We start from the raw sequence: 49,917 nt of genomic DNA, 5'->3' as shown, positions 1-49,917 counted from the left end.
GCCCACAAGCTTGGTGCCCAGAAAAGCCTCCGCCAAGCTCAACTGACCCGTCCGCTTCACTGCCATCCTGATGTCCTCCGAGCTTCTGTCTCAGAGAATCACAACCAGCGAATTACGCAACAGGCCCACAAGGGGAGAAGGAAGAACCTCACCCATTCACCGCCCGGCTATCCGCTGGCGCCTCGGCCCTTTCAGTCAGCCCATAATCGCGCACGACATGGGCGATGCGCAGACGGTAGCCGGCAAAGATACCGCCACGGCCGGCCTTCTGCGCCTGCCGGTGTTCGTCGGTGTTGCGCCAGGCCTTGACCGCCTCCTCGTCGCGCCAGAACGACAGCGACAGGATGCGGTTCGGGTCGGCCAGGCTCTGGAAGCGCTCGATGGAGATGAACCCATCGATGCCGTCGAGCAGAGGGCGCAGGTCAGCAGCGATGCCGAGATAGGCATCGCGTCTGCCGGCTGCCGGCTCGACCTCGAATATGACGGCGATCACGGCAGCACCAGTTTCGCGTGTGGGCCGGAAGCCAGTTTCAGGAACATGCGGTCCTCCTTGAGGATGAATTTTTCGAGGCGGGCGAATTCGTAGTTTGCCTTGCCGGCGGGGTCGGCGGCAAGCCGCGCGCGATAGGCTTCGTAGGCCGCCAGGCTGTCGATGTTGTAGGCGGCATAGGCTGTCGTGGCCGAGCCCTCATGTGGCGCGAAATAGCCGATGAGGTCGGCGCCGCAGCGCGGAATAGCCTGGCCCCAGTTGCGCGCATATTCCTCGAAGGCAGCCTTGCCGAACGGGTCGATCTCGTAGCGGATGAAGCAGGTGATGGTCATGGTCGTCTCCTTGGCGGGTTGATTTCTTCTTGCGGGGACATTTCGAGCGGGGTCGAAGCATCCCCAGGGTCGATGTGCTAGGCATTTCCCTTGCGGATCATGCCTGCCAGAAGGATTTTGCGCATTCGCGGCGCACGTCTTCCGGCGCCAGGCCGAGATCGCGCAGCAGGTGGTCGTCGATCTCGGCGAGGTCGAGGCGCTGCAGATGGCGGTCATACCAGCGGGCCAGTTGCCGCGAGCGGATCCAGGTGACGAACGGGAACGATCGGCGGCTAGGGAATGGTGCGGAAGTGGAAGCGGTTGTCATCGTCGTCTCCTTGATCTGGTCGGAGAATAATGCTTATCTGACAAGAATGCTTCGATGAGGAACGAACTATGCGTGAAGGACCCGACATCGCTCGCATCGCCAGCCTGGTCGGCGACCCGGCGCGGGCAAACATGCTCAACGCGCTGATGGGCGGCACGGCATTGACGGCGAGCGAACTGGCGCTCGAGGCCGGCGTGTCGCTGCCGACGGCCAGCTCGCATCTGTCCAAGCTGATGGAGGGCGGGCTGTTGACGCTGGCGAGCCAGGGTCGGCATCGTTATTACGGCCTCGCCGGGCCGCAGGTGGCGGGCATGATCGAAGCCATCACCGGTGTCGCCGCTTCCGTCGGGCCGCAGCGTGTCCGGCCGGGTCCGCGTGACGGCGCGATGCGCGTGGCGCGCGTCTGCTACGATCACCTTGCCGGCGAGCAGGCCGTGGCGATGCTCGATCGTCTCGTCGAGAAAGAAATCCTGCTGCGCGACGACAAGGAGATCAGGCTCGGCCAATTGGCGGCATCGCATTTCGCGGCAATAGGCATCGATGTCGATGCCAAGCCGCGCCGGCCGGTCTGCCGCGCCTGCCTCGACTGGAGCGTGCGGCGTTCGCACCTCGCCGGCACGCTGGGCGCCGCCATCCTCGACAAGATCCTTTTGGAAAAATGGGCGCGCCGCGAAAAGGACAGCCGCGCGGTCATTTTCTCGCCGCCGGGCAAGCAGGCTTTCGAGAGGGTGTTTTTGGGCTGAGAGGCCGGGGCTGATTTCGCGATGTTAGCGGGACAACACCCCCTTGCGGGAGGAGATGTCCGGCAGGACAGAGGGGGGTGGGAAGGATCGCTACATCCGCCATTCGGCTGACGCTGGATCCGTCATCTTCGTCTCTTACCCCCGCTTCAGCACCTTCCCCTGCTTGAAGAAATCCGCCCACGGATCGGCTTCCGCCAGCTGCTTCAAGGTCGTCTTGTCGCCGATTGGAAAGGCGTTCGGCGCCAGCCCGGCTTCTATCTCGGCCCAGGTCACAGGCATCGACACGGTGGCGCCTTTCTTGGCGCGCGACGAATAGGGCGCGACCGTCGTCGAGCCCCGGCCATTGCGCAGATAGTCGACGAAGATCTTTCCGGTGCGCGCCTTCTTCGACAGCGTCGCCGTGTAGCGGTCGGGCGAGGCCTGTTCCAGCGCCTTGGCAAAATCATGGGCGAAGGTCTTCACCGCGTCCCAATCCGCCGATGGTTTCAGCGGCATCACGATGTGAAATCCCTTGCCGCCCGACGTCTTGACGAAATTCGGCAGCGACAGCTCGTCAAGTTTGCCTCTGATATCGAGTGCCGCTTCGCGCACCGCCTTCACGTCGACGCCTTCATCGGGGTCGAGATCGAAGACGATCTGGTCCGGCAGTTCCAGCGCATCGACGGTGCAGCCCCAGATGTGGATCTCGACCACGCCGTACTGGACCAGTGCGGCAACGCCGTCGAAATCGCGGATGAACAGGATCTCCTCGCCGTCGGTCGGGTCCTTCATCCGGGCGATCTTGTCGCTCATGCCGGCCGAGGCATGTTTCTGGAAAAAGCGCGGGCCGCCGACGCCGTCTGGCGCCCTGACCAGGCTGAGCGGCCGGTTGACGATGAACTGTTCCATGCGCGGCCACACCTGCGCGTAATGGTCGAGCAGGCCTTGCTTGGAGATCTTTTCCTCGGGCCATAGCAGCTTGTCGGGGTGGGAAAGTTTTACGCTGGTCGTCATCGCTCCGGCAGATTTACCAGCGCCGCTTGATGCCGGCTTCGCCTTCGCCAGGCTCCTGTCGGTCGATGCCTTCCCTGTCGATGCCTTGGGCTTTTCCTGCACGACTTCCTCCGCCGGCTTGTCCTCGCGCAATCCCTGAAACGAGGCATGGCGTATTATACGGTCCGATGTCCAGCTGCGGAACTCCACTTCGCCGACCAGTTCTGGCTTCACCCAGACCAGGCCCTTGCCTTTCGGCACGGCCTTGTCGAAGGGCGAATCCTCCGCCTTCAGCGCGTCGAGTTTTGTCTTGAGGTCGGTGGCGCCCTTGGCGGAGAAGCCGGTGCCGACGCGGCCGGCATAGTGCAGCCTGCCATCCTCGTGATAGCCGACCAGCAGCGAGCGCAGTCCGCGCCCGGTTTTGTCCGACGCCAGATAGCCGCCGATGACGAATTCCTGCCGCGCCGTGCATTTCGACTTCACCCAGGACGGGCCGCGTCCGCTGCGATAGGGCGCATCGGCGCGTTTGGAGACGACGCCTTCCAGCCCCATGCGGCAGGCATGCTCCAGCATGATCTTGCCGGGTTCGGCAAAATGGTCGGAGAAACGGACTGCCGAATTCTCTGGCTGCTTGCCCAGCAGGTCCTGCAAGGCCTGCTTGCGCTCGACCAGCGGCTCGCCGCGCAAATCCTCGCCGTCGAGCCGCATCAGGTCGAAGACATAGTAGACGAAGCGATCTGTCCGCTTCGCCGACAGATCCGCCTGCAGCAGCGCGAAGGACGAAACACCGCTGTCGGCCAGCACGACGATCTCGCCATCGATGATGGCATCGCTGCATTTCAGCGCAGCGAGTTCCGCCGCGATCGCACCGCCAAACCTCTCCGTCCAGTCGAGGCCGGTGCGGGTCAGCAGCCGCACCTCGGTGCCGGCAATCTGGGCCTGCATGCGATAGCCGTCGAACTTCACCTCGTGCAGCCAGTCCTTGCCCGGCGGTGCATCCCGCTCCAGCGTGGCGAGCTGCGGCTCGACAAAATCGAGGCGCTTGCCGGCCTTCGCCTTGCCGGCGGCCGGCTTGTTGGAATGCCAGAGCTTCGGCTTCTCACCCCTGGCGGTCTTGCCCTCACCGACCTCCTCGATCGTCAGGCCGGACTTCACCGATTCCGGCGCCTCCTTCAGAATATCCTCGCCGGGACGCGCCGCGGCATCGTCCGACTTGATCAGCAGCCAGTTGTCGCGCTTTTCGCCCACGCGCGGCTTCAGCCGCACCAGATGCCAGAGCCCATGCAATTTATGGCCTTTGAGCTCGAAGCTGATATGGCCCTTCTTCATCGCCTTGGCCGGATCGATCTCGGGAACCCAGGTGCCCTCGTCCCAGACGATGACCGAGCCGCCGCCATATTCGCCCTTGGGAATGGTGCCCTCGAACGGCGCGTAGTCGATCGGATGGTCCTCGACATGCACGGCCAGCCGCTTTTCATGCGGGTCAAGGCTCGGGCCGCGCGTCACCGCCCAGCTCCACAGCACGCCGTCATGCTCCAGCCGAAGGTCGTAATGCAGCCGTGTCGCGGCATGCTTGTGGATGACGAAGATACCGCCCGCCTTGGCGTTCTTGCCGTGCGCGGCCTTGCCGGCCGGCTCGGCGGTCTTCTTGAAATCGCGCTTGGAGTGGTACTGTTCGAGGTTGGCCATGGCTTCCCCTGTCCTCAGGCCGACTTGCGCTTCGCAGCAACGGCTTTCGGCTTGGCGCCTTTGGCCGCCGGTTTGGCTTTCGCCGATGGGGAAGCCTTCGCTGAGCCGCCATCCGACGACAGGCTCTTCTTCAGCGCGTCGAAAAGGTTGACGACATTGGAGGGTTTGGGTGCCGCCTTGGCCGTGGGCGCCTTCTTGCCGGCCTTCTTGGCGCGGATCAGCTCCAGCAGCGCGTCCTCGTATTTGTCGTCGAACTTCGAGGGATCGAACGTCGCCTTCTTCTTGTCGATGATAAGCTCGGCCAGATCGGTCATCTCCTGGTCGGTCTTCACCGACTTGATGTCGCCGAACACGGTGTCCGGCTGCCGCACCGTGTTGTCGTAGCGCAGCGTCGTCAGCACCATGCCCTTGCCGAGCGGTTCGATCACCACCGGGCGTTCGCGTTGATAGAGCACGATGCGCGCCAGCCCGGCCATCTTCTTGCCGGCCATGGCATCGCGGATGACGGCGAACGCCTCCTCCGACACCTTGTCGGCCGGCGCGACATAGTAGGGCGTGTCGAGATAGATCTGCTCGATCGAGGATTTGTCGACGAAACCATCCAGCGCCATCGTGTGCGAGGACTCGATCTGCACCGCTTCGATCTCGTCCTCCTCGATATGGACGAAATCGTCCTTGTCGATTTCATAGCCCTTGATCTCGTCGCCGTCGCCGAGAGGCTTGCCGGTTTCGGCATCGACATAGATGCGCTTCACCGTGTTGCCGGTCTTGCGGTTCAGCACCCGGAACGAGACCTTCTCGGTGTGGGTGACGACATTGGTCAGCTCGACGGCACAGGTGACCAGCGACAGCTTCAGATAACCCTTCCAGGCAGGACGCGGCGCCATAATATCTTCCCTTCCAGAACCAGATGAAGGTGAGAACGGACAGACCCCGGTCCAGTTCCGCCATAGCGCGCTGATCGGGAGGACAAGGCGCCTGAGGCGTTGTGGCGGCAAGCACGGAAATTTCACGGGCGCGGCAAAAATTGAAACAGAACCGCACGCAGGCGACATTCAAACGAAACATATGTGATGCAAAAGTCACATTGGCCGAAATGTCGACGAACCACACGGAAAGACCCCGAATCAGCCGCATTCCGGCCATGAACCAAGGCCTTTTCGACCAGATATTAACATCGTGTTCACCGACTATTCACGCCTCGACGCTATGATGCCCGCAAATCGGAAGGGACATCCGAAAATCGGGACAGGGACAGGTAAAATGAACTTCCTCACGCACCTCATCGGCTATGCCGCCGCCATCCGCGAATTCGTTGCGCCGACCTATCGGCCGGAGCGCTACTACATGCGCGGCCCGGGCCCGGCCTGTGCGCGTCGCGGCAATTCGCTCGGTGTGAGCGCGCACTGATCATGAGCTTCGAAAATCGCCACGACAGCCGGATCTGCCGGCCGGCCGCCGAATCCCGCGCTACCACCTATCGCGCCGAGCGTCCCGCTCTCGTCGACAGGCGGCGTGCGACATCGCCACGGCTTTGATGCCGCCTCCGGCTGGCTTAGTGTCATCAGACACAAGCAGCCGAGGCCCGCGTGACCGAGCTTTCCCATTCAAGTCGGGCCAAGTCAAGCCGTCCCTCTGAACCCTTCGATCCCAGTCATCCGCTGATCGTCTTCGATGGCGTCTGCGTGCTGTGCTCCGGCTTCGTGCGCATGGTGGTCAGGCTCGACCGCCAAAGCCGCTTCCGCTTCGCCACCGCGCAGTCGCCGTTCGGCGAAGCGCTGTTCAGGCAACACGGGCTGCGCACGGATTCTTACGAAACCAATCTCGTCCTGGTCGACGGCGCCGCCTTCACGCGGCTCGACAGCTTCGTCGCCGTCATGGCGGAACTCGGCTGGCCGTGGCGGGCGGCCAAGGTTCTGTTGCTGCTGCCGCGCCCGCTCCGCAACTGGCTCTACAACCGGATCGCCAAAAACCGCTACGCCCTGTTCGGCAGGAAGGACAGTTGCGACATTCCTCCTCCCGAGCTGCGGGAGCGGTTCCTTGGCTAAAAAGCGTGGCTCCGGGGGAGCAGCGGATGAGGCTTCCCATTGTCGGCGGCTACGGCGCCGTTGGCCGCCCCATCATCCAATTGCTGGAAAACGAAACGCCGCTCACCGGATTGATCGAGCGCTATCGCGGCTGGCTGGAACCGGTGGGTTCGCACGGCTCCAGCACGATCGTGCCGCCGGGCGCCTTGCCCAGCTCACGGCAACCCTGAACCGTGCACAGTGTCTCGCCGTCACCGGTTGCACCGGAGGCGGCGAGCACGACGCGTCGCTGCGGGCCGACCTTCGGCGCATAGACCCGCCAGCCGTCTTTCAGCACCGCGCTTTCCGGCGGCTCCATGCCGGCGCCCGAGCCCTTGACCCGCGCCTCGACCACCTGCAGGCCTGATGCCATCACCGTCCAGTCTTCCTCCCAGTGCGTCCGTTCCACCGAATGCGTTCAGGACTCAGGAAACAGATGGCGGCTTGCACAAAAAGCCATCGGAGCGGAAAGTTTTTCCGCAACCTGTCGAAATCGGGCGATGCCGCGCGACATACGTCTGGCTCGCAAGAACGCGGCCTTCGAAACCACGGGAGATGATCATGCAGTATCTGCTTCTTATCTATTCCAACGAAGCCGGAATGGCAGCCGCACCCAAGGAGGCGCTCACCCAGATGAGCGCCGCCTATGGCGCCTATACCGAAGCGATGAAGAAGGCCGGCGTGTTCGTTGGCGGTGAGCGATTGAGGCCGACAACAAACGCGACCTCCGTGCGGGTGGCCGCCGGCAAGACCAACGTGCTCGATGGTCCCTATGCCGACACCAAGGAACAGCTCGGCGGCTATTACATGATCGAAGTGCCCGACATGGACGCGGCGATTTCCTGGGCGGCGCGCTGCCCCGGCGCCGGCACCGGCACAATGGAGGTGCGGCCGATCTGGCCGATGGCAGAATACGCTGCGTGACAGCTATCGGGTCAGACACTGCCCGGGCGGCTGCCGAGGCCGCCGCCCGGCAGAGCTACGGCAAGCTGGTCGCCTACCTCGCGGCGCGCACACGCGACGTGGCCGCCGCCGAGGATGCGCTGGCCGATGCCTTTGCCGCGGCGCTCGAACGCTGGCCGCGAACCGGCGTGCCCGAAAAGCCGGAAGCCTGGCTGCTGGCGGTGGCGCGGCGGCGGCGCGTCGATGCGGTGCGGCGGCGGCTGATCAGCGAGGCCGGCCGCGATCATCTCAAGCTGATCGCCGAGGAGGTGGAAGCGCGCATGACTGACGAAGACCTGCCCGACGAACGACTGCGGCTGATGTTTGCCTGCGCCCATCCGGCGATCGAGGCCGGCGTGCGCTCGCCGCTGATCCTGCAGACCGTCCTGGGCTTCGACGCGGCAACGATCGCTTCTGCTTTCTTGGTCTCGCCGGCAACCATGGGCCAGCGCCTGGTGCGCGCCAAGACCCGCATCCGTGAAACCGGCATTCCGTTCCGCGTGCCGGAGCGGGCCGAACTCGGCGAGCGGCTGGACGCGGTGCTGGAAGCGATCTACGCCGCCTTCGCCGAAGGCTGGTCCGATCCGGCCGGCACCGAAACGCAGCGCCGCAATCTGGCGACCGAAGGCATCTGGCTCGGCCGGCTGGTGGCTTCGCTGATGCCGGATGAGCCGGAGGCGCTCGGCCTGCTTTCACTGATGCTGTTTGCCGAGGCACGCCGCCCGGCGCGCCGTGATGCGGCCGGAGATTATGTGCCGCTGGCCGAGCAGAAGTGTGCGGACTGGGACGCCGCCTTGATCGACGAGGCGGAATCCCTGCTCCGCCGCGCCGCCACCATGGGCGTCATCGGCCGTTACCAGCTCGAAGCAGCCGTACAATCCGTCCATGCGGCGCGACGGCTGACCGGCCTGACCGACTGGGCCGCGATCCGTAATTTCTACGATGCGCTGTCAGTCATCGCCGGATCGCCGGTGGTGGCGATCAACCGCGCGATAGCGATCGCGGAGGCTGAGGGCGCTGTGGCGGGGCTGGCGGCTCTTTATGTGCTGGGCGACGACAAGCGGCTCAACGACTATCAGCCTTATTGGGCGGCGCGTGCCGGTCTCCTAGCCAGGCTCGGTCAGGTGCCGCAGGCGATCGAGGCCTATGACCGGGCGATCGGCCTTGAGCGCGACCTGGCGGTGCGCCGCTTCCTGCAGGGAAAACGGGCAGCCCTCAGACATTAAGCCTCGCCGTCGGCAGACATTCAGGCCGGCCACATCTCATGTGACGTGTTGAGCGTCTTCATCAGCGGATGGTCGCGCAACCCGGCCCACAAACGTTCCACATTCGGCCACGCCGCCCGCGCCCTGTCTGCGTCGGGGTGCCAGGCCACCAGCATGACGAGATAGATGTCGGCCACCGACATCAGGTCGCCGACCAGCCAGTCACGGCCCTCGAGAGCGGTGTCGAGAACGGCGAAGCCGCGATCCATCTCGGCAATGGCTGCCTGCTTGACGGCCTTCGTACCATCGGCGTCGGTCGTGTAGCGATGGGCGTAGTACAGCCGCAGGATTGCCGGATAGAGCACCGACGACATGAAGGCCATCCAGCGCAGGAAGTCGACACGGGCCGGCGCGTCGACAGCCGGCGCCAGGCCGGCATTGGGGTGACGCTCGGCAAGCAGGATGCAGATCGCCGCCGATTCGGTCATCGAGCGACCGTCCGGCAAGGTCAGCACCGGAACCTGGTTCAACGGACTGATGTCGAGGAACGCCGGATCGGGCCGGTCCGTCTTCGGCACGTCGATCTGCTCGAACGGCGCGTTCGCCAGCGCCAGCGCCGCCTCGACGACAAAGCCGCCGCTGCCGGGACGGGTGTAGAGCTTGTACATGAAATTCCTCCCCCGGCCCGCGCAAAGCAGGCCGGTGGCGATATGAACCGGAAGCAGGGTTCTGCTCAAGCCGGTGGCGGCCGCCACGGGCGGTTTTTCAGCGGTCCAGGTAGCTGCGACAGTGCAAAACTTTTGAAGCCGGAGGGACAGCGCCCCTCTCTGTCCTGCCGGACATCTCCCCCTCAAGTGGGGAGATTGGCAGCTTCGTCGTCTCGCTCACCTTACAGCGTCGACGGTTCGCGAAAGCGGTCGAGCGCGCAATCTCCCCCTCGAGGGGGAGATGCCCGGCAGGGCAGAGGGGGGCGCGAAGGATCGCTACGATTCTATCCTTGGGGAGAGTGCGACCTAAGCCCCCAGCCCCTCAAACAGGATCGTCGACAGATAGCGTTCGGCGAAGGACGGGATGATCACCACCAGGTTCTTGCCCTTGTTCTCCGGCCGCGAGCCGACGACGATCGCCGCCTGCAGGGCGGCGCCCGACGAGATGCCGACCGGCACGCCTTCGAGGCGGGCGACGAGGCGCGCATTGGCGACCGAATCCTCGTTCGAGACCTTGACGATCTCGTCATAGATCGTGGTGTCGAGGATTTTTGGCGCAAAGCCGGCGCCAATGCCCTGGATCTTGTGCGGGCCGGGCTGGCCACCCGACAGCACCGGTGAGGATTCCGGCTCGACGGCGACGACATGCACCGAGGGCTTGCGCTTCTTCAGCACCTGGCCGACTCCGGTGATGGTGCCGCCGGTGCCGATGCCGGCGACGAAGATATCGACCTCGCCATGCGTATCGTTCCAGATTTCCTCGGCCGTCGTCGTGCGATGGATTTCCGGATTGGCCGGGTTTTCGAACTGCTGCGGGATGATCGCATTGGGGATCGTCGCCGCCAGCTCGTCGGCCTTGGCGATGGCGCCCTTCATGCCTTTCGGACCTTCGGTCAGCACCAGCTCGGCGCCGAGCAGCGCCAGCATTTTCCTGCGCTCGATCGACATCGTTTCCGGCATCGTCAGGATCAGCTTGTAGCCCTTGGCGGCCGCGGCGAAGGCAAGCGCGATGCCGGTGTTGCCGGAGGTCGGCTCGATCAGCGTGGTCTTGCCGGGAGAAATCTTGCCGGCCGCCTCCAGCGCCTCGATCATCGCCACGCCGATGCGATCCTTGACCGAGGCGATCGGATTGAAGAATTCGAGCTTGGCGATGAGATTGGCGACGATGCCCTTTTCCTTGGCGAATTTGTCGAGCCGCACCAGCGGCGTGTCGCCGATCGTGTCGGTGATGGAATCGTAGACGCGGCCGCGGCCGGGCACGCGGGCAGGGGTGACGGGCTTGTTCATTGGTTTCGCTCCCAGAACTTCAGGCAGTGAGAATTTCAGGCAAGTGGAGGACTTCAGGCAAATGGCATTGCAGCCGGCAAGATAGGACCTTCGGTCGCGCAAGATAGACTGTCGGCCGAAAATATCGAGTGGGACCCGTGTCTAAAACATAGGGCTCCCGGAAAAGCATTTCCCGGAAAAGCCTGTCCCTGGAACGATTTGGCCGAAAGGGGCCTACTGACGGGCGGCAATCGCCGCCGCGGCGCCGACCATGAAGCCGGCGGCGGTGCGGTTCAGCGCCTTGAGCGCGCGCGGCGACTTCAGGAACCAGCGCGCCTTGGCCGCCAGCGCCAGATAGGGCACCAGCACCACCAGAAGCACGACGATCGTCAGCGCGACGAGAATGCCGTAATCGGCCAGCGTGATCGTCTTCAGGTCGACGATCGTCGGCGTGATGGCGAGGTAGAAGATCATCGTCTTTGGATTGCCGAGCGTGACGGTGAGGCCGGCGAGGAAGTTCGAAACCAGCCCGCCCTTGCCCTTCTTCGCCTCGACCGTTTCGGGCGTGATGCCGCTGGTCCAGAAGCGCCAGCCAAGGAAGGCGAGATAGGCGACACCGAGCCATTTGATGGCGAGAAACACCATGCCGAAGGTCTGCGCGACGAAGGCGAGGCCCAGCACCACGGCAGTCAGATAGGTGAGGTCGCCGAGCATCAGGCCAAAGGACATCGCCAGCGACGAGCGGAAGCCGGAGCCGAGCGCCCGCGCGACAAGCGCGGTGACGCCGGGGCCGGGAATGGCGGCGGCAATGCCGAGAGCGGCACTGTAGGCGAGGAAGCCGGTAAGGGTCATGGGTGCGGCCTTGCGCGTCCAAAGTCTTGGTTTTTATGCATCTCGTTGTCCCAAAACCGCTGCGCACTTTTGGGCGACATGCATTGTGACCGCGCCTTATGACACAAGGTCAGGCAGACGTGAATTCCCTCAAGCCGGATTCGATTGCACCAACGCTGGCGTATGACCACGCCGTCAGGAACGGCCGCCACTGTAGGTGACGCGCCAGATGGTGCCGTTGCCGTCCTCGGTCACGATCAGCCCGCCGTCGCGGGCCACCGCCACGCCGACCGGTCGTCCCCAGACCTCGCCGTTGGAGACGACGAAGCCGGTGATGAAGTCCTCGTACTCGCCAGTCGGCTTGCCATCCCTGAACAGCAATCTCACCACCTTGTATCCGGTCCTGTTGCCGCGGTTCCATGAACCATGCAGGGCCACAAAAGCATCGCCCTTGTACTCGGCCGGAAAACCGGAACCGGCGGGCACGTCCTTTCCGTCGTAGAAGGCGATGTTGAGCGGCGCCGAATGCGCCTGCATCAGTACATCGGGAATGGTCGCCCTGCCGGCAAGATCGGGGCGTTCGCCCTTGTGGCGCGGATCCGCATTGCTGCCGATATAGTACCAGGGCCAGCCATAGAAGCCGCCGTCCTTGACCACAGTCGCATATTCGGACGGCACATTGTCGCCGAGCGCATCGCGCTCGTTGACGACGCACCACAATGCGCCGGTCGCCGGCTGAACCGTCATGCCCGAACAGTTGCGCAGACCGGTGGCGACGATGCGGCCATTCTTGCCGTCGGGGTCGAAGGCCCGCACGTCGGCGCGGCCATCCTCGGAGCCCCATGTGGCGCCGAGCGGCTTGGACTTGGCCCAGGCGTCGAGGCCGCCATCCGGCTCCTTTGTCATGTCCTCGGCGACATTCGAACCCGAGCCGACCGACAGATAGAGCGTCTTGCCATCCGGCGAGAAAACGATGTCACGCGTCCAGTGATGAGTGGCAGGGATGTTGTCGACGATGGTTTCCGGATCACTGGCGGCCTTCAGGTCGCCGTCGCGGTAGGCAAAGCGCACGATGCTGTCTCTGTTGGCGACATAGACCCATTGCGGGTCATTGCCCGGCGGATAGAAGGCAATCCCGTAGGGCTGGTTGAGATTGCCGGCAAAGATGCCGTCCTTCGCCGGCTTCGCGCTGCCTTCGGTCAGGCGATAGACGCGGATCTGGTTGGCTTCGCTGTCGGCGACGAACAGGTCGCCGTTCGGCGCGATGCGCACGACCCGCGGATTGTCGATGCCCGACGCGATCAGCTCCGCCGAAAAGCCCGGTGGCAGTCTCGGCTTGGCGTCCGCCGGCCTGTCGGCAAGGCCGGCGCTGTTCGAGGCAGATTTGGTGACATATGGCCTTGGCAGGTCTTCCGGCTTGATCAGGCGGCGCACCCCTGGCCTGTCGGCACGCCAGTCGCCGAAGGCGGCCGCACCTTTCAGCACCGGTTGCTCCGCCTGCTGGGTCAATGTCGCGGCCGTTAGAAACAGTGCGGCGGGAAACGCCAGCCAAGCCAACCGGATCATTCTGCCCTCCACACCCTGGTTGCAGAGACAGGTTACAAAGAGAACAAACGGGCGGTTTCGTCTATCGTTCCGCGGCACCTGATGAGTTGAAGCGAAACGGAGGGTCCAGCCTCAGTTGCCGGCAGCGTAGAAATCGTCGTCGAGGCGCTTTTCCAGTTCGACGAGATCGGCCGGCAGCGGCAGGCCCATGGCACGCATTTCCCGCAGTTTTTCGCGCAACTGCTCCTGGATTTCGTGCTGATCCTCCGGCTGGTTGACCATTTCCTCGAGCAACAGGCTGATCCGGGCTTTGAATTCTTCGAGCGCCATTGTTTTTCTCCTCGGCAGTCTGTTCTTCGGTTTGGGCTCTAAGGTGTGTTGAGATTCAGGTCAGGCCGAGCCGAAAATGGTGGTTTCCGAGAACCGGAGCGGAGCGTACTTTTCGTACGTGAGCACCGGAAGCGCAGGAAGCCGCCGTTTGCAGGCCGGCATCACCTGAATATCAATACACCTACCTCAACGCAGCATGCGGGAAATCAGCTGCGCCGTATAGTCGACCATCGGCACGATACGGGCATAGTTGAGCCGGGTCGGACCGATGACACCGAGCGCGCCGACGACGCGGGCATCCTTGTCGCGATAGGGCGCGACCACCAGCGACGAGCCCGACAGCGAAAACAGCTTGTTTTCCGAGCCGATGAAGATGCGCACGCCCGATCCTTCCTCGGCAAGGTCAAGCAGCTGGATCAGCCCGTCCTGCGTCTCCATGTCCTCGAACAGATGGCGCAACAGTTCGATGTCGGCCTGCGCGGTGACATTTTCGAGCAGGTTGGCGCGGCCGCGCACGATGAGCCGTGCCGGCAGGCCGCTGTCGGCGCCCGCCCACACCGCCAGCCCCTTCTCGACCAGGTCTTGCGACAGCGTGTCGAGCGCGGCCCTGGTCTCTTCCTTGATGCGGGCAATCTCGATGCGCGCCTCGGCCAGCGTGCGGCCGCGGATATGGGCGTTGAGGAAATTCGAGGCTTCGTGCAACTGGGAGACGGTGATGCCGGCGGGCAGGTCGACGACGCGATTTTCGACGTCGCCATTCTGCGACACCAGCACCGCCAGCGCCTTCGTCGGCTCGAGCTGGATGAATTCGATGTGCTTCAGCGCCACCTCGTTCTTGGCGGCCAGCACCAGGCCGGCGCCACGCGACATGCCGGACAGCATCTGGCTGGCCTCGGTCAGCATGTGCTCCAGCGTCGCGCCCGAGCCCGACGCCCGCACCTGCGCCTCGATGGTGCGGCGCTCCTCGTCGGAGAGGTCGCCGAGTTCCATGAAGGCGTCGACGAAGAAGCGCAGGCCGGTCTGCGTCGGCAGACGGCCGGCGGAGATGTGGGGCGCGTAGATCAGGCCGAGATGCTCGAGGTCGCTCATCACATTGCGGATGGTGGCCGGCGACAGCGAGGATGGCAGGATGCGCGACAGGCTGCGCGATCCAACGGGTTCGCCGTCCTTCAGGTAGGAATCGACGATGCGCCGGAAGATGTCGCGCGAACGCATATCGAGCGACTGCAGCGCCGGCGACAGCAGACTGGGTTCGGCAACTGCCTTGGTCATTCGGCCAAAAACCTCCGGCCCAAGGATATAGACTTCACCACGGCCCGCGCAACCCGGTGTCTGTGTCAGATCACCCGGTGTCTTGAGGCAGATCACGCGGGTGTCTGAGTCAGGTCGCCGGCCATTTTCCTTTGCGCCACGCGCCCCATGTGGTTACAAGCCGGCCAAGAATCCGAAAAATGACGGGAAAGAAGCCTGAATGCGCCCCTCCAAACGCCAATTCGACGAAATGCGCGCCATCTCCTTCGAGCGCGGCGTCTCCAAGCATGCCGAAGGCTCATGCCTGGTGAAGTTCGGCGACACCCATGTCCTTTGCACCGCCAGCCTCGAGGAAAAGGTGCCGGGCTGGATGCGCAATTCCGGCAAAGGCTGGGTCACGGCGGAATACGGCATGCTGCCGCGCTCGACCGGCGAGCGCATGCGCCGCGAGGCTTCTTCCGGCAAGCAGGGTGGCCGCACGCTGGAAATCCAGCGGCTGATCGGCCGCTCCTTGCGCGCCGTGGTCGACCTGCAGGCGCTGGGCGAGCAGCAGATCACCGTCGACTGCGACGTCATCCAGGCCGATGGCGGCACCCGCACCGCCTCGATCACCGGCGGCTGGGTGGCGCTGTATGATTGCCTGCGCTGGATGGAAGCCCGCCAGATGGCCAGCGTCGCCAAGGTGCTGAAGGACCATGTCGCGGCGATTTCCTGCGGCATCCACGATGGCCAGCCGGTCATCGACCTCGATTATATCGAGGATTCCTCGGCCGGCACCGACGCCAATTTCGTCATGACCGGCAAGGGCGGCATCGTCGAGATCCAGGGCACCGCCGAGGGCGAGCCTTTCTCCGAGGAACAGTTTGCCGCCCTGATGGGTCTGGCCAAGAAAGGCATCCAGCGCCTGGTCAGCCTGCAGCAGATGGCGGTGGCGTAATTTTCAAATGCCGAGTTTGAGCGTGACTCCCTCCGCAATTCTGGAATCGGCCCTCTACGTCACCGACCTCGACGCCGCCGAAGCCTTCTACACCGGCGTCCTCGGGCTCGACCTGCTCGGCAAGGTTGACGGCAGGCACCTCTTCTTCCGCTGCGGCTCCGGCGTGCTGCTCATCTTCAACGCCGAGGCGACGAAAGTGCCGCCCGCGCCCGATGCCAGACTGAAAGTGCCGCCGCACGGCGCGGTTGGTGAGGGTCATCTGTGCTTTGCGGCCAGCGCCGACGAGATCGCGCGCTGGAAAACGCATCTCGAGGCGAAGAAGATCGCCATCGAAAGCGAATTCGAATGGCCGCAAGGCGGCCGTTCGATCTATATACGCGACCCCTCGGGCAATTCGATCGAATTCGCCGAGCCACGAATCTGGGGCATATGATGCATTCGCCAACTGTTCATACGCTTGATGGAAAGAAAATTGTCGTGGCCAGCCACAATGCCGGCAAGTTGCGCGAATTCGCCGATTTGATGGGGCCATTCGGTTTCGAAGCGAAATCGGCCAAGGACTATGGCTTGCAGGAGCCGGACGAGACCGGCACGACCTTCGAGGAGAACGCCTACATCAAGGCGCTCGCCGCCGCCCAGGCGACCGGCCTGCCGGCGCTGTCGGATGATTCCGGCCTGTGTGTCGACGCGCTCGACGGCGCGCCCGGCGTCTACACCGCCAACTGGGCCGAAACCCCTGACGGTTCGCGCGATTTCGCCATGGCCATGCAGCGCACCGAAGTGGCGCTGCAGGAAGTCGGCGCCGCCTTGCCGGAACAGCGCAAGGGGCGCTTTGTCGCCGTCATCTGCCTGGCCTTTCCCGACGGCGACGCCGAATATTATCGCGGCGAGGCCGAAGGCACGCTGGTCTGGCCGCCGCGCGGCGAACTTGGCTTCGGCTACGACCCGGTCTTTTTGCCCGATGGCTTCGACAAGACCTTTGGCGAGATGAGCGCTGAGGAAAAGCACGGCTGGAAGCCCGGCCAGCCGACCGCGTTGTCGCACCGCGCCCGGGCTTTCCAGAAATTCGCTCAAGCACGATTGAATCTGACACGATTGGGCTCGGCATGAGCATGCTGCTCGACCGGGCGCCCGGTTTTGGCGTCTACATCCATTGGCCGTTCTGCGCGGCCAAATGCCCCTATTGCGACTTCAACAGCCATGTCCGCCACCAGCCGGTCGATCAGGACCGCTTCGCCAGTGCCTTCGAGGCCGAACTCGCGACCATGCGCCAGCGCACCGGGCCGCGCGAGGTGACCAGCATTTTCCTCGGCGGCGGCACGCCGTCGCTGATGAAGCCGGAAACCGTGGCCAGGGTCCTCGACGCGGTGGCGAAGAACTGGACCGTTCCGGATGGCATCGAGGTGACGCTGGAAGCCAATCCGTCCTCGGTCGAGGCCGAACGTTTTCGCGGCTATCGCGCTGCAGGCGTCAATCGCGTCTCGCTTGGCGTGCAGGCGCTGAACGACAAGGATTTGCGCTTCCTCGGCCGGCTGCACAATGTCGAGGAAGCGCTTCATGCGATTGGCCTGGCGCGCGAAATCTTCCCGCGCCTGTCCTTCGACCTGATCTATGCCCGGCCCGGCCAGACACCGGACGCCTGGCAGGCCGAGCTCGAACAGGCGATCGGCCATGCCGCCGATCATCTGTCGCTCTACCAGCTGACCATCGAGGAAGGCACGCCCTTCCATGCGCTGCATGCGGCGAAGAAATTCATCATTCCCGACAATGACGCCGCCGCCGATCTCTATGCGCTGACGCAGGAGATCACGACGGCGCATGGCCTGCCCGCCTATGAGATTTCCAACCACGCCAGGCCGGGGGCTGAAAGCCGGCACAACCTGACCTATTGGCGCTATGGCGAATATGTCGGTGTAGGGCCCGGCGCGCATGGCCGCTTCGTCGAAAACGGCCGCCGCACGGTCACGATCGCCGAACGGATGCCGGAAACCTGGGCCAATCTGGTCGAAGCCAAGGGCCACGGCGTCACCGGCGGCGAGATCCTGACGCGCTCGGAAGAGGCCGACGAGTTCCTGCTGATGGGATTGCGGCTGGCCGAAGGCATCGACCTTTCCCGCTACGAAGCGTTTTCCGGGCGCGGCCTGTCGAGCGCGCGGCTGTCGGCGCTGCAGGGCGAGGGGCTGGTGGCGCCGATCGGCAACGCCCGCCTGCGCGCCACGCCGGCCGGCATGATCGTGCTCGACGCGGTGGTGGCCGATCTGGCGCGGTAGGCAACGCGCCTTCGTCATCCTAGGGCGGAGCAGGAGCGAAGCGACGTTGCGGAGACCCTAGGATCCATGCCGCGACATCCGCCGAAGAACACGGCGAGTAAAGGATAGCCGTTTGACAGGTTGCAAGCTACCCTTCAACCATGACCGGCTATGTCTACCTGACCGCGAGCCAGAAGCGCGGCACGATCTACATCGGCGTCACCAACGACCTCGGCCGCCGCATTCCGGAGCACAAATCCGGCCAAGGTTCGCGCTTCACCAGTCGCTACGGGGTGCAGCGACTGATCTGGTACGAGGAATATTTTGACATTGTCGATGCCATCCAGCGCGAGAAGTCACTGAAACGCTGGCCACGTCAATGGAAGATCGAGCTGATCGAGAAGACCAATCCAGAATGGTTCGAGCTTTTTCGCGGAACGGGGTGGTGATGCCACCGCGTCCTTGTCATCCATGCCGCGCGCCTTGTGGAGGAATGCGGCGACAGAATTTCTGAATCGTCGCGCCGCTTTGATGTCGCGGCATGGATCCTGGGGTCTGCGCTGCGTCGCTTCGCTCCTTGCTCCGCCCCAGGATGACGATTTCAGGAATCTTGCGGCCAATCTCCAAGCCCTGCGGATTGCACTTCTGGAGGCGCGCGTTTCACGATATCTGGGCTAAATGATCTGGCCGAGCGTTCGCAACCCCACGTTCGTCATCCTCGGACTTGACCGAGGATCCATGCCGCGACCCTTGCGGCGGCATGCAATGGCAGAATTCTGAGCCGTCGCAAGCTGTTGCGCTAGGCGTCGTGCTTGTGGCGGTGTTTGGCGCGGTCCTTCTCGGCGGGCGACTCTCCGGAGCGAACCGGCTTGGTGTCGCCCTTGTCGCCGCGGGCGCGGTGCTGGTCGCCTATCGGGGGTAGCGGCGCGTCGTTGCGGGCGTTTTTCGTTTCAAGACGGGTGATGAAGATATCGAAGCGATTGGGCATCGTCCGGTCAGTGCTCCGTCGTGCTGTCTGGTTTGTTGTCGGAAAGCCTGACGTTCGTCGGCAAGGCGCTTGTGGCCCGCTTGGTCAGGCTGGTGTCGGTCTTGGCAGGCAGGCGCTTGTCCTTGGGTGCGGCAACGCGCTTGCGGCCGGCATAGTAGGGCGCGAAAGCATCCTGTATTTTTAGGCTGTCCATCCTGTCCTCCTCCGGAATCAGGGGGTAAATCTGCCGAAACCGGTTTCGTTCCCTACTGTGGCAAAGGAATGGCGAGGCGGACCCAACGTCAGCTTTTGCAAGCCGGCCTCAGCCGTGCCAAACAAGGTTCGAATGGAGATGCATCGGTGACCGGCGAGACGGGCAAGCGCAGCTATGTGGTCGGGCAGACCGAGATCGCGGCCCGGCCGCTCGAACCGGCGCTCTATCTGGTGGCGACGCCGATCGGCAATCTCGCCGACATCACGCTGCGCGCGCTGGAAACGCTGGCCGCCGCCGACATCGTCGCTTGCGAGGACACACGGGTGTCGCGCGTGCTGCTCGACCGTTACGGCATTCGCCGCCGCACCACGGCCTATCACGAGCACAATGCCGGCGAGGCCGGGCCGAAGCTGATCGCGGCGCTCCAGGCCGGGCAGAGCGTGGCGCTGATTTCCGATGCCGGCACGCCGCTGGTGTCCGATCCCGGCTACCGGCTGGTCGGCGAGGCGCTCGACCATGGCATCCGCGTCGTGCCGATCCCGGGCCCGTCGGCACCACTCGCCGCGCTGACGGCATCCGGCCTGCCCTCCGACGCCTTCCTGTTCGCGGGATTTTTGCCGGTGAAGAGCGGCCAGCGGCTGACGCGCCTCGAAGCGTTGAAAGCCGTGCCGGCGACGCTGATCTTCTTCGAATCGCCGCGCCGGCTGGCCGAATCCCTCGGCGCCATGGTCGAGGCCCTTGGCGGCGAGCGAAAGGCCGCGATCGGCCGCGAGCTGACCAAGACGTTCGAGGAGATGCGCACCGGCACGCTGCAAGTGCTGGCCGACCACTATGCGGCGGCCGATACGCCGAAGGGCGAGATCGTCGTCTGCGTCGGTCCCGCCGAGGCCAAGGCAGACGAGCCGGCCGACATCGATCGCCTGCTTTTGTCGCTCGCCGCCGAAATGCCGGCCTCCAAGGCGGCGGCGGAAGCCGCGAAAATGACCGGCGGCCAGAAACAGGCGCTCTATCGGCGGCTGCTCGAGCTCAGGGATGCTGCTGGAGAGAGTGGTGGCTGAGCGCCCGAGCGCCAGCCGCCAAAAAGCCTATCGGCGCGGTCATCGCGGCGAATGGCTGGCGGCGGCAGCGCTGATGCTCAAGGGCTACCGGATCCTCGCGCGCCGCCACCGCACCCGCTTCGGCGAGATTGACCTGATCGCTCGGCGCGGCGATCTCGTGCTGTTCGTCGAGGTCAAGGCACGCCGCACGCTGATCGAAGCCATGGAGGCGATCGGCCACGAATCGGAGCGCCGCATCGAGGCGGCGGCCGACATCTGGCTGTCGCGCCAGTCCGACTATGGCAAACTGTCGATGCGCTTCGACATGGTCGCGGTGCTGCCGTGGCGCTGGCCGGTGCATGTCGAGAATGCGTTTTATGGAAGGAATTGAGGAAGGGCGAAAACATCCTTCGTCATCCTCGGGTCTGCGCTGCGTCGCTTACCGTGGATGACGACGGCGTGTAGCCCATCACCTCAGGCGCTGCTCACCCCCAGATCATCAACGCCACCAGCCCGACGCCGCCAACCACCAGCCGCCACCAACCGAACAGCGAATAGCCGTTGCGCGAGACGTAATCGAGCAGGAAGCGCACGACGATGAGCGCCGTGACGAAGGCGGCGACGAAGCCGATGGCGATGATCGGCAGGTCGGCGCTGCTCAGCACGTTGCGGTTCTTGAACAGGTCGAAGGCGAAGGCACCGATCATCGTCGGAATGGCGAGGAAGAAGGAGAATTCCGCCGCCGCCCGCTTGTCGACGCCCAGCAGCAGCGCGCCGACGATCGTCGACCCCGAGCGCGACGTGCCGGGGATCAGCGACAGGCACTGGAAAAGCCCGATCTGCAGGTAAAGCCGGGTCGGGAACCGCTCGACGTCGCGGTAGACCGGCTTGAGGTTCATGCGGTCAACCACCAGCAGCACGACGCCGCCGATGATCAGCATGATGCAGATCAGCCTTGGCGATTCGAACAGCACCGTCTTGATGAAATCATGCGCCAGCGCGCCGATGATCGCCGCCGGCAGGAAGGCGATCAAGATGCCGATGACGAAATGCCGCGTCAGCCGGTCATGCGGCAGATCGAGCAGCATTTTCCACAGACGGCGGAAATAGACGCTCAGAATAGCCAGGATGGCACCGAGCTGGATCAGGATCTCGAAGGCCTTGCCGGTCGAATGGAAGCCGAGGAAATGGCCGGCGAGCAGGATATGGCCGGTCGACGAGACCGGGATGAACTCGGTCAGCCCCTCCAGCAGGCCGAGCAGCAGGGCTTCGACGATGGTCTGGCTTTCCATGGCTACCTCGGCATTGGCGTGACGGCTAACAGAACGGCTTGCTTGTCATGGCCTGCAAGTCCCCCTATAGGTCGCAACACCCTGACGGCCCGCTAACCGGGCGGCCAAGACTTACCGGTGCGCCCGGCGATTCGCCAGTGCGCTTTATCATCGCGGAACCATGCTGACGCTTTTCCACCATCCCATGTTCGCCACCTGTCGCTTCGTCCGCCTCGCTTTTGGCGAGTATGGCGAGGAGCTGGCCCTGATCGAGGAAAAGCCGTGGACCCGGCGCAAGGAGTTCCTGGCGCTGAACCCGGCCGGCACGCTGCCGATCCTTTTGGCTGAAGGCGACGTGCCGATCGTCGGCGCAACCGTCATTGCCGAGTATCTCGATGAGACACGCGGCGTCTTGAAGCGCGACAAGCGGCTGTTCGCCGAGGACCCGATGCAGCGCGCCGAAATCCGCCGGTTGATCGACTGGTATCTCAACAAGGCCGAAAGCGAAGTCACCCGCCATCTGGTGCGCGAGCGCGTGCTGAAGCCGGTGATGCCGGAAACGGCGGGCGGCGGTTCGCCCGATTCAGGAGCCATCCGTGCGGCGCGCGCCAACATCCGCCAGCACATGAAATACACCAACTGGCTGGCCGGCACCCGCCATTGGCTGGCTGGCAGCAGGGTCACCTACGCCGATCTCGCGGCCGCGGCGACGCTGTCGGTGCTCGACTATCTCGGCGAGATCGACTGGCGCGAACACGCCGCGGCGCGCGAATGGTACACGCGGGTGAAGTCGCGGCCCTCCTTCCGGCCGCTTTTGACCGACCGGGTGCGCGGCCTGTCGCCGGTGTCGCATTATGCGGACCTCGACTTCTGATCCCGTAAAACTGCGCGCGCTGATCGACGCAGAGGCGCATCGCGCCGGCTTCGATGCCGTCGCCGTCACCACCCCCGATGCGATCCCGCTGGCGCCGGCGCGCCTGGCCGAATTCGTCGCCGACGGCTTTCACGGCTCAATGGACTGGATCGCCGAGACGCTTCAACGCCGCGGCGAACCCACGGCACTCTGGCCGCAAGTGCGCTCGATCATCGTGCTGGCGATGAATTACGGCCCCGATCATGATCCGCGCGAAGTGCTGGCCAAGCGCGACCGTGGCGCCATCTCGGTCTATGCGCAGAACCGTGACTATCACGAGGTGATGAAGGGCCGGCTCAAGGAGATCGCCGGCAAGCTTGTGGCGCGCGCCGGCGGCGACGTGAAGGTGTTCGTCGACACGGCACCGGTGATGGAAAAGCCGCTGGCCGAGGCCGCCGGACTCGGCTGGCAAGGCAAGCACACCAATCTGGTCAGCCGCGAGCACGGCTCCTGGCTGTTCCTCGGCACCATCTTCACGACAGCCGAACTCTTGCCCGACCGGGCGGAGATCGACCATTGCGGCTCCTGCCGCGCCTGCCTCGACGTCTGCCCGACCGATGCGTTCCCGGCGCCTTACCGGCTCGATGCGCGGCGCTGCATCTCCTATCTCACCATCGAGAACAAGGGGCCGATCCCGCATGAATTCCGCGAGAAGATCGGCAACCGCATCTATGGCTGCGACGATTGCCTCGCCGCCTGCCCGTGGAACAAATTCGCCCGGGCTGCCTCCGAAGCAAAACTCGCCGCGCGTGACGAATTGCGCGAACCGCCGCTCGCCGAATTGCTGCAACTCGACGATGCAGCCTTCCGCGCCTTTTTCTCCGGCTCGCCGATAAAACGCATCGGCCGTGATCGTTTTGTCCGAAACGTGCTGATCGCCGCCGGCAATTCCGGCGATGCAGCACTTGCCGGTGCCGTGCGTGTCTTGCTGGACGATGCCTCGCCGCTGGTGCGGGGCGCGGCAATATGGGCGCTGGCGCGGCTCGTGCCCGACGCCGAATATTCCGAACGGGCCGCGACCGGCCTGAAAACCGAGGGCGATGCGGCCGTGCGCGACGAATGGCGTGTGGCGCGGCCAACCAGGGCGCATGCATGAGTGAAAAGCAGATATTCATTTTCGGCGCCGGCTATTCCGGCAAGGCTTTTGCCCGAGCCGGCAAGGCTTTTTCGCGCGCCAGCAAAGCTGCCGCGAGGCTCTCGGGGACGACGCGTTCGCCGGAAAAGTTCGAGGCGCTGCGGCAGGCCGGCATCGCGCCGCTGCTGTTCGACGGCGCACTGACCGGTGAAATCGGCGATGCGCTGGGAAACACAACGCATCTGGTGGTTTCGGTCGCTCCGGAAGAGGCCGGCGATCCCGTGCTGAATGCCGCCCGCGCCGACATCGTGGCCCGGATGCCGGCGCTCGAATGGATCGGCTATCTCTCGACGGTCGGCGTCTACGGCAATTATGACGGCGCATGGGTCGATGAAACGGCCGAGTGCCGGCCGGTGTCGAAGCGCTCGGTGATGCGGGTGGCTGCCGAACAGGACTGGCTGGAACTCGGCCGGGAGATCGGCCGGCCGGTGGCGATCCTGCGCCTGTCCGGCATTTACGGGCCGGGCCGCAACGCTTTGGTCAATCTCGAAAACGGCACCGCGAGACGGCTGGTCAAGCCGGACCAGGTGTTCAACCGCATCCATTGCGACGACATTGCCGGCGCGCTGTGGCAGCTGATCGACGGCAATACCGGCGGCATCTTCAACGTCACCGACGACTTGCCGGCGCCGCCGCAGGATGTCGTCGCCTATGCCGCGTCGCTGATGGGCGTCACACCGCCGCCCGAAATTCCTTTCGACGCCGCCCAACTTTCGCCCATGGCGCGGTCCTTCTATGGCGAGAACAAGCGCGTCGCCAACGCGGCGATCAAGGCGGCGGGCTATTCCCTTCGCTTTCCGGATTACCGCGCCGCCTTCGACCATATGTGGGCAAGCGGCGACTGGCGCGATGGCGAGCCGCGCAGCCCGATGAAGCGCTAATCATCGAAGCGCCGCGCGTTGCATGCTATGATTCGGCCTTGGATTGCGGTGGGGATCCGGTTTCATGAAGACAGCGACGCGGCGATCTCTCGGCAGGAAATCACTGCTGGCCACAGCGCTCGGCCTGTTCGCGCTGGCCGGGCTCGCCGCGCAGCCAGCGGCGGCCGAGGAACGGGCGAAGGATCTGTTCGGTGCCAAGAAATTGCCGGTGGCGACATCGCCGCAGTCGATAGGCTTCTACTCCAAGGGCTGCTTTGCCGGCGGTGTCGCCATTCCCATGGACGGTCCGACCTGGGAGGTGATGCGGCCGTCGCGCAACCGCCGCTGGGGCCATCCGGCGATGATCGCGGTGATCGAGAAATTGTCGCGCGACGCCGCGGCCGATGGTTGGCCCGGCCTGCTGATCGGCGACATTTCGCAGCCGCGCGGCGGCCCGATGATGACAGGCCACGCCTCGCACCAGATTGGTCTCGACGCCGACATCTGGCTGACGCCGATGCCCAGCTCCCCGTTGTCGGTGGCGCAGCGCGAAACCAAGAGCGCCACCTTGATGGTCGACGAGAAGACCCATCTGGTGAAGGACGCACTGTGGACGCCGGCGCATGCACGGCTTCTGAAGCGGGCGGCGAGCTATCCCGAGGTCGAACGCATCCTGGTCAATCCTGGCATCAAGAAAAAGCTCTGCGACACCGTCAAGGGCGACCGCGACTGGCTGCGCAAGATCAGGCCGTTCTGGGGCCACGACTATCATTTCCACATGCGCATCGGCTGCCAGCCGGGCTCGCCCAACTGCAAGGCGCAGGAAGCAACGCCGCCCGATGACGGCTGCGGCAAGCCGCTCGCCTGGTGGTTCACCGAAGAGCCCTGGCGGCCCAACAAGAACCCGGATGCGCCGAAGGCCCGTGACCTGATGACGATGGCGAACCTGCCAAAGGAATGCCGCGCCGTGCTCGACGCGCCGGGTCCGGCTTCTGCCGAGGCCGCGACCTATCATGGCGGCAGCGTGCCGGTCGCGGCCGCAATGCCTGAACCCGAAGTGCCTTCGCTGCCCGCCACCACGGCCAGTGGCGCGGCCGGCTTGCCAAGCTCGGTGAACGCATTCACAGCGACCCCCGAGATCGGCATCCCGCTGCCGCGGCCACGGCCGGGAAACTGACCGTCAGGGGATCGCTCCAGCTTCCAATTTGCGCTGGAGACGAGTCAATCGCCTAAGTCGGCGCTGCACCTCATCGCCTGCCGGGCACTTCTCCCCGTATAGTGACGGGGAGAAGGGGGCTGGCCGCAATGCCGGCGCCTTTCTTGCAACACTGATAAATGGCGAAACCATCGATGGCAGCGCCCCTGTCTCCGTCACTATACGGGGAGAGGATGCCGGCAGGCGGGTGAGGGGCAGCGTCAGCGGTCGGAAAGGCTGATGGGGCGAATTCGAAACCTGAAGCGATTGCCCTTGAGCTAACGCCGAAGCGGCTTTCCCTTTTCAAACTCATGCGCTAGTCAACGGAAGAACGGCGATACGCCGTCGGGGGCGCCGGGGACGGACGAGAGCATGCCAAGCACGGGCGACGACGATACTTTGTTGCGGTTTCCGATCCTGATCGGCGACATTGGCGGCACCAATGCGCGCTTCTCGATTGTGCTCGACGCCAATTCCGAGGCCGGCGAGCCGACCATCGTCCAGACCGCCAACTACAACACCATCGACGAGGCGATCCAGGCGGCCGTGCTCGACCGTTCGTCGGTCCGCCCCAATTCGGCGGTGCTGGCGGTGGCCGGCCCGGTCGACGGCGACGAGATCGAGCTCACCAACTGTCCCTGGATCGTCAAGCCCAGGCAGATGTTCGCCAGCCTCGGCTTGAGCGACATCGTCGTGCTCAATGATTTCGAGGCGCAGGCGCTGGCCGTCGTCGCGCTCGGCGAGGAGCACATGGAAAAGATCGGCGGCGGCACGCCGGAGCCCAATGCCGGGCGCGTCGTGCTCGGTCCGGGAACCGGGCTCGGCGTCGCCGGGCTGGTCTACGCGCTTGCCCACTGGATACCGGTGCCGGGCGAGGGCGGCCATATGGACATCGGCCCGCGCACGCCGCGCGATTTCGAGGTTTTCCCGCATATCGAGAAGCTCGAGGGCCGCATTTCGGGCGAGCAGATCCTGTGCGGACGCGGCCTCGTCAACGTCTACCGGGCGGTGGCCAGGGCCGACGGCAAGCCGTCGCCCTTCACCACGCCGGCGGAAGTCACCGCCGCAGCACTTGCGAAGACCGATCCGGTTGCGGAAGAAGCGCTAGAGACCTTCGTCACCTGCCTCGGGCGCACCGCCGGCGATCTTGCCCTGGTGTTCATGAGCCGCGGCGGCGTGTTCCTCACTGGCGGCATTGCGCAGAAGATCGTGCCGGCGCTGAAGGCCGGCAATTTCCGCGCCGCCTTCGAGGACAAGGCGCCGCACAGTGCGCTGATGCGCACCATGCCGGTCTATGTGATCACCCACCCGCTGGCAGCGCTTTTGGGTCTTGCCGCCTATGCCAGAAACCCGTCGCTGTTCGGTGTGCAGACCGCGGGCCGGCGCTGGCGCGACGAAGTTAGTCACCCCAAGGCATAGGCAAGCCGGCCCCTTGGCGCTAAGAGGAGTGCCGAATTGCAACCCGGACACGGGAAGCGGAAACCTGTGAAGCGCTCCGATTTGACATTTCAGACACCAAGCAAGCCGAAAGTCACGCCCCGTGCGGTCACAGCGGTGCTCCGCCGCATCATCGCTGAAAACGGCCGTGATTACCGCTGGTCCTACGCTTTTGCCGCGGCCTGCCTGATCGCGGTGTCCGGGACAACCGCCTTCACCGCCTGGGTCATGAGCCCGGTGGTCAACCAGATATTCTATGAACGGCGTGGCGATCTGATCGTGTGGATATGCGCCACCATCATGGCAGCCTTCCTCGTGCGCGGTTTCGCCGGCTATGGCCAGGCGGTGACGCTGGCCAAGGTCGGCAACAATCTGGTGGCGCGCTACCAGAAACGCCTCTTCGACCATCTGATGAAGCTTGGCGTCGGCTTTTTCAGCGACACGCGTTCGGGCCGTCTGGCCGCGCAGATGAACGAGAATGTCAACGGCATCCGCGACCTCCTGTCGATGACGCTGACGTCGATTGCGCGCGATGGCGTGACGCTGCTCGGCCTGCTTGGCGTCATGATCTACCAGGATCCCGTTCTCTCCCTGAGTTCCCTGCTGATCGGGCCGCCGCTGATCTGGACCGTCACCTACCTGATGCGCCGGGTGCGCCGCATTACCCGCGAATCGGTGCAGATCAACTCGCGGCTGATCGGCGCCGTGCAGGAGGCCACGCAAGGCATTGCCATCGTCAAGGCCTTCACCATGGAAGAGGAGCTGTCGCGCCGCATCGGCGCGCTCGCCGACAGCGCCGAGCAGCGGGGAAACAAGATCGCCCGCGTCTCGGAACGGCTGTCGCCGATCTCCGACATGCTGGCCGGCCTCGCCGTCACCGGTGTCATCGCCTATTCCGGCTATCGGGCGATCGTTCTCGGACAGCCGCCGGGTGCGGTGTTTTCCTTCATCACCGCGCTGCTGCTCGCCTATGATCCGGCACGGCGGCTGGCGCGCATGCAGGTCGGCATGGAGCGCGCGCTGGTCAATGCGCGCATGATCTACGAACTTCTCGATATCGAGCCGCAGCAGGGTGACACGCCGGGAGCCGCCGAGGCGAGGTTCACCACGGGCGAAGTGCGTTTCAACAACGTGTCCTTCCGCTATGTCGAGGAGGCGCCGGTGCTGCAGGACCTGAGCTTCGTCGCCGCGGCCGGCAAGATGACCGCCATCGTTGGTGCCTCCGGCGCCGGCAAGACGACGCTGGTGGCGCTGCTGCAGCGCTTCTACGACGTCGAGGCAGGTACGATCGTGATCGACGGCCAGGACATTTCCAAGATCACCAAGCACTCGCTGCGCAGCTCCATCGCCTATGTCTCGCAGCAACCCTATTTGTTCGAAGGCACGATCCGCGACAACATCCGCTATGGCCGGTTGAACGCCACCGATGCCGAGATCGAACAGGCCGCGCGGCAGGCCGAGGCCGACGGCTTCATCCGCCAGCAGCCACAGGGTTACGACACGCCGGTTGGCGAAAACGGCGTGACACTGTCGGGCGGCCAGCGCCAGCGCGTCTCGATCGCCCGCGCCATCGTGCGGCAGGCGCCGATCCTTTTGCTCGACGAGGCGACGTCGGCGCTCGACAACGAGGCCGAGGCCCGGGTCCAGGAAGCGCTGATCCAGGTCATGGAAGGGCGCACCACCATCGTCATCGCCCACCGGCTGTCGACGGTGGTCAATGCCGACCACATCATCGTGCTGGAACAGGGCCATCTGGTCGAACAGGGCACGCATGCCTCGCTGATGGCCGATCCGCACAGCGTCTATGCCCGCTTCCACCGGGTGCAGGGCAAAAAGGGGCTGGGGCTTGTCGATGATGCCAAGCCAATCCAAACTCCGCCGCCGCGCAGCCGCGCGAAAAAGGCGGTCGGGAGACCTTCATGAGCGATATGGGCCTGGTCGTGGTGGGTGCTGCCGGCCGCATGGGCCAGACGCTGATCCGCGCCATCCACACCATTCCGGGCGCCCGGGTCATCGGCGCCGTCGAGCGCGCGGGATCACCCTATCTGGGCAAGGATGCCGGCGAACTTGCCGGCATCGGCCGCATCGACGTGCCGATCGGCGACGATCCGCTGCCGGTCTTCGCCAGGGCCGATGGCGTGCTCGATTTCACCACGCCGGCCTCTAGCGTCGAATTCGCCGGCTACGCGGCGCAGGCGCGCATCGTCCATGTCATCGGCACCACCGGCTGCTCGGTCGACGACAATGCGAAAATCGCGGCGGCGGCGCGCCATGCGATGATCGTCAAGTCGGGCAATATGAGCCTCGGCGTCAATCTTCTGGCGGTGCTGGTCGAACAGGCGGCACGCGCGCTCGACGCCGACGATTTCGATATCGAGATCCTCGAAATGCACCATAAGCACAAGGTCGACGCGCCGTCGGGCACGGCGCTGCTGCTCGGCGAGGCCGCCGCCGCCGGGCGCGGCATCACGCTTACCGGCAATGATGTGCGCGTCCGCGACGGCCACACCGGGGTGCGAAAAACGGGTTCGATCGGCTTCGCCACGCTGCGCGGCGGCTCGGTGGTCGGCGATCACAGCGTGCTGCTGGCCGGCACCGGCGAGCGCATCACGCTGTCCCACCATGCCGAGGACCGCGCCATTTTCGCCCGTGGCGCCGTCAAGGCCGCCCTGTGGGCGCGTGGCCGCAAGCCGGGACTGTATTCGATGCGGGACGTGCTCGGCCTCAGCTGAGCGGCCAAAATCTGCCAATCTGCCAAACTGAAGGGAGCAAACATGTCGAGAACCCTCGTGCTCGTGCGCCACGGCCAGAGCGAATGGAACCTGAAGAACCTGTTCACCGGCTGGCGCGATGTCGACCTGACCGAGCAGGGCCACGCCGAGGCCAAGGCCGCGGGCCAAAAACTCAAGGCGCGCGGCGTGAAATTCGACATCGCCTTCACCTCGGCGCTGATCCGGGCGCAAAAAACCTGCCAGCATATTCTCGACGCCGTCGGCCAGAGCGATCTGAAAACCATCCGCGACCAGGCGCTGAACGAGCGGGACTATGGCGATCTCTCCGGCCTCAACAAGGACGATGCCCGCAAGAAATGGGGCGAGGAGCAGGTGCACGTCTGGCGCCGCTCCTACGACGTGTCGCCGCCCGCCGGCGAAAGCCTGAAGGACACCGGCGCCCGCGTCTGGCCCTACTACCTGCATGACCTGCAGCCGCATGTGCTGCGCGGCGGCACCGTGCTGGTCGCCGCGCACGGCAACTCGCTGCGCGCGCTGATCATGGCACTGGACGGCAAGTCGGGCGAGGAGATCGTCAAACTGGAACTCGGCACCGGCGTGCCGGTCATCTACGAGCTCAATGCCGATTCGACGGTGGCTTCGAAGGAAGTGCTGGACGACTGACGATCCTTGAGCCGGCAAGCACAGTTGGCCATTCTTGATTGGGCATGATCTTTTCCGAAAACCGGTTCCCACTTTTCGGGATCATGCTTTGAAAAAAGCGCGTTGACACACATCGCTTGCCCGCTTACATGAGCCCGCACCAGCCCAGATGGCGGAATTGGTAGACGCGCACGGTTCAGGTCCGTGTTCCGCAAGGAGTGGAGGTTCGAGTCCTCTTCTGGGCACCAAATTCCCGTTTCGAACCATTCGATGGTTCAGAGACCCAAAGAAAAAGCCCGGTTCGTCCGGGCTTTTTTGTTGCCGCCAACCTCTCCTCCCGGCTAGGCGCTCAACAAACCGCTTCAAACTCCGCGGCCGCTTCGGTAGGCTCGAAACCATGTCTCAAACCACCAACCCGATCTTCGGCGCGCGTCGCGATCAGGCGTTCCCAACGCTGGCTGAAGCCGACATCGATCACATGCGCCGGTTCGGCGAGGCCAGCTTCTATGCCGCCGGCGAGCACATCGTCACAGCCGGCGCTGTGGCGCCCGGCTTGATCGTCGTCCTGTCGGGCAGAGTGGACATCACCCAGGATGGCGGGCTCGGCCGGCGCGAAACGATCGTCACGCATGGTCCGGGCAGTTTTGTCGGCGAACTGGCGCAGCTTTCGGCCCGCCCCTCGCTGGTGAATGCGCAGGCCGCCGAGCCGGTGGAGGCGTTCGTCATCCCCTCGCAGAGGCTGCGCGACCTGATGGTGCAGGAGGCCAATCTCGGCGAGCGCATCATGCGGGCGCTGATCCTGCGCCGTGTCGGGCTGCTGGAAAGCGCCACCAGTGGGCCGGTCATCATCGGGCCCGTCGACAACAGCGACGTCTTGCGGCTGCAGGGTTTCCTGGCTCGCAGCGGCCAGCCGCACCGTGTGCTTGATTCCGACAGTGATCCTTGCGCCAAAACCCTGGTCGAGCGCTTCGATGTCGACCCTCATCATCTGCCGATCGTGCTGTGTCCGAACGGCAGGCTGTTGCTCAATCCCGGCGAGAAGGACCTCGCCCGCTGCATCGGCCTGCTGCGGCCGATCGATGCCGACAAATTATACGACGTCGCCATCGTCGGCGCCGGGCCGGCGGGGTTGGCGGCGGCCGTCTATGCGGCGTCCGAAGGGCTGTCGACGATCGTGCTCGATTGCCGGGCCTTCGGCGGACAGGCCGGCGCCTCTTCGCGCATCGAGAACTATCTCGGCTTCCCGACCGGCATTTCGGGCATGGCGCTGATGGCGCGCGCCTACAACCAGGCGCAGAAATTCGGCGTCGAAATGGTGATACCGGACGAGGCGAAGCTGCTGAGCGCTGCGACCGACGGCGCCCGTTACACGCTTGATGTCGGCGACGGCGAGACCGTGCGGACGCGCACCGTGGTGATCGCCAGCGGCGCGCGCTACCGCCGCCTCGATGTCGCCAACCTGGCGCAGTTCGAGGGAACGTGTGTGCATTATTGGGCCTCGCCGATCGAAGCGCGGCTTTGCCAGAGCCAGGAAGTGGCACTGGTCGGCGCCGGCAATTCGGCCGGACAGGCGGCTGTCTACCTGGCCAGCCACGTCCGCAAGGTGACGCTGCTGGCGCGCGGCGGCAGCCTCGATGCCAGCATGTCGCGCTATCTGGTCGAGCGCATCAGGGCGCAGCCGAACATCGAGGTTCTGACCGGGACCGAGGTCGAGGCGCTGGACGGCGACGAGGGCAGTCTTGCCACCGTGCGGTGGCGCAACCGCGCCAGCGGCGCGGAAACGACGCGCCCGATCCGCCACCTCTTTCTGTTCATCGGCGCCGACCCGAATACGGATTGGCTGGCGAACTGCAACGTGGCGCTGGACGCCAAGGGTTTCGTGCGCACCGGATCCGACCTAGGATCGGGGCATGGTGCGATGGAGACGAGCCGCAGCGGGGTGTTTGCCATCGGCGACGTCCGCGCCGGCTCGGTCAAGCGCGTTGCGGCGGCCGTCGGCGAAGGTGCCCAGGTGGTGGCGGCATTGCACGCATATCTCGCGCAAGACGGCAGCCAGGCCGTTACACCGGAACGGATCGGGAGAATGTGATGGCGGATGAATGCAGACATGCGGCTGATATCAAGGACGTGACGCCGAGCGCGCTCGGTTGCGAGGAATGCCTGAAGAGCGGCTCGGAATGGGTGCATCTGCGGCTCTGCCGCACCTGCGGCCATGTCGGCTGCTGCGACGACTCGCCCAATCGTCACGCCACCAAGCATTTTCACGCCACCCGACATCCGATCATCGAGGGCTACGATCCGCCGGAGGGCTGGGGATGGTGCTACATCGACGAGGTCTTTCTCGACCTCGGCGACCGCACCACGCCACAGAACGGTCCGATCCCGCGCTTTTATTGAGCCCGACGTTATCGGGACGCGACTTCAAAATCTGCCGGCGAAGTATCGATATCCCAGCCATCCCGCCAGCGCGACCGAAGCGATCCAGATACAAGCGATGATCACCGCGGCGCTGCGGCTCACTGGCCTGTCAACGGCAAGGGCGGCGGCCTGTCTGTGTTCCGCCATCACCTCGGGCGGTATCATCTTGATCACGGCAAGGACGCCCAAGGGGACCAGGATCACATCGTCGAGGTAGCCAATCACCGGGATGAAATCGGGGATCAGGTCGATTGGGGACAAGGCGTAGCCTGCGACACACAAGGCAAGCGCCTTGGCGTACCACGGCGTTCGGGGATCGCCTGCGGCGAGGTAGAGCGCATGCACGTCGCGCTTGATCGTCCGCGCCCATTCACTCAGTGCCATTGGATGACTTTAGCGCCAAACGACAACGCACCGATAGCGCACGCCAAGCGCCTGGCCGTTCCTCCTTGCCGGCCGCCCCGAAGAACTGACGACCACCGGTCTAACGCACGGAGCCTGTGACGGTCGGGTCGATCGTGCCGGGAACGGATTTGCGTTCGTTGCCGGCCAGTGCGGCTATGATCAGCAGGCTGGCGACAACCGGCACGAACAGGATGGCAACGCGGGCTTGCACGTAAAAGATGGCGCGCCATTCGTTGCGCTTGTCGGGGCTGTTGCTCATCATACTCACTTTGTCAGGCCCCCCGGGGGGTGACATAGCCGAAAACGGTTAAGCATCCCCTTCCGACATTGTTAACCCGGCGGAATTGAGGCCGAAGTTTTGGTGGCATCCCGGCTTCAGCCCAGCCCGATCCGCCTTGCGCCTTGCCGGAACAGCGCCACGGCGTCCGGCTCGAAGCGGAAGGTGCCGATGAAATCGTCGACGCCATAGTTCGGCAACGTCTTGCGGATGGCGGCGGCAAAGCCGCGCGCCTCGTCGAGGCGTCCCGCCAGCGCCAGGCAGTGTGCTGCGATCGCCAGGATGATGGCGTGGGCGTTGGGCCGCGCCGCCGCCTTCAGCGCCCATTCGGCCGCCTCCTCGAACTGGCCGAGCCGGACATGCGCCATCGCCCGCGCCCCCAGCATGCCGAACAGCAGCGGGTCGAACGGGCTGAGATGGCGCGAATGGTCGGACGAGCCGATCGCCGCCTGCGGGTCGCCCGACTGCGAGTGGACGAAGGACAGCGCGTAGTGGCCAAGCGCGAAGTTGGGGCTGAGATCGACCGCCCGTTCCAGCTCGAGCAGCGAGCCGTCCTGCTCGCCGCGCAGCCACAGCGCCCGGCCCATCGCCCAGTGCGCGGCCGGATTGTGGTCGTCGACCAGCAGGCTGTGGCCGGCGCTCTCGAAGGCCAGCCCACTTTCCCGGTCGCGGTCGCCCCAGCGCTGGAAGGCGTTCTGCCAATGGGTGAAGGACAGGCCGGCATAGGCGCGGGCAAAGGTGGGATCGAGCTGCACGGCCATATCGAAGAAATGCCGCGCGTGCTCGTTCTCGGCCTGGGTGAAGCGGTACATGTGCCAGAGGCCGCGATGATAGGCCTCCCAGGCGTTGAGCGAATTGGGCGCCTTCAGCATGGCGCGGTTGCGCTCGACCGTTTCGATCTCGGCCGAAATCGATGAGACGATGCTGTTGCCGATATCGTCAAGCACGCCGAAGATGTCGTCGGGCCGGCGCTCGAACGTCTCGGCCCAGACGATCCTGGCCGTGCGCACCTCGATGAGTTCGACGCTGACAATGAGGCGGCCGGGCGGGCTGCGTACGGTGCCGGTGGCGACATAGTCGACATTCAGCCGGCGCCCGGCATCCTCAGGCGCGATGTTCTTCTCGGCCAGTGCAAACACCGATCCGCGCGCGATGACAAAGAAATCCCTGAGCTTGGCCAGGCGGGTGATGATGTCGTGGGTGAAACCGTCGGCGAGCCCGCCGCGCGTGCCGCCGGTTTCCTCGACAAACGGCATTACCGCCAGCGAAGCGTGGCTGGGCTCGACCGGACCGGCGTCGTCGGGTGCGGCGACCAGACGCGACACTGCGGACAGGCAGGCAGGTTGTGCCCGGAACGAAGCACCTGACCGTTGCTCGCGCATCGCCCGCCAGGCGGCGTGGACCGGTCCGAAATCGAGCGCCTCCGACTGGAACAGCCGAGCCGCCGACGCCAAATGATCCTCGGCGGCGCCGATCTCGCCGCGCTCGGCCAGATTGGCCAGCAGTGCCACATGCGCGCGCGTGTCGAATGGCGCCAGCTCGACCCATTTGTCGAGATACGCGGACACATCCGGTGTGTCAGCCGGATGGTTTGCGGCAAGCTGCTCCAGCACGGCGGCATGGCATGAGTGAAAGCGGCGGCGTTGAGCGACCAGCCAGCTGTTGAAATGCGGGCTGCGTTCGAGCTCCAGCCCGTCGAGGAAATCGCCGGCGAACAGTTTTGCCAGCGCCCGTAGCCGCTCCACGTCAAGGGCGCCGATCCCTTGCGCGGCAGCGTTGGTGACCTCCAGCGCATCAACCGGGCAATCGCTCAGATCAAGCGCGACCGTGTCGCCTTGCGTGGAGACGCGGCGCCGGTCGGGCTCGTCGAGAACGCCGCGCAGCTTGCTGAGGCACCAGCGCAGCTCGCCACGGGGGTCGTTGGGCACGTCCCACAACAGCTCGCACAGGCGACTGCGGCCAACGGCGTGCGGCGCCAGCGCCAGATAAGCAAACAGCGCCCGCAGCTTGCGTGAGGCCGGCAGCGCCACCGGAACGCCGTTGCGGGAGATCGTCAGCGATCCAAGCAGGCGCACGGATAGGCCGGTCGCTTCGCCGTCCAGCCTCGATGTGGCGGATTCCACGTGCGTTTCCACGCCTGCTCCCACGCTGGCCTGTCGGCCTCTCCTGTACCACCGAACGCGACACGGCGCATCCGGCTGCGAATTTCGCGCCGGATACCGCCATTGCCGCATCGCCGGCATGTCTGTCCTATCGCGGCAAGGTCTCGAAACCTCGCCGCCCAAGCCGCCGGTTTGTAACCGGCTTGTGATGGAAAACGATCGAGGAGATCAAAGATGTTGCATCAGCAGAAAATCAGGACCACGGCCGGGCGCGGCCACCTGTTCGACAGCATTCTCGACACCGTCGGCGACACGCCGGTGGTCCGCATCAACAATCTGGGGCCGGCCCATGCGACGATCTATGTGAAGGCCGAGTTCTTCAACCCCGGCGCCTCGGTGAAGGACCGGCTGGCGCTCAACATCATCGAGGAGGGTGAGCGCAGCGGCGCGCTGAAGCCGGGCCAGACCATCGTCGAAGCGACCAGCGGCAACACCGGCATCGGGCTGGCCATGGTCTGCGCGCAGAAGGGCTATCCGCTGGTCGTCACCATGGCCGACAGTTTTTCCGTCGAGCGCCGCAAGCTGATGCGCATGCTGGGGGCCAAGGTGGTGCTGACGCCGCGCGCCGAGAAGGGTTTTGGCATGTACAAGAAGGCGGTGGAGCTGGCTGAGGCCAATGGCTGGTTCCTCGCCCGCCAGTTCGAGACGGCGGCCAATGCCGCCATCCACGAGGCGACGACGGCGCGCGAGATCATCAACGATTTCGCCGGTTCGCGGCTCGACTGCTTCGTCACCGGCTATGGCACCGGCGGCACGGTCGTCGGCGTGGCGCGCGTGCTGCGGCGGGAACGGCCGGACACCCGCATTGTGCTGTCCGAGCCGGCCAACGCGCAGCTCATCGGCAGCGGCAAGGCGCAGCAGCGCGGTGCCGATGGCGCTCCCGCCGCCACCCACCCGGCCTTCGAGCCGCACCCGATCCAGGGCTGGACGCCGGACTTCATCCCCAATGTGCTGCAGGAAGCGATCGACGCCAGCCTCTATGACGAGGTGATGCCGATTGCCGGGCCCGAGGGCATCAAATGGGCCAAGGCGCTGGCACGCCAGGAAGGCATCTTCACCGGCATTTCCGGCGGCGCCACCTTCGCCGTGGCGCGGCAGGTCGCCGAACGGGCGCCAGCCGGCGCGGTGATCCTGTGCATGCTGCCCGACACCGGCGAGCGCTACATGTCGACGCCGCTGTTCGACGGCATCGAGGCCGAGATGGACGCCGACGAGATCGCCCTGTCGCGCTCGACGCCCGGCTGCCAGTTCCCGGCGGCTTGAGGGAGGACCGGTCATGGACGCGGCGCAGGAAACCCTTGGCATGATGGCGGAGGAAACGCTTGACCCCCGGGACTGGGCCGATGTGCAGGCCCTGTCGCACCGGATCGTCGACGATGCCGTCGCTCATCTGCGCGATGTCAGGGAGCGTCCGGTGTGGCAGGAGATGCCTGGCGAGGTGCGGGCATTCTTCACCGCACCTTTGCCGCGATCGCCATCGCCGCTCGCCGATGTCTATGCCGAGGTCGCACGCAATGTGATGCCCTATCCGATGGGCAACATCCATCCGCGCTTCTGGTCCTGGTACATGGGGTCGAGCAACCTTGCCGGCGCTCTCGGCGACTTCCTCGCGGCAATCCAGGGCTCCAATCTCGGCGGCGGCAACCATGCCGCCGGGCTGATGGACAGCCAGGTGGTGAACTGGTGCAAGCAGATGCTGGGTTTTCCTGCTTCTGCCGGCGGCACGCTGGTCAGCGGCGGCTCGATGGCCAACATCATCGGGCTGACGGTAGCGCGCAACGCCAAGGCCGGCATCGACGTGCGCGAGCATGGCGTTGCCGCCATCGAGAAGCCGTTGCGTTTCTACGGCTCGGACCAGATCCATTCCTGCCACCGCAAGGCGATGGAGGCGCTCGGCCTCGGCAACCGGGCGCTGCGCCGCATCCCGACCGATGCCGGACTGCGCATCGACATCGCTGCCTTGCGCGCAGCGATTGCCGAGGACCGCGCGGCCGGATTCAAGCCGGCCTGCGTCATTGGCACGGCCGGCACGGTCAACACCGGCGCGATCGACGACCTGCAGGCGCTTGCCAAATTGGCGCATGAGGAAGGCCTCTGGTTCCATGTCGACGGCTGCATTGGTGCGCTGATCGCCATCGCGCCCGAAAATGCCCATCGCGTCGCCGGCATCGAATGGGCCGATTCGGTCGCGCTCGACCCGCACAAATGGCTGCACGCGCCGTTCGAGGTTGGCTGCGCCCTGGTCAGGGATGCCGTCGCGCATCGCAAGACCTTCGCCGTGACGCCGGAATTTCTGGAATCGACACCGCGCGGCCTCGCCTCCGGCGAATGGCTGCATGATTACGGCTTGCAGACGACGCGCGGGTTTCGCGCGCTCAAGGTGTGGATGGCGCTGAAGGAGCATGGCAGCGACAAGTTCGGCCGCCTGATCGACCAGAACATCGCGCAGGCGGGTTATCTCGCCGGGCTGATCGAGGCCGAGCCGGAACTGGAGCTCGCCGCCTCGCCAACCATCAACATCGTCTGTTTCCGCTATCAGCCCGGTTTGAGGGGCGAGGCGCTGAAGGCGCTCAACACCGAAATCATGCTGCGACTGCAGGAAGAGGGCATTGCAGCACTCTCCGACACCACGGTGCATGGCCAGCACTGGCTGCGGGTGGCAATCACCAACCACCGCACCCGGCGCGAGGATCTCGACCTTCTGGTGCGTCAAGTGACGAGGCTGGGACGGCAGATCGCGGCGCAGCGTCCTGCGTCTTCCTAGTTCCCGGCAGGCATGCGATTCTGCCGCCATGATTCGGGAGATCGAGACCGTGACGCTGTTTCGCATGGCTGCACTTGCTGCCTTGGTCTTCACCAGTTCGGCCGAGGCCACCGAGATGGCCTTCTTCGTCAAGAACCTGCGCAAGGAAGCGGTTGCTGTCGAGCTGTTCAGCCGCGACCGCGAAACGGTCTGGCCGGGCAACGATCAGGTGTTTCTGATCGATCCCGGTTCGCAGAAATCGGTGCCGCTCACCTGCAATCAGGGCGAACACATCTGCTACGGCGCCTGGGTCGATGGCAACGACAGCATCTCCGCCGGCGTTGGGCCGGACAATGACCAGCCCTGCGACACCTGCTGCTTCATCTGTGTGGAACACACGACCGAGACGATCGATCTGGTGCCCTAAGGTGTGTCGATATTCAGGTGATGCCGGCCTGCAAACGGCGGGTTCCTGCGCTTCCGGTGCTCACGTACTTTAAGTACGCTCCGCTCCGGTTCTCGGAACCCACCATTTTCGGCTCGGCCTGACCTGAATCTCAACACACCTCAATGCATGTCGTCCAAAGCATGTCCTCGAGCTTGACCCGGGGATGCTCGGCGGTTTTGGGAGAACGACATGCGTAAAAACAAAACCTAGAGCAGTCAGACCCAAATTAAGTCAGGGATCGGTTCAGCCGACCCACTTCCGCGATTCAATGCAGCGTGCCATGGTCGCACCGCGGCCGGGTAGGCCGTGTCTTTCCAGGGGGTTACCATGTTTTACGCCTATGCGCGCCGCACGCTGGCCGCGCTGTCTCTCGTCATGCTGGTCGCGCCGTCGGCACATGCCGGCGACGTTACGTTTGCCATCAAGAACAGCCATCCCAATGCCATGCGCCTTGAGCTTTACAGCCAGGACCGCGACTATGTCTGGCCGGGCAACGACCAGGATTTTTACCTCAATGACGGCGAGACCAAGTCCTTGCCGATATCCTGCAACGAAGGGGAATCGATCTGTTACGGCGCCTGGGTCGATGGCGACGAGGAGACCTATTGGGGCGTCGGCCCCGGCAACAAGGAAAAATGCGACGATTGCTGCTATACCTGCAGCGGCGGCGAGACCGAGGAAATTGATCTGGTCCCCTGACCGGTTTGCCAGCTTGACGGTTTTCCTGTTGGAGCCATAGAGCAATTCCAGGAAAAGTGTGAAACGGTTTTCCCGGGAAAAGCGCGTAGCGCTTCCCCTAGGGAATTGCGTTAAAACATAGCCTGCACAAACACCCAAAGCGCGTCGCGTCTGTCCGTTTGGACGCGACGTGCTCCAGGCAACAGGAGGCTAGCCATGGCCGGCATGGTCGAAAGCGACAAGATCGACGTCGGGTTCTCCGGCAAGCGCTGCATCCATTCGCGCAACTGCGTGCTTGGCGATCCGCACGTCTTCGTGCCCAACGCACCGGGGCAATGGATCCATCCCGAGGCGGCCAGCGTCGAGAAGATCGTCGCCATCGCCGAAAGCTGCCCCTCGGGCGCCATCACCTACGTCAGGAAGGATGGCGGGCCGCAGGAACGGCCGCCGGTGGTCAACACGGTGCGTCTGCGGGAAAACGGCCCGCTGGCCGTACACGCCGAGATCGTGCTCGACGGCGAGACTTTTTATCGCGCCACGCTCTGCCGCTGCGGCGCTTCGGAAAACAAGCCGTTCTGCGACGGCAGCCACAACAAATCTGGTTTCACCGCCACCGGTGAGCCGCCGCTGAAGGACACGCCGGCGCTGGAAACGCGCGACGGTCCGCTCAAGGTCACCCCGACGAAGGACGGCCCGCTCAAGCTCGAGGGCAATCTGGAGATCGTCACCGGCACCGGCCACACCGTCGATCGCACGCAACGCACCTTCCTCTGCCGTTGCGGCCACTCGGCCAACAAGCCGTTTTGCGATGGGACGCATAAAAAGATCGGCTTCGTGGCATGAAAGGCCGTTCGCCAGCGTTAGTGTAGGATGAGGGTCCGCGCTCAGGAGGAAATCCATCATGCGCACCATGATCGTTCTCGCTCTGCTTGCCTTTGCCATCCCCGCCTACGCCGCCAATCATGCGGTCCAGATCAAGGGCATGAAATTCAACCCGTCGAAAATCTCGGTCGCCGTCGGCGATACCGTCACCTTCACCAATGCCGACCCGATGACCCACACCGCCACCGCGCTTGACGGCTCCTTCGACACCGGCCATCTCGCCACCGGCAAGAGCGCCAAGGTCAAGATATCAGCTGCCGGCGCACACCCATTCCATTGTGCGATCCATAGCTCGATGAAAGGCACTGTCACGGCGAAATAGCGGCATCTCGCCAGACTCCCTTCGGTCATGGCCCGAAGACTTCCGGCGTCGGCGGGAGATGGTCAATAAGTGCTGCGGCCAAAGCTACCGATCTCCCCCAGACGGAGAGATCAAGTCCTCATCATGATCATCACGTGTTGGCCCAGCGCTCGCTGCTTTATCGGCCGGCCTGTATCGGCTAAGGGCAGGGTCAGACAAATTCGCCAGCCGGATCACCATCAGAAATGACTGCCAAGACCAAGCCAAAGCCGCTGTTCCTCGGGATCGACACCGGCGGTACCTATACCGATGCCGTGCTGTGGTCTGAAACGGAAGGCAAGCAAGACGGGCCGAACAAGGGCAAGGTGCTGGCCAAGGCCAAGGCGCTGACCACAAGGCATGACCTTGCGGTCGGCATTTCCGGCGCGGTCGACGCGGTGCTGCAGAAGGCGGGCACCGATCCGGCCGCGATCAAACTGGTCTCGATGTCGACGACGCTCGCCACCAACGCGCTGGTCGAGGGCCAGGGCGGCCGCGTGGCGCTGGTGATGATCGGCTTCTCCGAGGCGGACCTCGCTCGCGACGGGCTGAAGGCGGCGCTCGGCACCGACCCGGTGGTGTTCTGCCCCGGCGGCCATGACGTGCATGGCAATGCCGCCAGGCTCGACCTGTCCGGCCTGGAGGCAGCGCTGCCGGAACTTGGCGCCTCGGTGTCCGGCTTTGCCGTCTGCGCCTATTTCGCCACCCGCAATCCGGCGCACGAAATCACGGCCCGCGAGCTGATCCGCGAAAAGACCGGCCTGCCGGTCACATCAAGCCACGAGCTGTCGGCAAAGCTCGGCGGCCCGCGCCGGGCGCTGACCACGCTGCTCAACGCCAGGCTGATCTCGATGATCGACCGGCTGGTGGCGGCAACCGAAGGCTTTCTTGAACAGCGCAACATCGCCGCGCCCCTGATGGTGGTGCGCGGCGACGGCGCTCTGGTTTCGGCGGCGTTTGCCCGCCAGCGGCCGATCGAGACCATTCTGTCTGGCCCGGCCGCCAGCCTGGTCGGCGCGCGGCACATGACCGGGCTCGACAACGCCATGGTCTCCGACATCGGCGGCACCACCACCGACGTCGCCGTGCTCGACAAGGGCCGGCCGCGGCTCGATCCGGAAGGCGCCACCGTCGGCGGCTTCCGCACCATGGTCGAGGCGGTGGCCATGCGCACCTTCGGCCTTGGCGGCGATTCCGAAGTGGCGCTGGAGGATGGCGCGCTCAACCCAAAAATCCTGCTCGGACCGCGCCGCCTGGTGCCGCTGGCGCTGGCCGGCATGGCGCATGGCGAGGCGGTGACGGCGGAGCTGGAGCGCCAGCTGCGCGCGCCCAATCCCGGCCGCATGGACGGTCGCTTTGCGGTACGCACCGGCGTGCCGGACCGGCTCGCCGCCGGATTGACCGGCGCCGAAGCGCGGCTCTACGAGGCGATTGGTGCCGTGCCGCTCGCAGTCGACAGGCTTTTGACCTCTAACGCGCAGAACGCGACGCTTAACCGGCTGGTGTCGCGTGGGCTGGTGCATGTCGCCGGCTTCACGCCGTCGGACGCCGCCCATGTGCTGGGCAAGCAGGCGAACTGGGATCCGGTCGCCGCCCGCCTCGGCGCCGAACTGTTCGCGCGCAAGCGCGACGGCCGCGGCCAGCCGATCGCTGCGTCGCCGGAGGTGATCTCTGAGCGGGTGCTGGTGACGCTGACGCGCTGGTCGGCCGAATACATCCTCGAGACCGCCTTTGCCGAAGACGGGCTCGACGGCGCGTCGACGGTGGCGCATGCGCTGGTGCAGCGCGCTGTCGACGCCCATCCCGGCATCGCCCGGCTGAGCGTCGCGCTCGACCGCCCGGTCATCGGCCTCGGCGCCTCCGCGCCGCTGCACTATGCCGGCCTGCCGCCCTTGATCGGCAATGACTGCGTGGTGCCGGAGGACACCGATGTCGCCAACGCGCTCGGCGCCGTCGTCGGCCAGGTCAGGGTTTCGGCCGAAGCGCGGGTCAGCCAGCCCAAGGAAGGGCTGTTTCGTCTTGCCTCGGGTGAAACCGTGCGCGATTTCCTCGACGAGACGGCAGCGATCGCGGCCGCCGAGGCCGATGTCCGCGCCATCGTTGCCCAACGGGCCAGGGATGCCGGCACCGACAGCGCCGAGATCGAGGTCGCGACCGAATTCCGCGTCTCCACCGTCGAAGCCCAGCGAATGTTCATCGAGGCGCATGTGGTGGCGGTGGCCTCGGGAAGGCCAAGGATTGCTGTTTAGATTCAGGTGAGGCCGGCCTGCAAATGGCGGCTTCCTGCGCTTCCGGTGCTCACGTACAAAAAAGTACGCTCCGCTCCGGTTCTCGGAATCCACCATTTTCGACTCGGCCTGACCTGAATCCCGCACGCCATGTGAAGCGATGTAAATACGCCGCCTTCACCCTAAGCTGAATTGACCCGGCAAACCTGACATGCCAAAGGCCGCAAAGCCTTTCATCTGGAGAAGCCTGATGACCGATCGCATCGAGATCGCCGGATTGCGGATTGCCCGCGAGCTGCATGATTTTGTGGCTGGCGATGCGCTGCCCGGTACCGGCATCGAAGGGGCCGACTTCTGGAACGGCTTTTCCGCCATCGTCCATGACCTCAGCACCAAGAACCGGGTGCTGCTCGCAAAACGCGACGCCATGCAGGAGAAGCTCGACGGCTGGTATCGCGACCATGGCGCGCCCGTCGACATCGAGGCTTACAAGACCTTCCTGAAGGAGATCGGCTATCTCGTCCCCGAGGGGCCGGCCTTCAGCGTGTCGACCGAAAATGTCGACCCGGAAATCGCGGTCGTTGCCGGGCCGCAGCTGGTGGTGCCGGTGATGAATGCCCGCTATGCGCTCAATGCCGCCAATGCGCGCTGGGGTTCGCTCTATGATGCGCTCTACGGCACCGACGCCATTCCCGAAACCGATGGCGCCGAGAAAGGCAAAAGCTTTAATCCGGCGCGCGGCGCCAAGGTCGTTGCCTGGACGAAAACTTTTCTCGATGAGGCTGCCCCGCTCACCCTGGGCAAATGGGCCGGGGTGAACGGCCTGTCGCTGGCGCAAGGCGCGTTGCGGCTCAGCGCCGGCGCCGGCTCGACCACGCTGGCCAACCCGAAACAATTCGTCGGCTATCGCGGCGATGCCGCCAATCCCGATGCCGTGCTGCTGGTCAGGAACGGCCTGCACATCGAGATCGTGATCGACCGCAACAACCAGATCGGCCGCACCGATCCGGCGGGCATCGCCGATGTCATCCTGGAATCGGCACTGACCACCATCCAGGACTGCGAGGATTCGGTCGCGGCGGTCGATGCCGAGGACAAGGTCGTGATCTACCGCAACTGGCTCGGCCTGATGAAGGGCGACCTGGCGGAAGAGATCACCAAGGGCGGCAAGAGTTTTGTCCGCAGGCTCAACCCCGACCGCTCCTACACCGCGCCGGCCGGCGGCACGCTGACTGTGCCCGGCCGCTCGCTGATGCTGGTCAGGAATGTCGGCCACCTGATGACCAATCCGGCGATATCAGACCGCGACGGCAATGAGGTTCCGGAAGGCATCCTGGACGCGGCGATGACGGCGCTGATCGCGCTGCATGATGTCGGACCGAGCGGCCGCCGCGCCAATTCCCGCGCCGGCTCGATGTATGTCGTGAAACCCAAGATGCACGGGCCGGAGGAAGTCGCCTTCGCCGTCGAGATCTTCGACCGTGTCGAAGCCCTGCTCGGCATGGCCAAAAACACCATCAAGATGGGCATCATGGACGAGGAGCGGCGCACCACCGTCAACCTCAAGGAGGCGATCCGCGCGGCACAAGAACGCGTGGTGTTCATCAACACCGGCTTCCTCGACCGCACCGGCGACGAGATCCACACCTCGATGGAAGCCGGCCCGATGATCCGCAAGGGCGACATGAAGCAGGCCGCCTGGATTTCCGCCTACGAGGCCTGGAACGTCGACACCGGGCTCGAATGCGGACTGGCCGGCCACGCCCAGATCGGCAAGGGCATGTGGGCGATGCCCGATCTGATGGCGGCGATGCTCACCGAGAAGATCGCCCACCCCAGGGCCGGCGCCAACACGGCCTGGGTGCCGTCGCCGACGGCGGCGACGCTGCATGCCACGCACTACCACAAGGTCGATGTCCATGCCGTGCAGGCAGCACTGAAGAACCGGCCCAAGGCCAAGCTCGACGACATCCTGTCGGTGCCGGTAGCAAGGCGGCCGAACTGGACTCCCGACGAGATCCAGCGTGAGCTCGACAACAATGCGCAGGGCATCCTCGGCTATGTCGTGCGCTGGATCGACCAGGGCGTCGGCTGTTCGAAAGTGCCTGACATCAACGATGTCGGCCTGATGGAGGACCGCGCCACGCTGCGCATCTCCTCGCAGCACATCGCCAACTGGCTGCACCACGACGTCTGCTCGCGCATCCAGGTGATGGATTCCCTGCGGCGCATGGCGGCCATCGTCGACCTGCAAAATGTCGGCGACCCGCTCTACCGCCCGATGGCCGGCGACTTCGACAGCTCCATCGCCTTCCAGGCCGCCTGCGATCTGGTGTTCAAGGGCCGTATCCAGCCCAACGGCTACACCGAACCGGTGCTGCACGCGCGGCGGCTGGAGCTGAAGGCGCGTGCCTCGGCCTGAGCCGAAGGTTCGGAAAGCATGATGGGAGCCAAGGGCCGGGTGCCGCCGCCTGCGGTCCCCCGCCTTTGAAGCAGGAGGGGGACGTCACGCCGCCTGCGCGACGCGCTCCGAGCTCATGCGGTAGGAAATCGCTTCCGCCAGATGGATGCGGCCGACGGTTTCGCTGGCGTCGAGATCGGCCAGTGTCCGCGCGACCTTCAGCACGCGATGATAGGCCCGCGCCGAAAAGGCTAGCTTTTCGCTGGCGTCCTTGAGCAGCGACAGGCCGGCGGCGTCAGGCATGGCGATCTCCTCGATGACCGACGGCGCGCAATGCGCGTTGGTGGTGGCGCTGGTGACGCCGAGCCGCTCGAAGCGCTCGCGCTGGATGGTGCGGGCTCGCGCCACGCGCAGCGCCACGGAAGCACTCTTCTTCGCCCGATCGGGCCGGATCAGGTCGCTGGCCGAGACCGCCGGCACTTCGATCCTGAGATCGATGCGGTCGAGCAGCGGGCCGGAGATGCGCGCCTGGTAGTCGGTGCGGCAGCGGTCGCCGCGCAGGCAGCGATAGCCCGGCTCGCCGGCCATGCCGCAGCGGCACGGGTTCATCGCCGCAACCAGCTGGATGCGCGCCGGATAGGTGACGCGATGGTTGGCGCGCGCGATCATGCAGTCGCCGGTCTCCAGCGGCTGGCGCAGCGCGTCGAGCGTCTGCGGCGTGAATTCGGGAAACTCGTCGAGGAACAGCACGCCGTGATGGGCGAGCGACACTTCGCCCGGCCGCGCGCGTATGCCACCGCCGACCATCGCCGCCATCGAGGCCGAATGGTGCGGCGCGCGGAACGGCCGCCGGTCGGTCAGCTTGCCTTCGCCGAGTTCTCCCGCCACCGAGGCGATCATCGACACTTCGAGCAATTCCTTCGGCGCCAGCGGCGGCAGGATCGACGGCAGCCGCTGCGCCAGCATCGACTTGCCCGATCCCGGCGGCCCGATCATCAACAGGTTGTGCCCACCGGCGGCCGCCACTTCCAGCGCCCGCTTGGCGGTCTCCTGGCCCTTGATGTCGGCAAGATCGGGCAGGTCGCGCGCCGAGGAGTGGATGCCGGCCTCCGGTCGCGACAGCACCTGCGTGCCGCGAAAATGATTGGCGATCGCAATCAGGCTGCGCGGCGCCAGAATGTCGAAATCGGCGCCGGCCCAGGCCGCTTCCGGCCCGCAGGCGAACGGGCAGATCAGGCCCTTGCCCTCGGCGTTGGCGCCGATCGCCGCCGGCAAGGCGCCGGCGACAGCGGCAATCGTGCCGTCGAGCGACAATTCGCCAAGCACGACATAGCCTGCCAGCATGTCGCCCGGAATGGCGCCCAGTGCCGCCATCAGGCCAAGCGCGATCGGCAGATCGTAGTGGCTGCCCTCCTTGGGCAGGTCGGCCGGCGCCAGATTGACCGTGACCTTCTTCGACGGCATCGACAGGCCGGAGGCATGAAGGGCCGCCTGCACCCGCTCGCGGCTTTCGGCCACCGCCTTGTCGGCCAGGCCGACGATGTGCATGTTGACCTTGCCGGGCGCGATCATCACCTGCACGTCGACCGGCACGGCCTCGATGCCCTGGAAAGCGACCGTGCGAACCCGCGCCACCATTTTCATGCCCCCGGATACTGGTTCGCCCATGCCCTGGCGATCAGGACGCGAGCGAGGTCATAGAAGACAACCACAGATTTCCGAGCTAGGCAAGAACATTACGAGAACATAAGGTTGCTCACTTACGGTGAATGACACAGCACCTTCCTCCCTGGGTTTTGCATGTACAGTTCGGTATACCACCACGGCGAGCCGCATGTGGTAACAACCCCCATCCGCCGGATGTTCAATAGCGCCGGCTTGATCACGCCACCGTCTGCCGGCAACTCGTAAGCCACCCCTGGTCGCCAAACTCGATCAAAATAACCCTTCAAGATTGCAGGCATGCCTGACCACCATGTGGGAAAGCAGAAAACGCAGGCTTCCGCCCATCTCAACGCGTCGATGTAAATCTGCAAATCGCGGGGCCTGAGCAGGATCAAAGTGGCCACGTCTTTCTTCGGCATGCATCACAGGATCGAACTTCATCTGATGGAGATCGAAATCAACGACCTCGTCACCCCTGGCTTTGAGGGTCTGAACGACCCGTTTGTGGAGCGATGCCTGGTAGCTGTCGGCTAGTGGATGCGCGCAGACGACATTAATTTTCATAGCGTGAGCCTTCAGGCTTCGAACTACACGCACATATTAGCTGTCGCGCAACCAACAGGAAACAGCAAGGTCAGTGGTGGGGAAGGAAGCCCATCGCCAGTGTCGATCCGCAGTGGCCTATACAATCGCCTGATCAAATCAAGAACATTACAAGAATACCCAGCCGCACCGGTCGCGGTCGGGTTGTACCCGGTTGAAAAACCGGAACATGGTTAAGACAAAGTGAAAACGGACTACGTCCGCCGCTTGTCCTCGACTGCGTCCCAGAACAGGCTGGCGATGTCGGCGCCGCCGAAGCGGCTGACTTCGCGCACGCCGGTTGGCGATGTGACATTGATCTCGGTCATGTAGTCGCCGATGACGTCGATGCCGACGAGGATGAAGCCGCGCGCTTTCAGCGCCGGCCCGATGCGGGCGCAGATTTCGCGCTCGCGCGTCGTCAGCTCGGTCTTTTCGGCGCGGCCGCCGACATGCATGTTGGAGCGGGAATCGTGCTCGGCCGGCACCCGGTTGATGGCGCCGGCCGGCTCGCCGTCGATCAGGATGATGCGCTTGTCGCCCTTGCGTACGTCCTTCAGGTAGCGCTGCACGATGTAGGGCTCGCGAAACATCTGGCCGAACATTTCCAAGAGCGAGGCGAGGTTGCGGTCGCCCTCCAGCAGATGGAAGATGCCGGCGCCGCCATTGCCGTAGAGCGGCTTGATGATGATGTCGCCGAACTCCTTGCGGAAGGCGGCGACTTCGAGCGGGTCCTTGGTGATCAGCGTGTCCGGCATCAGGTCGGAAAACTCGGTGACGAAGATCTTTTCCGGGCTGTTGCGCACCCAGGCCGGGTCGTTGACCACCAGCGTTTTGGGATGGATGCGCTCGAGGATGTGCGTGGTGGTGATGTAGTTCATGTCGAAGGGCGGATCCTGGCGCAGCAGGACGACATCCATTTCCGCAAGATCGGTGCGCACCTTTTCGCCCAGCGAATAATGGTTGCCCTTCTCGTCGCGCACCTGCATTTCCTCGATGCGGGCAAACACCTTGCCGTCGCGCAGCGATAGCCGGTCGGGCGTGTAGTGGAACAGCTGATGGCCGCGCCGCTGCGCTTCCAGCGACAGCGCGAACGAAGTGTCGCCGGCGATCGACACGGTGGCGATGTGGTCCATCTGGACGGCGATTTTCAGCTTCATGGCAGGTCTCCGGCGGCTCGGATAGGCGACTGTCTTGCCTGTACAGGCTCACCGCCCATCTGCCAATCGCGACATTTTGAAGATTGGTGTCAGACAACCGCAAGCTCGGCCTGCGGTCCGATTGGAGACAAGGCGAGGCTGCGCGTCATCCTTTCCTTAAGCCTTGCCGTGCAACGGTAAGCCCGAATGCGCCCGGCCGAACTGACGCAGCGCCGGGCACTCGATGGAACAACGACCAATGAACGCCGTCACCGCCATCCGCGCCGCCGCAACCAAACAGCTCGAACTCACCATCCTCATGCCGTGCCTCAACGAGGCCGAGACGCTGGCCGTCTGCATCGGCAAGGCGAAAGCCTTCCTCGACAAAGCGGGCATCTCCGGCGAGGTGCTGATATCAGACAATGGCAGCACCGATGGGTCGCAGGCGATTGCCGCGGAGGGGGGCGCCCGTGTCGTGCCGGTGGCGCAGAAAGGCTATGGCGCGGCCCTTTTGGGCGGCATCGCCGCCGCCAAGGGCCGTTTCATCATCATGGGCGATGCCGACGACAGCTATGATTTCGGCGCGCTGGAGGCCTTCGTCGCGCGGCTGCGCGACGGTGCCGACCTGGTCATGGGCAATCGCTTCCAGGGCGGCATCGAGGCCGGCGCCATGCCGCCGCTGCATCGCTATCTCGGCAACCCGGTGCTGAGCTTTGTCGGCCGCCTGTTCTTCCGCATCAAGACCGGGGATTTCCACTGCGGCCTGCGCGGCTTCAATGCCGACAGCATCAGGAAGCTCGACCTGCAGACGACCGGCATGGAATTCGCCAGCGAGATGGTGGTGCGCGGCGCCCTTGCCGGCCTGCGCATCGAGGAAGTGCCGACCACGCTCAAGCCCGACGGCCGCAGCCGGCCGCCGCATCTCAGGACCTGGCGCGACGGCTGGCGGCACCTGAAGTTTCTGCTGGTCTACAATCCGCGCTGGATGTTCTTCATCCCGGGCACGGTGCTCGGTGGCCTTGGCATCTTGTTTGCGGCGCTGCTGGTGTTCGGGCCGTTGCGGGTGATCGACAATCTGTCGCTCGACCTCAACACCTTCGTCGCCGCCTGTTTCATGGTCGTCACCGGCGTCCAGCTCATCACCTTCGGCGCCATTTCGCGATACTATGCCGAGATAACCGGTATCCTGCCGCCAAGCCGCCGTTCCGACTGGCTGACCAGAACCATCAGCACCGACCGCCTCGCCGCCAATGCCGGCATCTGCTTTGCCGGCGGCGTCTTGTT

52 protein-coding genes, 1 tRNA gene and 1 pseudogene (1 of these 54 only partly in view) are annotated in these 49,917 nt (G+C 64.8%); 33 read left to right on the top strand and 21 right to left on the bottom strand.

Features of this window, described 5'->3' with window-relative positions; all coding sequences use genetic code 11:
- Nucleotides 1–148: 148 nt before the first annotated feature.
- From B5V02_RS17770 to B5V02_RS17760, 3 genes are all read right to left on the bottom strand, one after another.
- Nucleotides 149–493, bottom strand: a complete 345-nt coding sequence (locus B5V02_RS17770) for an antibiotic biosynthesis monooxygenase family protein (protein WP_111545366.1) — start codon at nucleotides 491–493, stop codon at nucleotides 149–151.
- Nucleotides 490–822, bottom strand: coding sequence for an NIPSNAP family protein (locus tag B5V02_RS17765; protein WP_111545365.1), 333 nt, complete (start codon nucleotides 820–822; stop codon nucleotides 490–492). Before B5V02_RS17765 ends, B5V02_RS17770 begins: the two co-directional genes overlap by 4 nt.
- A 97-nt stretch (nucleotides 823–919) precedes the next feature.
- Entirely contained in the window at nucleotides 920–1,129 is a 210-nt protein-coding gene (locus tag B5V02_RS17760) for a DUF1127 domain-containing protein (RefSeq protein ID WP_111545364.1), read from the bottom strand.
- A gap of 68 nt (nucleotides 1,130–1,197) precedes the next feature.
- Here B5V02_RS17760 and B5V02_RS17755 point away from each other — a divergent pair, with 68 nt between their 5' ends.
- Complete coding sequence (locus B5V02_RS17755; RefSeq protein WP_111545363.1) at nucleotides 1,198–1,872, top strand: ArsR/SmtB family transcription factor; 675 nt, start codon at nucleotides 1,198–1,200, stop codon at nucleotides 1,870–1,872.
- Between the two features lie 135 nt (nucleotides 1,873–2,007).
- Here the strand turns inward: B5V02_RS17755 and ligD are convergent, their stop codons facing one another.
- Together ligD and ku are read right to left on the bottom strand one after the other, a co-directional pair.
- Nucleotides 2,008–4,533: a DNA ligase D gene (gene ligD, locus B5V02_RS17750; protein ID WP_111545362.1), complete on the bottom strand. Its 2,526-nt coding sequence runs from the start codon at nucleotides 4,531–4,533 to the stop codon at nucleotides 2,008–2,010.
- Between the two features lie 14 nt (nucleotides 4,534–4,547).
- Nucleotides 4,548–5,420, bottom strand: a complete 873-nt coding sequence (gene ku / locus B5V02_RS17745; protein WP_111545361.1) for a non-homologous end joining protein Ku — start codon at nucleotides 5,418–5,420, stop codon at nucleotides 4,548–4,550.
- 376 nt (nucleotides 5,421–5,796) lie between these two features.
- On the opposite strand from ku, the gene B5V02_RS17740 reads away from it, so the two are divergent.
- Together B5V02_RS17740 and B5V02_RS17735 are read left to right on the top strand one after the other, a co-directional pair.
- Nucleotides 5,797–5,943, top strand: coding sequence for a hypothetical protein (locus B5V02_RS17740; RefSeq protein ID WP_111545360.1), 147 nt, complete (start codon nucleotides 5,797–5,799; stop codon nucleotides 5,941–5,943).
- Between the two features lie 179 nt (nucleotides 5,944–6,122).
- Nucleotides 6,123–6,581 (top strand): thiol-disulfide oxidoreductase DCC family protein, encoded by a 459-nt coding sequence (locus B5V02_RS17735; RefSeq protein WP_208647088.1) that lies wholly within the window; start codon nucleotides 6,123–6,125, stop codon nucleotides 6,579–6,581.
- Nucleotides 6,582–6,702: 121 nt separating this feature from the next.
- Here B5V02_RS17735 and B5V02_RS17730 read toward each other — a convergent pair whose 3' ends face one another.
- On the bottom strand, nucleotides 6,703–7,008 hold the full coding sequence (locus B5V02_RS17730) for a DUF1850 domain-containing protein (RefSeq protein WP_425374397.1): 306 nt from the start codon (nucleotides 7,006–7,008) through the stop codon (nucleotides 6,703–6,705).
- 152 nt (nucleotides 7,009–7,160) lie between these two features.
- Between B5V02_RS17730 and B5V02_RS17725 the strand changes: the two genes are divergently transcribed.
- Nucleotides 7,161–7,523 (top strand): YciI family protein, encoded by a 363-nt coding sequence (locus B5V02_RS17725; RefSeq protein ID WP_111545479.1) that lies wholly within the window; start codon nucleotides 7,161–7,163, stop codon nucleotides 7,521–7,523.
- Nucleotides 7,520–8,767, top strand: coding sequence for an RNA polymerase sigma factor (locus tag B5V02_RS17720; protein ID WP_167458523.1), 1,248 nt, complete (start codon nucleotides 7,520–7,522; stop codon nucleotides 8,765–8,767). Before B5V02_RS17725 ends, B5V02_RS17720 begins: the two co-directional genes overlap by 4 nt.
- Before the next feature lie 20 nt (nucleotides 8,768–8,787).
- On the opposite strand, the gene B5V02_RS17715 is transcribed toward B5V02_RS17720, so the two are convergent.
- The 6 genes from B5V02_RS17715 to hrcA all read right to left on the bottom strand — a co-directional run bounded on the left by B5V02_RS17715 (nucleotide 8,788) and on the right by hrcA (nucleotide 14,697).
- Nucleotides 8,788–9,414, bottom strand: a complete 627-nt coding sequence (locus tag B5V02_RS17715) for a glutathione S-transferase family protein (RefSeq protein WP_111545359.1) — start codon at nucleotides 9,412–9,414, stop codon at nucleotides 8,788–8,790.
- 345 nt (nucleotides 9,415–9,759) lie between these two features.
- Nucleotides 9,760–10,740, bottom strand: a complete 981-nt coding sequence (cysK, locus tag B5V02_RS17705; RefSeq protein WP_111545358.1) for a cysteine synthase A — start codon at nucleotides 10,738–10,740, stop codon at nucleotides 9,760–9,762.
- Between the two features lie 213 nt (nucleotides 10,741–10,953).
- A complete protein-coding gene (locus B5V02_RS17700; RefSeq protein WP_111545357.1) occupies nucleotides 10,954–11,571 on the bottom strand; it encodes a LysE family translocator in 618 nt (205 codons plus the stop codon).
- 174 nt (nucleotides 11,572–11,745) lie between these two features.
- A complete protein-coding gene (locus B5V02_RS17695; protein ID WP_111545356.1) occupies nucleotides 11,746–13,116 on the bottom strand; it encodes a PQQ-dependent sugar dehydrogenase in 1,371 nt (456 codons plus the stop codon).
- A gap of 111 nt (nucleotides 13,117–13,227) precedes the next feature.
- Nucleotides 13,228–13,425, bottom strand: coding sequence for a hypothetical protein (locus tag B5V02_RS17690; protein ID WP_111545355.1), 198 nt, complete (start codon nucleotides 13,423–13,425; stop codon nucleotides 13,228–13,230).
- A gap of 186 nt (nucleotides 13,426–13,611) precedes the next feature.
- The gene (gene hrcA, locus B5V02_RS17685) at nucleotides 13,612–14,697 is read right to left on the bottom strand and encodes a heat-inducible transcriptional repressor HrcA (RefSeq protein WP_111545354.1); all 1,086 of its coding nucleotides are present in this window, start codon (nucleotides 14,695–14,697) and stop codon (nucleotides 13,612–13,614) included.
- Between the two features lie 199 nt (nucleotides 14,698–14,896).
- Between hrcA and rph the strand changes: the two genes are divergently transcribed.
- The 6 genes and pseudogenes from rph to B5V02_RS41565 all read left to right on the top strand — a co-directional run.
- On the top strand, nucleotides 14,897–15,613 hold the full coding sequence (gene rph, locus B5V02_RS17680) for a ribonuclease PH (protein WP_111545353.1): 717 nt from the start codon (nucleotides 14,897–14,899) through the stop codon (nucleotides 15,611–15,613).
- Between the two features lie 22 nt (nucleotides 15,614–15,635).
- A complete protein-coding gene (locus B5V02_RS17675; protein WP_111545477.1) occupies nucleotides 15,636–16,046 on the top strand; it encodes a VOC family protein in 411 nt (136 codons plus the stop codon).
- On the top strand, nucleotides 16,046–16,723 hold the full coding sequence (rdgB, locus tag B5V02_RS17670) for an RdgB/HAM1 family non-canonical purine NTP pyrophosphatase (protein ID WP_111545476.1): 678 nt from the start codon (nucleotides 16,046–16,048) through the stop codon (nucleotides 16,721–16,723). The genes B5V02_RS17675 and rdgB overlap by 1 nt, the downstream gene beginning before the upstream one ends.
- Complete coding sequence (hemW, locus tag B5V02_RS17665) at nucleotides 16,720–17,883, top strand: radical SAM family heme chaperone HemW (RefSeq protein WP_111545352.1); 1,164 nt, start codon at nucleotides 16,720–16,722, stop codon at nucleotides 17,881–17,883. Before rdgB ends, hemW begins: the two co-directional genes overlap by 4 nt.
- 140 nt (nucleotides 17,884–18,023) lie before the next feature.
- Entirely contained in the window at nucleotides 18,024–18,311 is a 288-nt protein-coding gene (locus tag B5V02_RS17660; protein ID WP_111545351.1) for a GIY-YIG nuclease family protein, read from the top strand.
- A gap of 350 nt (nucleotides 18,312–18,661) precedes the next feature.
- Nucleotides 18,662–18,784: pseudogene (locus B5V02_RS41565) on the top strand (EamA family transporter); the annotation flags it as partial.
- Nucleotides 18,785–18,857: 73 nt separating this feature from the next.
- Here B5V02_RS41565 and B5V02_RS17650 read toward each other — a convergent pair.
- Nucleotides 18,858–19,043: a hypothetical protein gene (locus B5V02_RS17650; protein WP_111545350.1), complete on the bottom strand. Its 186-nt coding sequence runs from the start codon at nucleotides 19,041–19,043 to the stop codon at nucleotides 18,858–18,860.
- Nucleotides 19,044–19,189: 146 nt separating this feature from the next.
- On the opposite strand from B5V02_RS17650, the gene rsmI reads away from it, so the two are divergent.
- Both rsmI and B5V02_RS17640 read left to right on the top strand, forming a co-directional pair.
- A complete protein-coding gene (rsmI, locus tag B5V02_RS17645; protein WP_167458521.1) occupies nucleotides 19,190–20,101 on the top strand; it encodes a 16S rRNA (cytidine(1402)-2'-O)-methyltransferase in 912 nt (303 codons plus the stop codon).
- Nucleotides 20,094–20,471, top strand: coding sequence for a YraN family protein (locus B5V02_RS17640; RefSeq protein ID WP_167458520.1), 378 nt, complete (start codon nucleotides 20,094–20,096; stop codon nucleotides 20,469–20,471). Before rsmI ends, B5V02_RS17640 begins: the two co-directional genes overlap by 8 nt.
- A 94-nt stretch (nucleotides 20,472–20,565) precedes the next feature.
- Here the strand turns inward: B5V02_RS17640 and B5V02_RS17635 are convergent, their stop codons facing one another.
- The gene (locus B5V02_RS17635; RefSeq protein WP_111545348.1) at nucleotides 20,566–21,372 is read right to left on the bottom strand and encodes an undecaprenyl-diphosphate phosphatase; all 807 of its coding nucleotides are present in this window, start codon (nucleotides 21,370–21,372) and stop codon (nucleotides 20,566–20,568) included.
- A gap of 160 nt (nucleotides 21,373–21,532) precedes the next feature.
- Between B5V02_RS17635 and B5V02_RS17630 the strand changes: the two genes are divergently transcribed.
- The 11 genes from B5V02_RS17630 (at nucleotide 21,533) to B5V02_RS17575 (ending at nucleotide 32,662) form a co-directional block, all read left to right on the top strand.
- Nucleotides 21,533–22,225 (top strand): glutathione S-transferase family protein, encoded by a 693-nt coding sequence (locus B5V02_RS17630; RefSeq protein WP_111545347.1) that lies wholly within the window; start codon nucleotides 21,533–21,535, stop codon nucleotides 22,223–22,225.
- The gene (gene queG, locus B5V02_RS17625) at nucleotides 22,206–23,360 is read left to right on the top strand and encodes a tRNA epoxyqueuosine(34) reductase QueG (RefSeq protein ID WP_111545346.1); all 1,155 of its coding nucleotides are present in this window, start codon (nucleotides 22,206–22,208) and stop codon (nucleotides 23,358–23,360) included. The genes B5V02_RS17630 and queG overlap by 20 nt, the downstream gene beginning before the upstream one ends.
- The gene (locus tag B5V02_RS17620; RefSeq protein WP_111545345.1) at nucleotides 23,357–24,280 is read left to right on the top strand and encodes an SDR family oxidoreductase; all 924 of its coding nucleotides are present in this window, start codon (nucleotides 23,357–23,359) and stop codon (nucleotides 24,278–24,280) included. The genes queG and B5V02_RS17620 overlap by 4 nt, the downstream gene beginning before the upstream one ends.
- Before the next feature lie 64 nt (nucleotides 24,281–24,344).
- On the top strand, nucleotides 24,345–25,436 hold the full coding sequence (mepA, locus tag B5V02_RS17615) for a penicillin-insensitive murein endopeptidase (protein WP_111545344.1): 1,092 nt from the start codon (nucleotides 24,345–24,347) through the stop codon (nucleotides 25,434–25,436).
- A 390-nt stretch (nucleotides 25,437–25,826) separates the two neighbouring features.
- Nucleotides 25,827–26,873 (top strand): glucokinase, encoded by a 1,047-nt coding sequence (locus B5V02_RS17605; RefSeq protein WP_111545343.1) that lies wholly within the window; start codon nucleotides 25,827–25,829, stop codon nucleotides 26,871–26,873.
- 81 nt (nucleotides 26,874–26,954) lie between these two features.
- Nucleotides 26,955–28,814, top strand: a complete 1,860-nt coding sequence (locus B5V02_RS17600) for an ABC transporter ATP-binding protein (RefSeq protein WP_111545473.1) — start codon at nucleotides 26,955–26,957, stop codon at nucleotides 28,812–28,814.
- Entirely contained in the window at nucleotides 28,811–29,623 is an 813-nt protein-coding gene (gene dapB / locus B5V02_RS17595) for a 4-hydroxy-tetrahydrodipicolinate reductase (RefSeq protein ID WP_111545342.1), read from the top strand. Before B5V02_RS17600 ends, dapB begins: the two co-directional genes overlap by 4 nt.
- 42 nt (nucleotides 29,624–29,665) lie before the next feature.
- On the top strand, nucleotides 29,666–30,286 hold the full coding sequence (locus tag B5V02_RS17590) for a 2,3-bisphosphoglycerate-dependent phosphoglycerate mutase (RefSeq protein WP_111545341.1): 621 nt from the start codon (nucleotides 29,666–29,668) through the stop codon (nucleotides 30,284–30,286).
- Nucleotides 30,287–30,428: 142 nt separating this feature from the next.
- Nucleotides 30,429–30,513 (top strand) — tRNA-Leu (locus B5V02_RS17585).
- A gap of 149 nt (nucleotides 30,514–30,662) precedes the next feature.
- Nucleotides 30,663–32,354, top strand: a complete 1,692-nt coding sequence (locus tag B5V02_RS17580; protein ID WP_111545340.1) for an FAD-dependent oxidoreductase — start codon at nucleotides 30,663–30,665, stop codon at nucleotides 32,352–32,354.
- Nucleotides 32,354–32,662 (top strand): UBP-type zinc finger domain-containing protein, encoded by a 309-nt coding sequence (locus B5V02_RS17575; RefSeq protein WP_111545339.1) that lies wholly within the window; start codon nucleotides 32,354–32,356, stop codon nucleotides 32,660–32,662. The genes B5V02_RS17580 and B5V02_RS17575 overlap by 1 nt, the downstream gene beginning before the upstream one ends.
- Before the next feature lie 24 nt (nucleotides 32,663–32,686).
- Here B5V02_RS17575 and B5V02_RS17570 read toward each other — a convergent pair whose 3' ends face one another.
- The 3 genes from B5V02_RS17570 to B5V02_RS17560 all read right to left on the bottom strand — a co-directional run bounded on the left by B5V02_RS17570 (nucleotide 32,687) and on the right by B5V02_RS17560 (nucleotide 35,488).
- Nucleotides 32,687–33,067 carry a YkvA family protein gene (locus tag B5V02_RS17570; protein WP_111545338.1) on the bottom strand — a complete coding sequence of 127 codons (381 nt, stop codon included), beginning with the start codon at nucleotides 33,065–33,067 and terminating at the stop codon, nucleotides 32,687–32,689.
- Between the two features lie 100 nt (nucleotides 33,068–33,167).
- Nucleotides 33,168–33,347: a hypothetical protein gene (locus B5V02_RS17565; protein WP_167458518.1), complete on the bottom strand. Its 180-nt coding sequence runs from the start codon at nucleotides 33,345–33,347 to the stop codon at nucleotides 33,168–33,170.
- 116 nt (nucleotides 33,348–33,463) lie between these two features.
- On the bottom strand, nucleotides 33,464–35,488 hold the full coding sequence (locus tag B5V02_RS17560) for a transcriptional regulator (RefSeq protein WP_245445957.1): 2,025 nt from the start codon (nucleotides 35,486–35,488) through the stop codon (nucleotides 33,464–33,466).
- Between the two features lie 213 nt (nucleotides 35,489–35,701).
- Between B5V02_RS17560 and cysK (B5V02_RS17555) the strand changes: the two genes are divergently transcribed.
- From cysK (B5V02_RS17555) to B5V02_RS17520, 8 genes are all read left to right on the top strand, one after another.
- On the top strand, nucleotides 35,702–36,790 hold the full coding sequence (cysK, locus tag B5V02_RS17555; protein ID WP_111545336.1) for a cysteine synthase A: 1,089 nt from the start codon (nucleotides 35,702–35,704) through the stop codon (nucleotides 36,788–36,790).
- A gap of 13 nt (nucleotides 36,791–36,803) precedes the next feature.
- A complete protein-coding gene (locus B5V02_RS17550; protein ID WP_111545335.1) occupies nucleotides 36,804–38,291 on the top strand; it encodes a pyridoxal phosphate-dependent decarboxylase family protein in 1,488 nt (495 codons plus the stop codon).
- Between the two features lie 28 nt (nucleotides 38,292–38,319).
- The gene (locus B5V02_RS17545; RefSeq protein WP_245445955.1) at nucleotides 38,320–38,697 is read left to right on the top strand and encodes a hypothetical protein; all 378 of its coding nucleotides are present in this window, start codon (nucleotides 38,320–38,322) and stop codon (nucleotides 38,695–38,697) included.
- A 348-nt stretch (nucleotides 38,698–39,045) separates the two neighbouring features.
- A complete protein-coding gene (locus tag B5V02_RS17540; RefSeq protein ID WP_111545334.1) occupies nucleotides 39,046–39,417 on the top strand; it encodes a hypothetical protein in 372 nt (123 codons plus the stop codon).
- Between the two features lie 195 nt (nucleotides 39,418–39,612).
- Nucleotides 39,613–40,239 carry a CDGSH iron-sulfur domain-containing protein gene (locus tag B5V02_RS17535; protein WP_111545333.1) on the top strand — a complete coding sequence of 209 codons (627 nt, stop codon included), beginning with the start codon at nucleotides 39,613–39,615 and terminating at the stop codon, nucleotides 40,237–40,239.
- A 58-nt stretch (nucleotides 40,240–40,297) separates the two neighbouring features.
- Nucleotides 40,298–40,600, top strand: a complete 303-nt coding sequence (locus tag B5V02_RS17530) for a cupredoxin domain-containing protein (RefSeq protein WP_111545332.1) — start codon at nucleotides 40,298–40,300, stop codon at nucleotides 40,598–40,600.
- A gap of 224 nt (nucleotides 40,601–40,824) precedes the next feature.
- Nucleotides 40,825–42,867 carry a hydantoinase/oxoprolinase family protein gene (locus B5V02_RS17525; protein WP_111545331.1) on the top strand — a complete coding sequence of 681 codons (2,043 nt, stop codon included), beginning with the start codon at nucleotides 40,825–40,827 and terminating at the stop codon, nucleotides 42,865–42,867.
- 229 nt (nucleotides 42,868–43,096) lie between these two features.
- A complete protein-coding gene (locus tag B5V02_RS17520) occupies nucleotides 43,097–45,268 on the top strand; it encodes a malate synthase G (RefSeq protein WP_111545470.1) in 2,172 nt (723 codons plus the stop codon).
- An 84-nt stretch (nucleotides 45,269–45,352) separates the two neighbouring features.
- Here the strand turns inward: B5V02_RS17520 and B5V02_RS17515 are convergent, their stop codons facing one another.
- The 4 genes from B5V02_RS17515 to gshB all read right to left on the bottom strand — a co-directional run bounded on the left by B5V02_RS17515 (nucleotide 45,353) and on the right by gshB (nucleotide 48,654).
- A complete protein-coding gene (locus B5V02_RS17515; RefSeq protein ID WP_111545469.1) occupies nucleotides 45,353–46,885 on the bottom strand; it encodes a YifB family Mg chelatase-like AAA ATPase in 1,533 nt (510 codons plus the stop codon).
- A 122-nt stretch (nucleotides 46,886–47,007) separates the two neighbouring features.
- Entirely contained in the window at nucleotides 47,008–47,211 is a 204-nt protein-coding gene (locus B5V02_RS42665) for an NAD(P)H-dependent oxidoreductase (protein ID WP_425374400.1), read from the bottom strand.
- Complete coding sequence (locus tag B5V02_RS41560; RefSeq protein WP_245445953.1) at nucleotides 47,183–47,476, bottom strand: NAD(P)H-dependent oxidoreductase; 294 nt, start codon at nucleotides 47,474–47,476, stop codon at nucleotides 47,183–47,185. The genes B5V02_RS42665 and B5V02_RS41560 overlap by 29 nt, the downstream gene beginning before the upstream one ends.
- A 233-nt stretch (nucleotides 47,477–47,709) precedes the next feature.
- Nucleotides 47,710–48,654 carry a glutathione synthase gene (gene gshB, locus B5V02_RS17505; protein ID WP_111545329.1) on the bottom strand — a complete coding sequence of 315 codons (945 nt, stop codon included), beginning with the start codon at nucleotides 48,652–48,654 and terminating at the stop codon, nucleotides 47,710–47,712.
- Between the two features lie 238 nt (nucleotides 48,655–48,892).
- On the opposite strand from gshB, the gene B5V02_RS17500 reads away from it, so the two are divergent.
- Nucleotides 48,893–49,917 carry the 5' portion of a glycosyltransferase family 2 protein gene (locus B5V02_RS17500; RefSeq protein ID WP_245445951.1) on the top strand. Its footprint extends 277 nt past the window's final position, so 1,025 of the gene's 1,302 nt are visible here — the first part of the coding sequence; the start codon lies at nucleotides 48,893–48,895; the stop codon falls past the right edge of the window.

Origin of the sequence: Mesorhizobium kowhaii (assembly GCF_003253745.1) — a bacterium.
GTDB lineage: Bacteria > Pseudomonadota > Alphaproteobacteria > Rhizobiales > Rhizobiaceae > Mesorhizobium > Mesorhizobium kowhaii.
Note: the sequence above shows the minus strand (reverse complement) of the source record. Positions and strands in the feature narration are given on the sequence as shown.

What these genes read in the sequence shown, in the direction of transcription:
- B5V02_RS17765 (WP_111545365.1), bottom strand. Translation starts at nt 822, where the DNA reads ATGACCATCACCTGCTTCATCCGCTACGAGATCGACCCGTTCGGCAAG.
- B5V02_RS17760 (WP_111545364.1), bottom strand. Translation starts at nt 1,129, where the DNA reads ATGACAACCGCTTCCACTTCCGCACCATTCCCTAGCCGCCGATCGTTC.
- B5V02_RS17755 (WP_111545363.1), top strand. Translation starts at nt 1,198, where the DNA reads ATGCGTGAAGGACCCGACATCGCTCGCATCGCCAGCCTGGTCGGCGAC.
- ligD (WP_111545362.1), bottom strand. Translation starts at nt 4,533, where the DNA reads ATGGCCAACCTCGAACAGTACCACTCCAAGCGCGATTTCAAGAAGACC.
- ku (WP_111545361.1), bottom strand. Translation starts at nt 5,420, where the DNA reads ATGGCGCCGCGTCCTGCCTGGAAGGGTTATCTGAAGCTGTCGCTGGTC.
- B5V02_RS17740 (WP_111545360.1), top strand. Translation starts at nt 5,797, where the DNA reads ATGAACTTCCTCACGCACCTCATCGGCTATGCCGCCGCCATCCGCGAA.
- B5V02_RS17725 (WP_111545479.1), top strand. Translation starts at nt 7,161, where the DNA reads ATGCAGTATCTGCTTCTTATCTATTCCAACGAAGCCGGAATGGCAGCC.
- B5V02_RS17715 (WP_111545359.1), bottom strand. Translation starts at nt 9,414, where the DNA reads ATGTACAAGCTCTACACCCGTCCCGGCAGCGGCGGCTTTGTCGTCGAG.
- cysK (WP_111545358.1), bottom strand. Translation starts at nt 10,740, where the DNA reads ATGAACAAGCCCGTCACCCCTGCCCGCGTGCCCGGCCGCGGCCGCGTC.
- B5V02_RS17700 (WP_111545357.1), bottom strand. Translation starts at nt 11,571, where the DNA reads ATGACCCTTACCGGCTTCCTCGCCTACAGTGCCGCTCTCGGCATTGCC.
- B5V02_RS17695 (WP_111545356.1), bottom strand. Translation starts at nt 13,116, where the DNA reads ATGATCCGGTTGGCTTGGCTGGCGTTTCCCGCCGCACTGTTTCTAACG.
- B5V02_RS17690 (WP_111545355.1), bottom strand. Translation starts at nt 13,425, where the DNA reads ATGGCGCTCGAAGAATTCAAAGCCCGGATCAGCCTGTTGCTCGAGGAA.
- hrcA (WP_111545354.1), bottom strand. Translation starts at nt 14,697, where the DNA reads ATGACCAAGGCAGTTGCCGAACCCAGTCTGCTGTCGCCGGCGCTGCAG.
- rph (WP_111545353.1), top strand. Translation starts at nt 14,897, where the DNA reads ATGCGCCCCTCCAAACGCCAATTCGACGAAATGCGCGCCATCTCCTTC.
- rdgB (WP_111545476.1), top strand. Translation starts at nt 16,046, where the DNA reads ATGCATTCGCCAACTGTTCATACGCTTGATGGAAAGAAAATTGTCGTG.
- hemW (WP_111545352.1), top strand. Translation starts at nt 16,720, where the DNA reads ATGAGCATGCTGCTCGACCGGGCGCCCGGTTTTGGCGTCTACATCCAT.
- B5V02_RS17660 (WP_111545351.1), top strand. Translation starts at nt 18,024, where the DNA reads ATGACCGGCTATGTCTACCTGACCGCGAGCCAGAAGCGCGGCACGATC.
- B5V02_RS17650 (WP_111545350.1), bottom strand. Translation starts at nt 19,043, where the DNA reads ATGGACAGCCTAAAAATACAGGATGCTTTCGCGCCCTACTATGCCGGC.
- B5V02_RS17635 (WP_111545348.1), bottom strand. Translation starts at nt 21,372, where the DNA reads ATGGAAAGCCAGACCATCGTCGAAGCCCTGCTGCTCGGCCTGCTGGAG.
- B5V02_RS17630 (WP_111545347.1), top strand. Translation starts at nt 21,533, where the DNA reads ATGCTGACGCTTTTCCACCATCCCATGTTCGCCACCTGTCGCTTCGTC.
- queG (WP_111545346.1), top strand. Translation starts at nt 22,206, where the DNA reads ATGCGGACCTCGACTTCTGATCCCGTAAAACTGCGCGCGCTGATCGAC.
- B5V02_RS17620 (WP_111545345.1), top strand. Translation starts at nt 23,357, where the DNA reads ATGAGTGAAAAGCAGATATTCATTTTCGGCGCCGGCTATTCCGGCAAG.
- mepA (WP_111545344.1), top strand. Translation starts at nt 24,345, where the DNA reads ATGAAGACAGCGACGCGGCGATCTCTCGGCAGGAAATCACTGCTGGCC.
- B5V02_RS17605 (WP_111545343.1), top strand. Translation starts at nt 25,827, where the DNA reads ATGCCAAGCACGGGCGACGACGATACTTTGTTGCGGTTTCCGATCCTG.
- dapB (WP_111545342.1), top strand. Translation starts at nt 28,811, where the DNA reads ATGAGCGATATGGGCCTGGTCGTGGTGGGTGCTGCCGGCCGCATGGGC.
- B5V02_RS17590 (WP_111545341.1), top strand. Translation starts at nt 29,666, where the DNA reads ATGTCGAGAACCCTCGTGCTCGTGCGCCACGGCCAGAGCGAATGGAAC.
- B5V02_RS17580 (WP_111545340.1), top strand. Translation starts at nt 30,663, where the DNA reads ATGTCTCAAACCACCAACCCGATCTTCGGCGCGCGTCGCGATCAGGCG.
- B5V02_RS17575 (WP_111545339.1), top strand. Translation starts at nt 32,354, where the DNA reads ATGGCGGATGAATGCAGACATGCGGCTGATATCAAGGACGTGACGCCG.
- B5V02_RS17570 (WP_111545338.1), bottom strand. Translation starts at nt 33,067, where the DNA reads ATGGCACTGAGTGAATGGGCGCGGACGATCAAGCGCGACGTGCATGCG.
- B5V02_RS17565 (WP_167458518.1), bottom strand. Translation starts at nt 33,347, where the DNA reads ATGAGCAACAGCCCCGACAAGCGCAACGAATGGCGCGCCATCTTTTAC.
- cysK (WP_111545336.1), top strand. Translation starts at nt 35,702, where the DNA reads ATGTTGCATCAGCAGAAAATCAGGACCACGGCCGGGCGCGGCCACCTG.
- B5V02_RS17550 (WP_111545335.1), top strand. Translation starts at nt 36,804, where the DNA reads ATGGACGCGGCGCAGGAAACCCTTGGCATGATGGCGGAGGAAACGCTT.
- B5V02_RS17545 (WP_245445955.1), top strand. Translation starts at nt 38,320, where the DNA reads ATGATTCGGGAGATCGAGACCGTGACGCTGTTTCGCATGGCTGCACTT.
- B5V02_RS17540 (WP_111545334.1), top strand. Translation starts at nt 39,046, where the DNA reads ATGTTTTACGCCTATGCGCGCCGCACGCTGGCCGCGCTGTCTCTCGTC.
- B5V02_RS17535 (WP_111545333.1), top strand. Translation starts at nt 39,613, where the DNA reads ATGGCCGGCATGGTCGAAAGCGACAAGATCGACGTCGGGTTCTCCGGC.
- B5V02_RS17530 (WP_111545332.1), top strand. Translation starts at nt 40,298, where the DNA reads ATGCGCACCATGATCGTTCTCGCTCTGCTTGCCTTTGCCATCCCCGCC.
- B5V02_RS17525 (WP_111545331.1), top strand. Translation starts at nt 40,825, where the DNA reads ATGACTGCCAAGACCAAGCCAAAGCCGCTGTTCCTCGGGATCGACACC.
- B5V02_RS17520 (WP_111545470.1), top strand. Translation starts at nt 43,097, where the DNA reads ATGACCGATCGCATCGAGATCGCCGGATTGCGGATTGCCCGCGAGCTG.
- B5V02_RS17515 (WP_111545469.1), bottom strand. Translation starts at nt 46,885, where the DNA reads ATGGTGGCGCGGGTTCGCACGGTCGCTTTCCAGGGCATCGAGGCCGTG.
- B5V02_RS42665 (WP_425374400.1), bottom strand. Translation starts at nt 47,211, where the DNA reads ATGCCTGCAATCTTGAAGGGTTATTTTGATCGAGTTTGGCGACCAGGG.
- B5V02_RS41560 (WP_245445953.1), bottom strand. Translation starts at nt 47,476, where the DNA reads ATGAAAATTAATGTCGTCTGCGCGCATCCACTAGCCGACAGCTACCAG.
- gshB (WP_111545329.1), bottom strand. Translation starts at nt 48,654, where the DNA reads ATGAAGCTGAAAATCGCCGTCCAGATGGACCACATCGCCACCGTGTCG.